Origin of the sequence: Streptomyces albicerus, assembly GCF_008905045.1 — a bacterium.
In the GTDB taxonomy this organism is placed as follows: domain Bacteria; phylum Actinomycetota; class Actinomycetes; order Streptomycetales; family Streptomycetaceae; genus Streptomyces; species Streptomyces albicerus.
Genome location: NZ_VWMY01000012.1, coordinates 55,465 through 113,135, shown reverse-complemented (window position 1 = coordinate 113,135; position 57,671 = coordinate 55,465). Strand labels below are relative to the sequence as shown.

46 protein-coding genes, 2 pseudogenes and 1 riboswitch (1 of these 49 running past the window's edge) are annotated in these 57,671 nt (G+C 70.6%); of the genes and pseudogenes, 22 read left to right on the top strand and 26 right to left on the bottom strand.

The genetic code is table 11. The annotated features are described in order from the left end of the window. Nucleotides 1–1,450, bottom strand: partial view of a RecQ family ATP-dependent DNA helicase gene (locus GAS53_RS12500; protein ID WP_404829210.1) — the 5' portion only. The gene continues 713 nt to the left of window position 1, outside the view; only the first 1,450 of its 2,163 coding nucleotides appear in the window; it begins with the start codon at nucleotides 1,448–1,450; its stop codon lies off the left edge, out of view. Between the two features lie 29 nt (nucleotides 1,451–1,479). Further along, on the bottom strand, nucleotides 1,480–1,776 hold the full coding sequence (locus tag GAS53_RS12495; RefSeq protein ID WP_151477581.1) for a hypothetical protein: 297 nt from the start codon (nucleotides 1,774–1,776) through the stop codon (nucleotides 1,480–1,482). A gap of 69 nt (nucleotides 1,777–1,845) precedes the next feature. On the opposite strand from GAS53_RS12495, the gene GAS53_RS12490 reads away from it, so the two are divergent. The 7 genes and pseudogenes from GAS53_RS12490 (at nucleotide 1,846) to GAS53_RS12460 (ending at nucleotide 12,874) form a co-directional block, all read left to right on the top strand. Then, a complete protein-coding gene (locus GAS53_RS12490; RefSeq protein ID WP_151477580.1) occupies nucleotides 1,846–3,357 on the top strand; it encodes a DUF4192 domain-containing protein in 1,512 nt (503 codons plus the stop codon). A 941-nt stretch (nucleotides 3,358–4,298) separates the two neighbouring features. After that, a pseudogene (locus GAS53_RS12485) lies at nucleotides 4,299–6,168 on the top strand (glycogen debranching N-terminal domain-containing protein). Between the two features lie 129 nt (nucleotides 6,169–6,297). Beyond that, nucleotides 6,298–7,056: an NUDIX hydrolase gene (locus tag GAS53_RS12480; RefSeq protein WP_151477579.1), complete on the top strand. Its 759-nt coding sequence runs from the start codon at nucleotides 6,298–6,300 to the stop codon at nucleotides 7,054–7,056. A gap of 108 nt (nucleotides 7,057–7,164) precedes the next feature. Further along, nucleotides 7,165–8,928: an ABC transporter ATP-binding protein gene (locus GAS53_RS12475; RefSeq protein WP_151477578.1), complete on the top strand. Its 1,764-nt coding sequence runs from the start codon at nucleotides 7,165–7,167 to the stop codon at nucleotides 8,926–8,928. A 162-nt stretch (nucleotides 8,929–9,090) separates the two neighbouring features. Continuing rightward, nucleotides 9,091–9,978 (top strand): FadR/GntR family transcriptional regulator, encoded by an 888-nt coding sequence (locus tag GAS53_RS12470; RefSeq protein WP_192583085.1) that lies wholly within the window; start codon nucleotides 9,091–9,093, stop codon nucleotides 9,976–9,978. Nucleotides 9,979–10,385: 407 nt separating this feature from the next. Beyond that, nucleotides 10,386–11,927 carry an RNA polymerase sigma factor gene (locus GAS53_RS12465; RefSeq protein ID WP_151477577.1) on the top strand — a complete coding sequence of 514 codons (1,542 nt, stop codon included), beginning with the start codon at nucleotides 10,386–10,388 and terminating at the stop codon, nucleotides 11,925–11,927. A gap of 131 nt (nucleotides 11,928–12,058) precedes the next feature. After that, nucleotides 12,059–12,874 (top strand): S1 family serine peptidase, encoded by an 816-nt coding sequence (locus tag GAS53_RS12460; RefSeq protein WP_151477576.1) that lies wholly within the window; start codon nucleotides 12,059–12,061, stop codon nucleotides 12,872–12,874. Between the two features lie 112 nt (nucleotides 12,875–12,986). On the opposite strand, the gene GAS53_RS12455 is transcribed toward GAS53_RS12460, so the two are convergent. Next, the gene (locus tag GAS53_RS12455) at nucleotides 12,987–13,217 is read right to left on the bottom strand and encodes a DUF7455 domain-containing protein (RefSeq protein ID WP_151477575.1); all 231 of its coding nucleotides are present in this window, start codon (nucleotides 13,215–13,217) and stop codon (nucleotides 12,987–12,989) included. A gap of 439 nt (nucleotides 13,218–13,656) precedes the next feature. Between GAS53_RS12455 and GAS53_RS12450 the strand changes: the two genes are divergently transcribed. The 4 genes and pseudogenes from GAS53_RS12450 (at nucleotide 13,657) to GAS53_RS12435 (ending at nucleotide 18,287) form a co-directional block, all read left to right on the top strand. Continuing rightward, nucleotides 13,657–15,780 carry a DNA gyrase/topoisomerase IV subunit B gene (locus GAS53_RS12450; protein ID WP_151477574.1) on the top strand — a complete coding sequence of 708 codons (2,124 nt, stop codon included), beginning with the start codon at nucleotides 13,657–13,659 and terminating at the stop codon, nucleotides 15,778–15,780. A gap of 238 nt (nucleotides 15,781–16,018) precedes the next feature. Beyond that, nucleotides 16,019–16,105 (top strand): annotated as a pseudogene (locus GAS53_RS56220) (DNA-binding response regulator); the annotation flags it as partial. Nucleotides 16,106–16,209: 104 nt separating this feature from the next. Further along, the gene (locus tag GAS53_RS12440; RefSeq protein WP_151477573.1) at nucleotides 16,210–16,698 is read left to right on the top strand and encodes a DUF485 domain-containing protein; all 489 of its coding nucleotides are present in this window, start codon (nucleotides 16,210–16,212) and stop codon (nucleotides 16,696–16,698) included. Next, nucleotides 16,695–18,287, top strand: a complete 1,593-nt coding sequence (locus tag GAS53_RS12435; RefSeq protein ID WP_151477572.1) for a solute symporter family protein — start codon at nucleotides 16,695–16,697, stop codon at nucleotides 18,285–18,287. The genes GAS53_RS12440 and GAS53_RS12435 overlap by 4 nt, the downstream gene beginning before the upstream one ends. A gap of 97 nt (nucleotides 18,288–18,384) precedes the next feature. On the opposite strand, the gene GAS53_RS12430 is transcribed toward GAS53_RS12435, so the two are convergent. The 5 genes from GAS53_RS12430 to GAS53_RS12405 all read right to left on the bottom strand — a co-directional run bounded on the left by GAS53_RS12430 (nucleotide 18,385) and on the right by GAS53_RS12405 (nucleotide 24,154). Continuing rightward, nucleotides 18,385–19,077, bottom strand: a complete 693-nt coding sequence (locus tag GAS53_RS12430) for a response regulator (protein ID WP_151477571.1) — start codon at nucleotides 19,075–19,077, stop codon at nucleotides 18,385–18,387. 379 nt (nucleotides 19,078–19,456) lie between these two features. Further along, complete coding sequence (locus GAS53_RS12420; protein ID WP_151477570.1) at nucleotides 19,457–20,137, bottom strand: response regulator; 681 nt, start codon at nucleotides 20,135–20,137, stop codon at nucleotides 19,457–19,459. Continuing rightward, nucleotides 20,134–21,819 carry an ATP-binding protein gene (locus GAS53_RS12415; protein WP_151477569.1) on the bottom strand — a complete coding sequence of 562 codons (1,686 nt, stop codon included), beginning with the start codon at nucleotides 21,817–21,819 and terminating at the stop codon, nucleotides 20,134–20,136. Before GAS53_RS12415 ends, GAS53_RS12420 begins: the two co-directional genes overlap by 4 nt. Nucleotides 21,820–21,891: 72 nt before the next feature. Then, entirely contained in the window at nucleotides 21,892–22,842 is a 951-nt protein-coding gene (locus tag GAS53_RS12410) for a sucrase ferredoxin (RefSeq protein ID WP_151477568.1), read from the bottom strand. 52 nt (nucleotides 22,843–22,894) lie between these two features. Next, nucleotides 22,895–24,154, bottom strand: coding sequence for a citrate synthase (locus GAS53_RS12405; RefSeq protein ID WP_151477567.1), 1,260 nt, complete (start codon nucleotides 24,152–24,154; stop codon nucleotides 22,895–22,897). Between the two features lie 98 nt (nucleotides 24,155–24,252). On the opposite strand from GAS53_RS12405, the gene GAS53_RS12400 reads away from it, so the two are divergent. After that, nucleotides 24,253–25,419 carry a citrate synthase/methylcitrate synthase gene (locus GAS53_RS12400; protein WP_151477566.1) on the top strand — a complete coding sequence of 389 codons (1,167 nt, stop codon included), beginning with the start codon at nucleotides 24,253–24,255 and terminating at the stop codon, nucleotides 25,417–25,419. 57 nt (nucleotides 25,420–25,476) lie between these two features. On the opposite strand, the gene GAS53_RS12395 is transcribed toward GAS53_RS12400, so the two are convergent. The 3 genes from GAS53_RS12395 to GAS53_RS12385 form a co-directional block, all read right to left on the bottom strand. Continuing rightward, nucleotides 25,477–25,713: a hypothetical protein gene (locus tag GAS53_RS12395; RefSeq protein WP_151477655.1), complete on the bottom strand. Its 237-nt coding sequence runs from the start codon at nucleotides 25,711–25,713 to the stop codon at nucleotides 25,477–25,479. Nucleotides 25,714–25,872: 159 nt separating this feature from the next. Further along, the gene (locus GAS53_RS12390; RefSeq protein WP_225858884.1) at nucleotides 25,873–26,112 is read right to left on the bottom strand and encodes a hypothetical protein; all 240 of its coding nucleotides are present in this window, start codon (nucleotides 26,110–26,112) and stop codon (nucleotides 25,873–25,875) included. 275 nt (nucleotides 26,113–26,387) lie between these two features. Next, nucleotides 26,388–26,942, bottom strand: coding sequence for a DUF6082 family protein (locus tag GAS53_RS12385; RefSeq protein ID WP_151477565.1), 555 nt, complete (start codon nucleotides 26,940–26,942; stop codon nucleotides 26,388–26,390). A 319-nt stretch (nucleotides 26,943–27,261) separates the two neighbouring features. Between GAS53_RS12385 and GAS53_RS12380 the strand changes: the two genes are divergently transcribed. Beyond that, a complete protein-coding gene (locus GAS53_RS12380) occupies nucleotides 27,262–28,425 on the top strand; it encodes a CobW family GTP-binding protein (RefSeq protein ID WP_404829208.1) in 1,164 nt (387 codons plus the stop codon). An 18-nt stretch (nucleotides 28,426–28,443) separates the two neighbouring features. On the opposite strand, the gene GAS53_RS12375 is transcribed toward GAS53_RS12380, so the two are convergent. Continuing rightward, nucleotides 28,444–30,894 (bottom strand): DNA gyrase/topoisomerase IV subunit A, encoded by a 2,451-nt coding sequence (locus tag GAS53_RS12375; RefSeq protein ID WP_151477564.1) that lies wholly within the window; start codon nucleotides 30,892–30,894, stop codon nucleotides 28,444–28,446. Nucleotides 30,895–31,199: 305 nt separating this feature from the next. Here GAS53_RS12375 and GAS53_RS12370 point away from each other — a divergent pair, with 305 nt between their 5' ends. The 4 genes from GAS53_RS12370 to GAS53_RS12355 all read left to right on the top strand — a co-directional run bounded on the left by GAS53_RS12370 (nucleotide 31,200) and on the right by GAS53_RS12355 (nucleotide 36,035). Then, complete coding sequence (locus GAS53_RS12370) at nucleotides 31,200–32,558, top strand: M16 family metallopeptidase (protein WP_192583082.1); 1,359 nt, start codon at nucleotides 31,200–31,202, stop codon at nucleotides 32,556–32,558. Further along, the gene (locus tag GAS53_RS12365; RefSeq protein ID WP_151477562.1) at nucleotides 32,555–33,943 is read left to right on the top strand and encodes a M16 family metallopeptidase; all 1,389 of its coding nucleotides are present in this window, start codon (nucleotides 32,555–32,557) and stop codon (nucleotides 33,941–33,943) included. Before GAS53_RS12370 ends, GAS53_RS12365 begins: the two co-directional genes overlap by 4 nt. A 214-nt stretch (nucleotides 33,944–34,157) precedes the next feature. Further along, a riboswitch (cyclic di-AMP (ydaO/yuaA leader) is annotated at nucleotides 34,158–34,317 on the top strand. Between the two features lie 13 nt (nucleotides 34,318–34,330). After that, nucleotides 34,331–35,107, top strand: a complete 777-nt coding sequence (locus tag GAS53_RS12360) for a M23 family metallopeptidase (RefSeq protein ID WP_151477561.1) — start codon at nucleotides 34,331–34,333, stop codon at nucleotides 35,105–35,107. Between the two features lie 232 nt (nucleotides 35,108–35,339). Further along, entirely contained in the window at nucleotides 35,340–36,035 is a 696-nt protein-coding gene (locus GAS53_RS12355; RefSeq protein ID WP_151477560.1) for a GntR family transcriptional regulator, read from the top strand. A 226-nt stretch (nucleotides 36,036–36,261) separates the two neighbouring features. Here the strand turns inward: GAS53_RS12355 and GAS53_RS12350 are convergent, their stop codons facing one another. Next, on the bottom strand, nucleotides 36,262–36,543 hold the full coding sequence (locus GAS53_RS12350; RefSeq protein ID WP_151477559.1) for an HPr family phosphocarrier protein: 282 nt from the start codon (nucleotides 36,541–36,543) through the stop codon (nucleotides 36,262–36,264). Nucleotides 36,544–36,784: 241 nt separating this feature from the next. Between GAS53_RS12350 and GAS53_RS12340 the strand changes: the two genes are divergently transcribed. From GAS53_RS12340 to GAS53_RS12325, 4 genes are read left to right on the top strand one after another with little or no spacing between them, the layout of a single operon-like run. Then, nucleotides 36,785–39,625, top strand: coding sequence for a bifunctional acetate--CoA ligase family protein/GNAT family N-acetyltransferase (locus tag GAS53_RS12340; RefSeq protein WP_151477558.1), 2,841 nt, complete (start codon nucleotides 36,785–36,787; stop codon nucleotides 39,623–39,625). Between the two features lie 41 nt (nucleotides 39,626–39,666). Beyond that, on the top strand, nucleotides 39,667–40,254 hold the full coding sequence (locus tag GAS53_RS12335) for a DUF5998 family protein (RefSeq protein WP_151477557.1): 588 nt from the start codon (nucleotides 39,667–39,669) through the stop codon (nucleotides 40,252–40,254). Then, a complete protein-coding gene (locus GAS53_RS12330; protein ID WP_151477556.1) occupies nucleotides 40,254–41,441 on the top strand; it encodes an alkaline phosphatase family protein in 1,188 nt (395 codons plus the stop codon). Before GAS53_RS12335 ends, GAS53_RS12330 begins: the two co-directional genes overlap by 1 nt. Nucleotides 41,442–41,490: 49 nt before the next feature. Then, nucleotides 41,491–42,141: a thymidine kinase gene (locus tag GAS53_RS12325; protein WP_151477555.1), complete on the top strand. Its 651-nt coding sequence runs from the start codon at nucleotides 41,491–41,493 to the stop codon at nucleotides 42,139–42,141. Here the strand turns inward: GAS53_RS12325 and paaZ are convergent. Continuing rightward, nucleotides 42,063–43,796: a phenylacetic acid degradation bifunctional protein PaaZ gene (gene paaZ, locus GAS53_RS12320; protein ID WP_225858883.1), complete on the bottom strand. Its 1,734-nt coding sequence runs from the start codon at nucleotides 43,794–43,796 to the stop codon at nucleotides 42,063–42,065. The two genes, GAS53_RS12325 and paaZ, sit on opposite strands and share 79 nt — an antisense overlap. 38 nt (nucleotides 43,797–43,834) lie before the next feature. Further along, complete coding sequence (locus GAS53_RS12315; protein WP_151477554.1) at nucleotides 43,835–44,359, bottom strand: gamma carbonic anhydrase family protein; 525 nt, start codon at nucleotides 44,357–44,359, stop codon at nucleotides 43,835–43,837. A 298-nt stretch (nucleotides 44,360–44,657) separates the two neighbouring features. On the opposite strand from GAS53_RS12315, the gene GAS53_RS12310 reads away from it, so the two are divergent. Continuing rightward, nucleotides 44,658–45,491 (top strand): PaaX family transcriptional regulator, encoded by an 834-nt coding sequence (locus GAS53_RS12310; protein WP_225858882.1) that lies wholly within the window; start codon nucleotides 44,658–44,660, stop codon nucleotides 45,489–45,491. Between the two features lie 132 nt (nucleotides 45,492–45,623). On the opposite strand, the gene GAS53_RS12305 is transcribed toward GAS53_RS12310, so the two are convergent. From GAS53_RS12305 to GAS53_RS12255, 11 genes are all read right to left on the bottom strand, one after another. Next, nucleotides 45,624–46,481 (bottom strand): amidohydrolase family protein, encoded by an 858-nt coding sequence (locus GAS53_RS12305; protein ID WP_151477552.1) that lies wholly within the window; start codon nucleotides 46,479–46,481, stop codon nucleotides 45,624–45,626. Between the two features lie 21 nt (nucleotides 46,482–46,502). Further along, nucleotides 46,503–46,844 carry a ferredoxin gene (gene fdxA / locus GAS53_RS12300; protein WP_151477551.1) on the bottom strand — a complete coding sequence of 114 codons (342 nt, stop codon included), beginning with the start codon at nucleotides 46,842–46,844 and terminating at the stop codon, nucleotides 46,503–46,505. A 22-nt stretch (nucleotides 46,845–46,866) separates the two neighbouring features. After that, nucleotides 46,867–47,907, bottom strand: a complete 1,041-nt coding sequence (locus GAS53_RS12295) for an NAD(P)/FAD-dependent oxidoreductase (RefSeq protein WP_225858881.1) — start codon at nucleotides 47,905–47,907, stop codon at nucleotides 46,867–46,869. Between the two features lie 50 nt (nucleotides 47,908–47,957). Beyond that, nucleotides 47,958–49,556: a benzoate-CoA ligase family protein gene (locus GAS53_RS12290; protein WP_151477550.1), complete on the bottom strand. Its 1,599-nt coding sequence runs from the start codon at nucleotides 49,554–49,556 to the stop codon at nucleotides 47,958–47,960. 10 nt (nucleotides 49,557–49,566) lie between these two features. After that, nucleotides 49,567–50,988 carry a benzoyl-CoA 2,3-epoxidase subunit BoxB gene (gene boxB, locus GAS53_RS12285; RefSeq protein WP_151477549.1) on the bottom strand — a complete coding sequence of 474 codons (1,422 nt, stop codon included), beginning with the start codon at nucleotides 50,986–50,988 and terminating at the stop codon, nucleotides 49,567–49,569. 4 nt (nucleotides 50,989–50,992) lie between these two features. Beyond that, the gene (gene boxC / locus GAS53_RS12280; RefSeq protein WP_151477548.1) at nucleotides 50,993–52,723 is read right to left on the bottom strand and encodes a 2,3-epoxybenzoyl-CoA dihydrolase; all 1,731 of its coding nucleotides are present in this window, start codon (nucleotides 52,721–52,723) and stop codon (nucleotides 50,993–50,995) included. Nucleotides 52,724–52,845: 122 nt separating this feature from the next. Then, nucleotides 52,846–53,559, bottom strand: a complete 714-nt coding sequence (locus GAS53_RS12275) for an ABC transporter ATP-binding protein (protein WP_151477651.1) — start codon at nucleotides 53,557–53,559, stop codon at nucleotides 52,846–52,848. A 47-nt stretch (nucleotides 53,560–53,606) separates the two neighbouring features. Further along, nucleotides 53,607–54,404, bottom strand: a complete 798-nt coding sequence (locus GAS53_RS12270) for an ABC transporter ATP-binding protein (RefSeq protein ID WP_225858879.1) — start codon at nucleotides 54,402–54,404, stop codon at nucleotides 53,607–53,609. Beyond that, nucleotides 54,401–55,474 (bottom strand): branched-chain amino acid ABC transporter permease, encoded by a 1,074-nt coding sequence (locus GAS53_RS12265; RefSeq protein WP_151477547.1) that lies wholly within the window; start codon nucleotides 55,472–55,474, stop codon nucleotides 54,401–54,403. The genes GAS53_RS12270 and GAS53_RS12265 overlap by 4 nt, the downstream gene beginning before the upstream one ends. Then, complete coding sequence (locus GAS53_RS12260) at nucleotides 55,471–56,343, bottom strand: branched-chain amino acid ABC transporter permease (protein ID WP_151477546.1); 873 nt, start codon at nucleotides 56,341–56,343, stop codon at nucleotides 55,471–55,473. Before GAS53_RS12260 ends, GAS53_RS12265 begins: the two co-directional genes overlap by 4 nt. A gap of 11 nt (nucleotides 56,344–56,354) precedes the next feature. After that, a complete protein-coding gene (locus GAS53_RS12255) occupies nucleotides 56,355–57,554 on the bottom strand; it encodes an ABC transporter substrate-binding protein (protein ID WP_151477545.1) in 1,200 nt (399 codons plus the stop codon). Nucleotides 57,555–57,671: the final 117 nt, after the last annotated feature.

Here is a 57,671-nt window from a genome sequence, read left to right as displayed (position 1 = left end):
CGCAGCGCCCGCACGGAGCCGCCCCTTCGTCGTCCAGCTGCCGTCGCAGGAACTCCATCCGGCAGCCGGTCGTCGTCACGTAGTCGCGCATCGCCTGCTGTTCGGCCGCACGCTGCTTGGCGACCCACGCATAGCGCTCGGTGTCGTACGTCCACGGGTTGCCCGTGGAGATCCAGCCGCCCTTGACGCGATGCACCGCGCCGTCCACGTCCAGCACCTTGAGCATCGTCTCGAGTCGTGACCTGCGCAGCTCCACCAGCGGTTCGAGCGCGGGCAGGGAGAGCGGCCGACCTGCCTGGGCAAGGACATCCAGGGTGCGCCGGACCTGCTCCTCCGGAGGAAAGGCGATCGACGCGAAGTACTGCCAGATCGCCTGGTCCTCCCTGCCCGGCAGAAGCAGCACCTCGGCATGCTCCACGCCACGGCCCGCGCGGCCGACCTGCTGGTAGTACGCGATGGGGGAGGACGGCGACCCCAGGTGCACCACGAAGCCGAGGTCGGGCTTGTCGAAGCCCATGCCCAGCGCCGAGGTGGCGACCAGGGCCTTGACGCGGTTGGCGAGCAGATCCTCCTCCGCCTGCTGACGGTCCGCGTTCTCCGTCTTGCCCGTGTACGACGCCACGGTGTGGCCGCACTGGCGCAGGAACGCGGTGACCTCCTCGGCCGCGGCCACCGTGAGCGTGTAGATGATTCCGGAGCCGGGCAGCTCGCCCAGGTGCTCGGCGAGCCAGGCCATCCGGTGGGCGGCGTCCGGCAGCTGCAGTACACCGAGGCTCAGACTCTCCCGGTCCAGCGGGCCGCGCAGGACGAGCGCGTCCGTGCTGCCGCCGGTGCCGAGCTGCTCTGCCACGTCGGCCGTCACGCGCGCGTTGGCCGTGGCAGTGGTGGCGAGGACCGGAACGCCCGGCGGGAGATCGGCGAGCATCGTGCGCAGTCGGCGGTAGTCCGGCCGGAAGTCGTGGCCCCAGTCGGAGATGCAGTGTGCCTCGTCTACCACGAGGAGGCCGGTCGCCGCGGCGAGCTTGGGCAGCACCTGGTCGCGGAAGTCCGGATTGTTGAGCCGCTCCGGGCTCACGAGGAGCACGTCGACCTCACCCGCGGCCACCTCGTCCTGGATCGTGTCCCATTCCTCCGTATTGGATGAGTTGATGGTCCGCGCCCGGATGCCGGCGCGCGCGGCCGCCTCGACCTGGTTGCGCATGAGGGCGAGAAGGGGAGAGACGATGACGGTGGGACCCGCGCCCTGCTCCCGCAGCAGCGCGGTCGCGACGAAGTACACGGCGGACTTGCCCCAGCCGGTGCGCTGCACGACCAGGGCTCTGCGCTTGTCGGCGACCAGTGCCTCGATGGCACGCCACTGGTCCTCGCGCAGCCGGGCCTCGCCCGCCGGGGCGCCGACGAGGCGGGCGAGGACGGTATCGGCCGCGGTACGCAGCTCTTCGTTGCTCATGGCCCCCATGCAACCCGATGGGTCGGACATCACGCGAATGAGCCGGTCAGGCTGTGGACAACTTCTGACGTGATCATGGTCGTGGTTATCCACAGGCCAAAGCGGAATCTCAGGATCCGCGGGATGGTCACGGCATGACGAATCACAGCGAAGCGGCCGGGAACCTCGGCGACGGTGACATCAGCGGGTGCGGTGAGCAGGGAGGGCGTGGCGAGCGCGGCGGGTTTGAACGACTTGGAGGACTTGAACGACTTGGGGGGCTTGGGGGCGCGGGTGATGGGCGCGGCGACGCTCGTAGTGGGTGTGACGCGGACTGTGGCGGACATGACCCAGGGCAGGCCGCAGAGGGCTCAGGGCATCGCGGCCACGGTTCAGGACATGGCGGACACGGTTCGTTGTGCGGTGAACGCGACTCGGGGCCGGGCGAGCACGGCGAAGGCCGTGGAGGTGAGGGGGCTGCCGGTTCAGTACACGGCGCGTCCGGTGTCCCGGGCGCCGAGCACCAGGTCACCCTCCGTACTCCGGCCGAACTGGCCGACGCCCTGCCGTACTTGCTCGGATACCGGCCCGAGGACAGCATCGTGCTCGTCGCCCTGCACGACAGGGACGGGCGCGGCCGCTTCGGCGGACGGGCCCGGCTCGGCATCCCCGGCCACGCGAACGACTGGCCGTCCGTGGCCGAGCAACTGGCGCACGGACTCGTGAAGGGCAGCGAACGCAGGGGCGCGCTTCCCGAGAGCATGGTCGCCTACCTCTGCCAGGACCCCAAGGACGGAGAGTCGGGCCGGGACGTCATGGAACGCCTTCGTCCGCTCGCGCAATTGCTGCGCACGGCCTGCGGCGTCCTCGACGTCCCCGTGATCGAGGCCCTGTGCATCTCGGACGGCCGCTTCTGGTCGTACTGCTGCCCCAGCGAGCGCTGCTGCCCGCCCGACGGCACGCCCATGGGCCTGCCCGGCACCTCGGTGCTGGCCGCCGCCGCGACCTACGCCGGACTCCAAGTGCGGGGCTCCCTGCGGGAGCTGAGGGCGAGGCTCATTCCATGGGAGACCGCGGCCGCACTGGAGCAGGAGTCGGCGCTCGACGCGGTGAGCACGGCGCTGATCCCCCGGATCCTGGACGACGACAGCCGCACAGGCGTGGCGACCCAGACGTTGGAACTGGCTCACCGGGTCATCCGCCGGTTCGCCGACGCCACGCCTGTGGCCGGTGCGGCCGGCACGCTTCCGGCGGATCTCCAGGACGACGAACTGCTGCGCCACGACGAGGCAGCGGCCCTGATCCTCGGACTCCAGGACCGCACGACGCGGGACCGTGCTGCGGAGTGGATGGAGGGCGACGAGGCCGGCCCGGCCCTCCGCCTCTGGAGGGCTCTGGCCCGGCGCTGCGTCGGCCCGTACGGCGAACACGCCGCGGCGCCGCTCACACTCGCGGGATGGGTCGCCTGGTCCTCCGGAGACGAACTGGAGGCCCGCGAAGCCCTGGCGATGGCGCTCGGAGCGGACCCGGGATATCTCTTCGCCCGCCTACTCCACCAGGCGTGCAACGAGGGCCTGGACCCGGAGTCGATCCGCCGCTGCCTCCGCAGGGAGCGTGCGGAGCGCGCCGACGCGGAGGTGATCGCCTCCTCGGCTTCACCCGTCGATGCCGGCGGACCGTCCGGGCACACCCCGACACAGTCGACGCGGGTGACTTCCCGTCGCCGACGCAGGCCCCGGTCCACAGGGAGCGGGGCCGGCCGTCCCGGTTCCCGGGCCCCCGAGCCCGGAGGCGCGCGTCGCCCCCGGTCCGCCGACGACGGTTCGCCTGCCGCAGAGGTACCCGGGCGGGCCGGTGACGGTAAGGGCGGTGCTCCTCGGTCCCGCCGAGGGGTCGGCCGACATGGGACGAAGAAGAGCGGGACATGAAGGCGGGGGACACGAGGGTGGGGGAGCGGTTTCGAACAACCTGCGCGGCTGGGAATCGGTGGTGGGCTTGGCTGCTCTGGGTAATGGCGTCGGGATTGGCCGGGCTCAGGTTGGCAGGGAGGCAGAGCGGGCTCGGGTCGGTGTGGAGGCGGAGCGGGCTTGGTCCGGTGTGGGGGCGGAGCGGGCTTGGCCCGGCGTGGGCGACCAGGCTCAGGTCGGTGCGGCGTGGGGTGTGCGCTCGTGGCCTGGGGGCTCCTGTGCCTGCGAAGGACTGGACTCTTACGAGTAGGCCGGGCCGGGGCCGGCTGTCGGAAGGTGTCCCGGGCCTGGACCGACTGCTCACGGTGGTTCCAGACATGCGCCCACTCCCGGCTGTCGCCGCGGGCTTGGGCCGCCCACAGGCAGTAGCCGACCTGGATCTGCGGCACTCCCCGACCGGTGTTGCCGCGGGGCGCAGCCGAAGTGCCCCGGGCGAGAAATCTCGACACCTCACGCACACGCACCCTGCTCAAGCACTCAGCTGTCGCCGCACCTCCAAGCCCCGAGCTCACCGCCGCTCGGCCGGCTCGCACGAGCCGGGGCGTGACCCGGGACAGGCCCGCTCCGTTCACCTGAGTGGCGCAACCCACGGCCGGTCCGTGCCGTCGCGCCAACCCTGCTTTCCGGAGCCCTCACACGCCCCCACACGCCGCCGAGCGCGCACTCAGCGCGCGGAGCACATAAGAAGCCGCCCCATGCACCTGCCCACCCGGTCCACAACCCCGCACGACGACCACTCTCTGCTCCGCAGGCCCGCGTCGCCTTCCATAGGCCCCGGCGGTGCCACGACTGCGCAGGCACCGCCGTCCGCGCCGCGCGGGACTGCGAACCTGCCACCCGCGCACACCGCACTGATCTGTGTCGCCCTGCCAGGGCTCGCGATCTCCACGGAACAGGGCCAGTTGACCGGCCAGGGGCTCGAGGGCTTCTACCGTGCGGGCCGGCGCATGCTCTCTCGGTGCCGACTGCGCGTGGCCGGGCGCGAGCCGCTTGCGGTCCAGGCCCGGATGGTCGCGGCCGACCAGGCGCGTTTCGTGGCGACCTTGACCCTCTCCGCCGACGGCGGCCCCGACCCGGACGTCGTCGTCGAACGGACGCGATACGCGGACGGCACGGAGCGGATCACCCTGCGCAGCGCCGCCCAACGGCATCTGCGCCTGCCCGTCGAGTTGGCACTCGGCACGGACCTGGCGGAACTGGGCGCGGTCGCCTCCGGACGAGCCGGTCCCGAGCTGCTCCCCAGCGTTCACGACTCGGGCATGCGGTGGTCGAGTGACACCGGGCACTCTGTCGTCACCGCCGACCCGCCGCCCTCGGACGCGCTGGCCTCCGCCGGGCTGCTGCGCTGGGAGATGGAACTGCCACCCGGCGGCACTCGAAGCGTGGAACTGAGGGTACGGCCGGGCGGTGCGGGGCCCGTCCGAACCGTCGCGCGCCGTGCCACGAGCCCGCTCGCTCCGGCACGGGCCGTTGGCGACGACCCCAGGGTCCAGGCACTGCTGCGCACGAGCATCGAGGACCTCCAGGCCCTGCTGCTCCGTGACCCCGCGCACCCGTCCGACTCGCACCTCGCGGCGGGCGCACCCTGGCGCTGCGGCATGGCACCGGCCGAGGCGCTCGCGGCCGCGCGCATGACCCTTCCGCTGGGCACCAGGCTCGCCGCGGGCACCCTGCGCACCCTCGCCCGCGCTCAACTCGCGGGCGCGGGGCCGCGGTCCGGCCTGATTCCCGGGCCGCGACGGCATGCAGGTACGCATCTGCCACCGAGCTGCACGGGCGAAGAGGCGACCCTTCTCTTCCCCGTGGTCCTTGCGGAGGCCAGACGCTGGGGGCTGCCCGAACAGGAGACCGAGCAGCTGCTCCCCGCGGCCGAGCGCTGCCTCCAGTGGCTGCGGACCGCCGTCGGCGACGGTACGTATCTGCCCGACCCCCATCCCGGTGGGCCTTGGCGCTGCGAGACCCAGGCGCATGCCCACCGAGCCGCGCTGCTGGGCGCCGACCTCCTCGACGCGTATGGCAGGAGAGGCGGTGCCGAGCTGCTGACGTGGGCGCGGGAGATGAGGAGCGCGTTCCAGGAGGACTTCTGGATCGAGGACAGGGGAGGCGGCAGACCGGCCTCGGCGCGCCTGCCGGACGGGCGACTCGTGCCGCACCTCGGCGCCGGCAGCGTCCACCTGCTCGACACCGGGCTGCTGGGCGCGGGCGCACCGGCCCCGGGCCTGCTCGACAAGGTGCAGACGGAACAGCTCGCGCGGCTGCTCGGCGGGCCCGCCATGGACTCCGGCTGGGGGCTGCGCAGCCTTGGCGCGAAGGAGGCGGCGTACAACCCGTTCGGGCATCGAAGCGGGGCGGTGCGGGTCCACGAGACAGCTGTCGCCGTCGCGGGCCTGGCCGACGCGGGTTACGAAAGAGAGGCGAGTTCACTGCTGAGGGGCGTGCTGTCGGCGGCGGAGGCCTTCGGGCACCGGCTGCCGGAGATGTACGCGGGGGGAACAACGCACGGAAGGCGACGCCCCGGTGCCGCATCCGGCGGCCTGCCGGCCGGCGGCCACGGCCGCGGCCGCCGGGGTCCTCCTGCTCACCACCCTGGCCGGAATCCGCCCCGACGCCCCGGCCGGCACGGTGACCCTGTGCCCGGTCCGCAGCGCGCCCCTGGGCGAGATCGGGCTGACCGGCCTGCGTGTCGCGGGCGCCCCCTTCTCCGTACGCGTCAGCAGGCTCGGCCTCGCCATGGTCGAGGAGGCGGCCGACGGGCTTCAGCTGGGAGTGTGAGCAGATGGAATCCAACGGGGTCGGAGCAGGCAGCGCCCCATGACGTCCGTACCGGAGAGCAGTGGATCAGCCACTGAAGCGACCGACGAAGGGAGTGTTTATCGTCAGGCAGACGACTATGATCGCGGCATGCCCTACGACCCGTCAGCTTTCCCGCCGTTCGCCGTCACCGTTGACCTGGTCGTGCTGACCGTGCGTCGCCATGCCCTGTGCGCGCTGGCGGTACGGAGGGGTGAACCGCCCTTCCAGGGGCGGTGGGCGCTGCCCGGCGGCTTCGTACGGCCGGACGAGGACCTGGCGCAGGCCGCGGCGCGGGAACTGATCGAGGAGACCGGGCTGTGCGCCCACGACCCGGCCGCCCCCGCACAGGCCAACGGCGCGCATCTGGAGCAGCTCGCGACCTATGGCGACCCCAAGCGTGACCCGCGGATGAGGGTCGTCAGCGTCGCCCACCTCGCCCTCGCCCCCGATCTGCCGGCGCCCAGGGCGGGTGGCGACGCGAACAGCGCGCGCTGGGCCCCCGTCGAGGAACTGCTCCAGCAGGGCGGCTACGGCCGCGACGGCGAACAGGCCGCGCCACTCGCCTTCGACCACGCCCAGATCCTGGCGGACGGCGTGGAGCGCGCCCGCTCCAAGATCGAGTACTCGTCGCTGGCCACCGCTTTCTGCCCGACCGAGTTCACGGTCGGTGAACTGCGCCGGGTCTACGAGGCGGTATGGGGCGTGGCACTCGATCCCCGCAACTTCCACCGCAAGGTGACCGGCACGCCAGGCTTCCTCGTCCCCACGGGCGGTACGACGACCCGACAGGGCGGCCGCCCTGCCCAGCTCTTCCGCGCGGGCGGAGCCACGCTGCTCAACCCGCCGATGCTCCGCCCCGAGGTCTGACGCACTCCAGGTCGCAGTCCGGCCAGGTGTCCCGACTGGCCCGGAGCCTGCCCTGGAGCACGCCCAAGGTGCCCGAAAAACCGTACATATCGCGCTATCTTGCTTCAGGTGATCCAGGCGATCGGACTGACCAGCAACGCGCGCAAGGAGCTTCCCCCCGCCGTCGACGACGTCTCCTTCGAGGTGCCCGCGGGCCGCGTCACAGCGCTCCTCGGAGCCCCGGGCGCAGGTAAGACGACGGCGCTCAGGCTCATGCTCGAACTCCAACAGGGCCGCGGAATCACCTACTTCAGAGGCCGCCCGCTGCACCGCATCGCCCATCCCTCGCGCGAGGTCGGCGTTCTCCTCGGGGAGGTCCCCGGCCATCCGGCGCGCACGGTCCGTGGCCAACTCCAAATGCTGTGCGCCGCGGCGGGCGTGCCCGCCCGGCGTGCCGACGACGTCCTCGAAGTGGTGGGCCTCGTCAGCCTGCGCGACCAACGCCTGGGCGCGCTCTCACGCGGCATGGACCGCCGCCTGGGCCTGGCCTGCGCACTGCTGTCAGACCCGCACACCCTCGTGCTCGACGACGCCGCCGACGGGCTCTGCGCCCGCGAAAGCCGCTGGCTGCACGGGATTCTGCGCGCCCACGCCGCCGGCGGCGGCACCGTCCTGTTCACCACGGACGACCCCAAGGAAGCCGCGCGGACCGCCGACCGGGTCGTCACACTGGAGGAGGGCAGGCTCGTCGCCGACCAGGAGGTCGCCGACTTCGCCCGCACCCGCCTCCGGCCCCGCGTCGCCGTCCGCAGCCCGCACGCCGCCCGGCTCAGCGCCCTGCTCACCAAGGAAGCCCGCACCGCCCGGCGCTCCCTGGAGGTCGTACGGGAGGACGGCAACCGCCTCTCCGTGTACGGCAGCACCTGCGCCGACGTCGGCGAAACCGCCTACCGCCACGGCATCCTCGTACATCAACTCGCTGACGAAATCGGCGACATGGGGCCTGCGGCCGCGCGATCCCCCGATGGCGACCCTCCGGAGACCGCGGCGCCCTCGAGAACCGCCGAGGCGGAGGATGCGGACGCGCTGTCCCCGCTCCCGCCCCCCATCACCGTTCGCCCGGGCCCCAGCCCCTTGCGGCCGCTGCGCTACGAACTGCGCCGTGCGGCAGGAGTCGGTACCGGTTACCTGACCGTCGCCGCCGTGCTCGTCGCCTCCGCCGTCATCTCCGTACTCCTGGCCCGAATGGGACGCACGCCGCAGCCGCGACTGCTGGCCGCGTGGCCGCAGGAGTTCCCGCTGCCGCCCGCGGCGCTCGGTGCGGGGCTGCTCGGTGCCATCGCCTTCGGTGACGAGTTCCGCCACCCCGCCCTGGCCGCAGACCGTGGGACCGTCCCCCGCCGCCTGGGACTGCTCGCCGCCAAACTCCTCGTCGCCGCTGCCACCGCACTGATGCTCGCTTTCCTCACGGTGGGCGTGGACGCCGAACTGCTCTACCTCGTCTACGGACGGGAGCTCACCGGAGTTCCCGCGGACTGGCTTTCGCTGAGTACGAATTGGATCGGTCTCGTGGTCGGCTGCGCCTGGGCGGGCGTCCTGGCGGCGGGCATCTTCCGGTCGACGACCGCCGGACTCGCGGCGGTTCTCGCCGTGCCGATCCTCGTCGTGCCGCTCGTACAAAAGGTCGTGGAGGGGCCGTCCGTACGGACGGCCGCCGGGTTCTCGACCCGGCTGCGTGAGCTCGTCCTGGTGCAGTGGCCGTTCGGGGGCGAGCAGTATCTGGCCGCCGCGGCGCGGGTGATCGCCCAACCCGTCGGCGGCGCACTGATGTTGTCCCTCACCGCCCTGCTCAGCGCATACCTGCTCACGACCCTGCGGAGCAGGGTCCGATGATGACTGTCCGTGCACACGTGTTCGCGGCATGTGCGCAACTCCGCATGGAACGCCCATTTCTTTCCGATAAGGCGTCAATTGCGACGGGGTGAGCGATCACCCTTTCGTGTGCTTTTCACCAAAGACCTCAAGGGAGTTGGAGACGGCGCCGACAAAGGATCCGTGAGTACCCTTGCGCACACCATGATGACCGCCGCCCGTTCCGCAGACTCCGGCCTCGCCGGCCCGGGCGAACTCGACCGCTACCCCTATGCGGAGGCCCCCGGCGCAGACCGTGTCAGCGCCTCCGTGTGGGACGGCACGGACCCGGAGCTGGGCCGCGTGGGCCGGCGCGCCGCCGGCAGCCGCGGCCGCGGCCTGCATGGCCAACTGGTCCAGCAACTGGGCCAGATGATCGTCTCCGGAGACCTGGGTGCGGACCGCCCGCTGGTGCCCGAGGAGATCGGCCAGCGGTTCGAGGTCTCCCGCACCGTCGTCCGTGAGTCACTCCGCGTCCTCGAGGCGAAGGGCCTGGTCAGCGCCCGCCCCAATGTCGGCACGCGCGTACGTCCGGTCAGCGACTGGAACCTCCTCGACCCGGACATCATCGAGTGGCGGGCCTTCGGGCCACAGCGCGACGACCAGCGGCGTGAGCTGAGCGAGCTGCGCTGGACGATCGAGCCGCTGGCCGCCCGCCTCGCCGCCGGACATGGACGGGAGGAGGTGCAGCAGCGGCTCGCCGACATGGTCGAGATCATGGGTCACGCCATGGGGCAGGGCGACGCGCTCACCTTCTCGCGCGCCGACGCGGAGTTCCATTCCCTGCTCATCCAGGTCGCCGGCAACCGCATGCTGGAGCACCTCTCCGGGATCGTGTCGGCCGCGCTTCAGGTCTCCGGCGGCCCGATCGCCGGCTGCGACCGGCCGACCGAGGCCTCCCTCGCGCACCACGCCCGCATCGTCGACGCCCTCGCGGCGGGCGACGGGCCGGGCGCCGAGGCAGCCATGCGCCAACTGCTCACCGTCCACCCCGAGGTGGAGCGCGTCGTGCCCGCGCCGCGCGAGCACTGACCGCGTACCGAGGGCGGCGCGGTCGGGGGCCAGTGCCCCCGCGTGACATCGCTTGGCCGGCGAACCATCTGCCGCCGGACCCCGGCGGATTCTTCTGGAATCCGCCGGGGTCCGGCGGTGCCATGAGCCGCTGAGGCTGTCGGCTGACCACCTCTGACCGTGTCTGGCCGCTTTTGAGCGCTTACGGGGTGTGACTCGGGCCACGCAGATTGGGCGTAACGCTCCTCGGAACAGCGCGATGACCTAAGAGGTGACAGCCGAGTAGGGAATACAGACGCCGTTCAAGGCGCTGTGACTCTTCCCGGCCCCCGCCCGCGCCGTCGGCCATCCCCAAGTCGGCGGTCGTCGGCTCCTGTCCGCAGTGGACGGGGCCGGAAGCCGTTTTCCAACGTTCCGAGAGGTTGTTCGTGTCGGCCAGCACATCCCGTACGCTCCCGCCGGAGATCGCCGAGTCCGTCTCTGTCATGGCGCTCATTGAGCGGGGAAAGGCTGAGGGGCAGATCGCCGGCGATGACGTGCGTCGGGCCTTCGAAGCTGACCAGATTCCGGCCACTCAGTGGAAGAACGTACTGCGCAGCCTCAACCAGATCCTCGAGGAAGAGGGTGTGACGCTGATGGTCAGTGCCGCAGAGCCCAAGCGCACCCGGAAGAGCGTCGCAGCGAAGAGTCCAGCCAAGCGCACCGCCACCAAGACCGTCGCGGCGAAGACGGCGACGGCCAAGCAGGCCACCGCCACCGCCGCTCCGGCGATGCCTGCTGCCGACGCTCCCGCCGAGGACGCATCCGCCAAGAAGGCCGCTGCCAAGAAGACGACCGCCAAGAAGGCCGTCGCGAAGAAGACCGTCGCCAAGAAGACGACGGCCAAGAAGACCACCACCAAGAAGGACGACGCCGAGCTGGCCGACGACGAGGCGGTCGAGGAGACCCCCGGAGCGGCCAAGACCGGTGCCGAGGAGCCCGCCGAGGACGGTGCCCAGGGCTTCGTCCTGTCGGACGAGGACGAGGACGACGCGCCCGCGCAGCAGGTCGCCGCGGCCGGTGCCACCGCCGACCCCGTCAAGGACTACCTCAAGCAGATCGGCAAGGTCCCGCTGCTCAACGCCGAGCAGGAGGTCGAACTCGCCAAGCGCATCGAGGCCGGTCTGTTCGCCGAGGACAAGCTGGCCAACGCCGACAAGCTCGCGCCGAAGCTCAAGCGCGAGCTGGAGATCATCGCCGAGGACGGCCGCCGCGCCAAGAACCACCTCCTGGAGGCCAACCTCCGTCTGGTGGTCTCCCTGGCCAAGCGCTACACCGGCCGCGGCATGCTCTTCCTGGACCTCATCCAGGAGGGCAACCTCGGTCTGATCCGCGCGGTGGAGAAGTTCGACTACACCAAGGGCTACAAGTTCTCGACGTACGCCACGTGGTGGATCCGCCAGGCGATCACCCGTGCCATGGCCGACCAGGCCCGCACCATCCGTATCCCGGTGCACATGGTCGAGGTCATCAACAAGCTCGCGCGCGTGCAGCGCCAGATGCTTCAGGACCTGGGCCGCGAGCCCACCCCGGAGGAGCTGGCCAAGGAACTCGACATGACCCCGGAGAAGGTCATCGAGGTCCAGAAGTACGGCCGCGAGCCGATCTCCCTCCACACCCCCCTGGGTGAGGACGGCGACAGCGAGTTCGGTGACCTCATCGAGGACTCCGAGGCCGTCGTCCCGGCCGACGCGGTCAGCTTCACGCTCCTCCAGGAGCAGCTGCACTCCGTCCTGGACACCCTGTCCGAGCGCGAGGCGGGCGTCGTCTCCATGCGTTTCGGTCTCACCGACGGTCAGCCGAAGACCCTCGACGAGATCGGCAAGGTGTACGGCGTGACGCGTGAGCGCATCCGCCAGATCGAGTCCAAGACGATGTCGAAGCTGCGCCACCCGTCGCGCTCGCAGGTCCTGCGCGACTACCTCGACTAGGTCTCGGCCGCACGTCACGAGGGCCCGGTTTCCCGTCCAGGGAGCCGGGCCCTCGGTCTGTGCGGAGTGCGGAGCGCCGCCCCCTGAATCACTCTGGGTGTCTCAGGACAACCCCAGAGTGAGGAGCGCGCATGCGTCGTCCCTTCGCCCGAGTGCTGGCCCTCGCGGCCGCGGCGGCCGCGATACCGCTGGTATCCACGGCCCCCGCGACGGCAGATGTTGTCATCGGCGGATATCCGGTCGAGATCTCCGAGAGTCCCTGGACGGTGGCCCTGTCCAGCCGTGACCGGTTCGGAGGTACGCGTGCGGGCCAGTTCTGCGGGGGTGTGGTGATCGGCCGGTCGACCGTGCTGACGGCGGCCCACTGCCTGAGTGAGGAGGTGCTGGGGGCGCCCCCGCGGCAGGTCCGGGACCTGAGAGTCGTCGCGGGACGCGGGGATCTGCTGTCGGACGAAGGCAAGGAGATAGCCATACGCGAGACCTGGATCAACCCGCGGTACGACGGCTACACGAACGCCGGAGACTTCGCCGTGCTCACCCTCGCGGAGCCGCTCGCCGCGAGCTCGGTCATCCGCATGGCGGGTCCCGAGGACGCCGCGTACCGGACCGGTACGGACGCTGTGGTGTACGGCTGGGGTGACACGACAAGTGGCGGCGACTACGCGCGGGCTCTGCGGGCGGCGCGTGTGCGTGTGCTGTCCGACACAGTCTGCGAGGGGGCGTATCCGGGCAGCGCGGACGGAACGTACCTCGCCGGTTCCATGCTGTGTGCGGGGGAGGGGGCCGGTGGCCGGGACGCCTGTCAGGGGGACAGCGGCGGGCCCCTGGTCGCTCAGGGGCGGCTGATCGGCCTTGTGTCGTGGGGGAGTGGCTGCGGGCGGGCCGACAGCCCAGGGGTCTACACGCGGGTCTCCGAGGTCGTCAGGACGCTGGGAGCGGGCCGCTGAGGGCGGTCTGACGGTGTCGCCGTGCACGAGCACGGGCGGCCGCTCCTGGGTCCAGGAGCGGCCGCCCGGTCACCGGCCTGTGCCGGAGCTGGCTCGTCGTCTGCGCGAAGTGTCAGTGCTCTTCGTCGTTGGCGCTTGCCGGGGCGGACGTCAGCCGCTCCGTCTCGTCCTGTATCTCAGCGGCGATCTTCTTGAGTTCCGGCTCGAACTTGCGCCCATGGTGGGCACAGAAGAGCAGTTCACCACCGCTGAGGAGGACGACGCGCAGATATGCCTGGGCGCCGCAACGGTCGCAGCGGTCAGCGGCCGTCAGCGGGCTCGCGGGGGTCAGAACAGTAGTCACGTCGCCTCTTCTCTAGCTCGACGAGCTGTCGTACCAGGGTCAACATCCAACCAGGCCGAAAACGTTCCCGCTCGTGGCTCTTCCTCGAAAAAAATCTTTCCGAGTCGGCTGTCTGCTGCCGGTTGGCGGCGAATGAGCCGTATTGCGTGTCTTTGTGTCTTACGGGTTCGCGCTCTGTCAGGTTCAGTCCTCCCGGCTGGGTTGCCGGTTGTTCATGAGGACGTGCCCGGAGCCTAAATGGTTCATGCCTGGAAGGGAACGTGATATGTACTTCACTCAATCGAGGGATCGAACATGCATGCGACTCTGGACTAGTCTGACTTCAGACGAGGGTGGCGGTACAACGGCTCTACCAGGCCTCGGTACCCTCGGAGCGGCGAACCAAGCCGCGCCCTTACCCAAAAGGGCCCCACCTGAAATTCAGCGAGGAGCGAACCGCGTGACCGCCGAGACGTCCGTGCCGTCCACAGCGCTGCTGACCGGAGCAGACCGGGACGGTTCCAACTACACCGCGCGGCACCTGCTTGTCCTCGAGGGGCTCGAGGCCGTGCGGAAGCGCCCCGGCATGTACATCGGATCGACCGACAGCCGCGGTCTGATGCACTGCCTCTGGGAGATCATCGACAACTCCGTGGACGAGGCCCTCGGAGGCTACTGCGACCACATCGACGTGACCCTGCACGACGACGGCTCGGTCGAGGTGCGGGACAACGGCCGGGGCATCCCGGTCGACGTCGAGCCCAAGACCGGTCTCTCCGGCATCGAGGTCGTGATGACCAAGCTGCACGCCGGAGGCAAGTTCGGCGGCGGCTCGTACGCGGCCTCCGGCGGTCTGCACGGCGTGGGTGCCTCCGTGGTGAACGCGCTCTCGGCCCGCCTGGACGTCGAGGTGGACCGGGGAGGCCACACCCACGCGGTGAGCTTCCGGCGGGGCACTCCCGGAGCCTTCAAGGGGGCCGGCTCCGACGCCGCGTTCGACGCGTCGAGCGGGCTGCGCAAGCTCAAGAGGATCCCCAAGACACGCACCGGCACGCGCGTGCGCTACTGGGCCGACCGCCAGATCTTCCTCAAGGACGCCAAGCTCTCCCTGGAGAACCTGCACCAGCGCGCCCGGCAGACCGCCTTCCTCGTACCGGGCCTGACCATCGTCGTCCGCGACGAGTTCGGGCTCGGCGAGGACGGGAGCAAGGGCGAGGAGTCCTTCCGCTTCGACGGCGGAATCAGCGAGTTCTGCGAGTACCTGGCCACTGACAAGCCGGTCTGTGACGTGCTCCGCTTCTCCGGACAGGGCAGCTTCAAGGAGACGGTGCCGGTCCTCGACGACCACGGTCAGATGACCCCCACCGAAGTCACCCGTGAGCTGGGCGTCGACGTCGCGATGCGTTGGGGCACGGGCTATGACACGACCCTCCGGTCGTTCGTGAACATCATCGCCACGCCCAAGGGCGGCACGCATGTCGCGGGCTTCGAGCAGGCCATCACCAAGACGGTCAACGAAGTGCTGCGCACCAAGAAGCTGCTGCGCGTCGCCGAGGACGACGTCGTCAAGGACGACGCCCTGGAGGGCCTCACCGCCGTCGTCACCGTGCGCCTCGCGGAGCCCCAGTTCGAGGGCCAGACCAAGGAGGTGCTCGGCACCTCGGCTGCCCGCCGCATCGTGACGAACGTGGTCTCCAAGGAGCTCAAGGCGTTCCTGACCTCCACGAAGCGGGACGCGGCCGCGCAGGCTCGCGTCGTCCTCGAGAAGGCCGTGTCCGCCGCCCGTACGCGGATCGCCGCCCGCCAGCACAAGGACGCGCAGCGCCGGAAGACGGCCCTGGAGTCCTCCTCGCTGCCCGCCAAGCTCGCCGACTGCCGCAGCGACGACGTGGAGCGCAGCGAGCTGTTCATCGTGGAGGGTGACTCCGCGCTCGGCACCGCCAAGCTCGCCCGGAACTCCGAGTTCCAGGCCCTGCTGCCGATCCGCGGCAAGATCCTCAACGTTCAGAAGGCGTCCGTGACGGACATGCTCAAGAACGCCGAGTGCGGTGCGATCATCCAGGTCATAGGAGCGGGGTCGGGCCGGACCTTCGACATCGACGCGGCCCGGTACGGCAAGATCATCATGATGACCGACGCCGACGTTGACGGCTCCCACATCCGGACCCTGCTTCTGACGCTGTTCCAGCGCTATATGCGGCCCATGGTCGAGGCCGGCCGGGTGTTCGCGGCGGTGCCGCCGCTGCACCGGGTCGAGCTGAGCCAGCCGAAGAAGGGCCAGGACAAGTACATCTACACGTACTCGGACCGCGAGCTGCGGGACACCCTGCTCGAGCTCCAGCGGAAGAACGTGCGGCACAAGGACTCGATCCAGCGCTACAAGGGCCTCGGCGAGATGGACGCCGACCAGCTGGCCGAGACGACCATGGATCCGCGCCACCGCACCCTGCGCCGGATCAACATCTCCGACCTGGAAGCCTCTGAGCAGGTGTTCGACCTGCTGATGGGCAACGACGTCGCCCCGCGCAAGGAGTTCATCTCCAGCTCCGCGGCGACGCTGGACCGCTCGCGCATCGACGCGTAGGCGACTCCGAGGGCCCCTCGGAGTCGCGGCGGGGTCTCTTCCCCTCCGGCGGGGTGCCTTCCCCTCCGGCGAGGTCCCGTCCCCTCGGGGTCCTGTCGGGGCAAGGAGACGCCCGGGAGAGCGTCTCCACCCCTGGGTGGAGACGCGGCACCTCCCGGGGGTCCACCCATGATCCCCCCTGGCTCCGATCCGCCGGCCGTACGGCCGGCGGCCGGCGGTCGAACTCGCTCCGGACGTGGTGCTCGCCAAGACAGGGCTCAAAGGCCGTGCGCAGACGGTCCGTTACGCCTTTGGGAAGGGACTGGTGCGGCCACCCCGGGGGTGAGTCACCTGATGGGGTGAAGAGCGTGGAGAGAAGAGTCAGGGATCTTCCCGTTCTGTCCATCCTTGGGCACGCGGCCGAAACGGGCAGCGGGCAAGGAGAGTTCGGTGGAGAAGTACGACGGTCCCGACTCCGGAAATGTCCGGTTCGACGACCCCTGGTACGACGCGCTCGCCTCCGGCTGGGGCGAGTTGGACGGTACGGGCGAGCCCGCTCCCGCCGTACTCCCCGCGCGCGGGGAGCACGAGGACCGGACCGCCCGCGCGGCCGACGTCTATCTGGAGGTGCAGCACAGCGCGGCCTTCCAGGAGGTGCGCAGCCGGTACCGGCGGTTCGTGGTCCCGGCTGTCGCCGTCTTCTTCACCTGGTATGTGGGCTATGTGGTGACGGCGACGACGGCTCCGGACTTCATGGCGCGGCCCGTCGCCGGTGCGGTGAACGTGGCGATGCTCGCGGGGCTGGGTCAGTTCCTGACGACGTTTCTGTTCACCTGGGCGTACGCGCGGCACGCACGGCTGCGCAGAGACCGGGCCGCGCTCGATCTGCGCTGGGACACAGAGGAGTTGACGCGCAGCGTCGCAGGTGGTGAGCGGTGACGGGGAACCATCAGACGCTGGCGCTGCTGCTGTTCAGCGTGTTCGTCGCGGTCACGCTCGCGATCACGACCTGGGTGAGCCGCCATCGGCACGGTTCGGCGGAGGAGTTCTACGCGGGCGGACGGCTTTTCTCGCCCATGGAGAATGGGTTTGCCATCGCGGGCGACTACATGTCCGCGGCCTCCTTCCTCGGTATTTCGGGGCTGATCGCGCTCTTCGGCTATGACGGGCTGCTGTACTCGGTGGGCTTCCTTGTGGCCTGGCTCGTCGTGCTGTTCCTGGTCGCCGAACTGGTGCGCAACTGTGGACGGTTCACGCTGGCCGACGTCGTCGCGGCCCGGATGAGCGAGCGGCCGGTGCGGATCGCGGCGGGAACGTCCTCGGTGACCGTGTCCGTTCTGTATCTGGTGGCGCAGATGGTGGGGGCGGGCAGCCTGGTCGCGCTGCTGCTGGGAGGTACGAGCGAGGCGGCGCGGGCCTGGACGGTCATCGGGGTCGGGGCGCTGATGGTCGTCTATGTGTCGTTCGGAGGGATGCGGGCCACCACGTGGATCCAGATCGTCAAGGCGGTCCTGCTGATGTGCGGGGCGATCGCGCTGACCGCGCTCGTCCTGGTGCGGTTCCACGGGGACTTCGACCAGTTGCTGCGTACGGCGGCGGAGCGGAGCGGGCACGGGGACTCGTTCCTGGCGCCGGGCCTGAAGTACGGCGGGGACTGGACCGCGCGCCTCGACTTCATCAGCCTGGGTCTCGCGCTGGTGCTCGGTACGGCCGGGCTGCCGCACATCCTGTCGCGCTTCTACACCGTGCCGACCGCACGGGCCGCGCGTCGCTCGGTCGTCTGGTCGATCGGTCTGATCGGTGGGTTCTACCTGATGACGATCGTGCTGGGGTTCGGGGCGGCGGCGATCGTCGGTCCTGATGCCGTGCGCGGGTCGAACGCGGCCGGGAACACGGCGGTTCCGCTGCTGGCACTCGATCTGGGCGGTGGCGCGGCTTCCACTGGAGGAACGGTTCTGTTCGCGATCGTCGCCGCGATCGCCTTCGCCACGATCCTCGCGGTGGTCGCCGGGATCACACTCGCCTCCTCGGCGTCCGTGGCCCACGACCTGTACGCGTCGCTGCGGCGCCGACGCGCGAAGCCGCGCAGCGAGGTGGCCGTGGCACGGACCGCCGCGGTCGGTATCGGCGTCGTCGCCATCGCGCTCGGCCTGCTCGCGCGCGACCTCAATGTGGCGTTCCTCGTGGGACTTGCCTTCGCCGTCGCCGCGTCGGCGAATCTGCCGGTGCTGCTGTACTCGCTGTTCTGGCGGAACTTCACGACGCGCGGCGCGGTGTGGTCCGTGTACGGGGGCCTCGTGCCCGCCCTGGTGCTCGTGGTGCTGTCGCCCGTGGTGTCGGGCAGTCCCGCATCGCTGTTCCCAGGGGTCGACTTCCAGTACTTCCCGTTGGAGAACCCGGGCTTGGTGTCGATCCCGCTGGGCTTCCTCGCGGGCTGGCTCGGCACGCTCACCTCGGCGGAGCCGCCGAACGAGGCCAAGCACGCGGAGACCGAAGTGCGGGCCCTGACGGGGGCGGGGGCGGTGTGAGGGGGCTCGAGAACGCTCCGGCCCTCGGCGTCTCTTGGGGCGCCCCGTATGCGTACGGCCAAGTCCCCTCACATGCGTACGGCCAAGTCCCCTCACATCACGGCGTCACCCACGCATAGCGGTGCTCCGGGCGTCCCGTGTCCCCGTACTTGAGTGAGAGGCGGAGGCGGCCGGCCTGTTCCAGATGACGCAGGTAGCGCTGGGCGGTGGAGCGGCTGAGGCCTGTCTCGGCGGCGACCTCGTGGGCCGAGAGAGGGTGGTCGGCCTGGTGGAGTACCGCGCAGATCAGGTCCGTGGTCGGTTCCGAGTGGCCGCTGGGCAGGCCGGGGGAGGCAGGGGTGGGTGTCGTGCGCAGGGCGCCGAAGATGCGGTCGACCTGTTCCTGACCCGCAACGCCCCGACCACCGACCCGCTCGACGGTGCGGCGCAGCGCGGCGTACGAGTCGAGCCGGGCGCGCAGCGCGGCGAAGGTGAACGGCTTGACCAGGTAGTGCAGGGCGCCCAGGCGCATCGCGGCCTGCACGGTCTCCACGTCACCGGCCGCGGTGATCATGATGACGTCGGCGCCGTGGCCGTTTCTGCGCATCTCCTGGACGAGTTCGAGGCCCGTCCGGTCAGGCAGATAGTGGTCGAGGAGGAGCAGGTCGACGGGCTCGCGGGCCACCGCGGCCAGCGCCTGGGCAGCGTTGTGCGCGCGGGCCGCCACCCGGAAGCCGGGGACTTTTCCCACGTACTTGGCGTTGATCTCGGCGACGCGGAAGTCGTCGTCCACGACGAGGACGTCAATCATCGGGCCTCTCTTCCCGAGCCCGGGCGAGCGGTGAGCCCGTGCTGTCGGCTCCAGTGTTGTAGCGCGAGCAAAACGAGCACAACACCCTTCTGCAAGCAGAAGAACCCCTTGCGCTCACAAGACTGATGCTGCGGCACACGACCCGTCTACGGTCCCGGGCATGAACGCGGACACCGGCCCCGCCATCGCACTGCGAGGCGTGAGCAAGGTCTTCAGAACCCCGTCGGGGGACCGCACACGGTTGTCAGCGGGCTCGATCAGGACGCCACCTTCCCCTGGCGTGGACAAGGGCGCGGGCTGAGCCCCTCCTACGACTGAACTCCCCTGACAGCCGTATGGAGGTGGGCGCGGTCGACTCCCCCGCACTCCGGCCGTGTCCTCAGGCGCGGGTCGCCCAGACGTAACGGTGCTCCGGGCGGCCCGCGTCGCCGTACTTCAGGGTCAGCGTGGCCCGTCCTGTGCGCTCCAGGAGTTTCAGATAGCGCTGGGCGGTCTGGCGGCTGAGGCCGGTCCGGTCGGCGATCTCCTGGGCCGACAGAGGGCCTTCCGCGGTCACCAGCGCCCGGCGTACGGCCTCCGCCGTGGTGGGGGAGTGCCCTTTGGGCAGATCGGGCTCGGAGCCCGCGGAGAGGGCGCCGAAGATCCGGTCGACCTCGGACTGTTCGGCCTCGCCGCCGCCGTCGAGGGTGCGCCGCAGCTGCGCGTACGCCTCCAGCTTGGCGCGCAGCCCGGCGAAGGCGAACGGCTTCACCAGGTACTGGAGCGCGCCTTGCCGCATCGCCGCTTGGACCGTGGAGATGTCACGGGCCGCGGTCACCATGATCACGTCGGTCTGGTGGCCGCGCCGGCGCATCTCCTGGACGACCGCGAGGCCCGTCTCGTCCGGCAGATAGTGGTCGAGAAGCACCAGGTCCAGCTGCGGCAGCGCCTCCACCTGCCGCAGCGCCTCCGCCGCGGAGTGCGCTTCACCCGCGACATGGAAGCCCGCGACCTTCTCCACGTAGGCGGCGTTGACCCGAGCGACCCGGGTGTCGTCGTCCACGACCAGTACCTCGATCATCTCGACTCCTCCTTGCTGGTCGTGGCGGCGCTCTCCAGCACGAGACCGGGCCCCGGCTCCGGCGCGAGGCCCGGTTCCGTCAGTGCCTCCGGCAGCACGATGGTGAACTCCGCGCCTCCGCCGTCCGCCTCCGCGACCCGTGCGCTGCCGCCCTGTCGTTCGGCGAGCCTGCGCACCAGGGAGAGGCCGATCCCGCGCTTGCCGTGGGCCGGGGGCTTCTTCGTGGACCAACCGTCCGTGAAGATCAACTCGCGCTGTTCGGCGGGGATGCCCGGCCCGGTGTCCTGCACTCTGAGCACGGCGGTACGCCCTTCGGCGCGCAATTCGACCTCCACGCGCGCGTGGAGGGTGCCCGCGACGGCGTCGAGCGCGTTGTCGACGAGGTTCCCGACGATCGTGACCAGCCCGCGGGGGTCGATCAACCGGTCCGGGAACAGCGTCCTGTCGGAGATCCACAGGGCCACGCCACGCTCCGCCGCGACGGTGGCCTTGCCCACCAGCAGGGCGGCGAGCAGCGGATCGTGGATCTTCTCGGTGACCTGTTCCGCGGTGGCCCGGTGGTCCCCGACCACCTCGCCGACGAACTCCACGGCGTCGTCGTACATCTCCAGTTCCAGCAGTCCGAGCAGCGTGTGCATGCGATTGGCGTGCTCGTGGTCCTGGGCGCGCAATGCGTCGATCAGACCGCGGGTGGAGTCGAGTTCGCGGCCCAGCTGCTCCAGTTCGGTGCGGTCGCGCAGCGTGGCGACGGCGCCGCCGTCATCCGTGGGCATGCGGTTGGCGACCAGGACACGCTGGCCGCGGACGGTGAGCAGATCGGTACCGGTGACACGTCCGGCCAGCACATCGGTCGTACGACCCTCTCCGAGGGCTGCGTCGAGGGGCTGTCCGACGACCTCGTTGCTGAGTCCCAGGAGACGCTGGGCCTCGTCGTTGAGGAGCCGGATCCTGCCTTCGTGGTCCAGCGCGACGACGCCCTCCCTGATGCCGTGCAGCATCGCCTCGCGCTCCGCGAGGAGCCCGGCGATGTCCGAGAAAGCGAGGTCACGCGTCTGCCGCTGCACCCGCCTCGAGATCAGGTAGGCGGCCAGTGCGCCGACGGCCATGGCCCCGCCCGCGTACGCGAAGAGCCCGGGGATCGCGTGGATGAGGCGGGCGCGCACGCTGTCGTACTCGATGCCGACCGAGACCGCGCCGACGATGTCGCCGTCGGCGTCGCGCAACGGCACCTTGCCGCGGGCCGAGCGGCCCAGCGTGCCGCTGTCGATCTCCATGACCTCCCGGCCGGCCAGGGCCTGCCTCGGGTCGGTCGAGACATGCCCGCCGACCTCGGCGGGGTTGGTGTGCGACCAGCGCACGCCGCGCGTGTTCATCACCACGACGTACTCGGCCCCGCTGGCCTTGCGGATCCGCTCCGCCTCGGCCTGCACGGGCCCGTCGGCCGAGGGGGCCGTCGATGTCAGCTCCTCGGCGAGGCGCGGCTGCGCGGCCGTGGTCTGCGCGATCGCGAGGGCGCGGCGCATCGCCTGGTCGTCCAGCTGGTCGCTGAGCGGAGCGAGGAACAGACCGGTCGCGAGTACGGCGACTCCGGCGGCGATCGCCACCTGCATCAGCAGCACCTGCGAGAACATCCGCTTCGGCATACCGAGGCGGCGTCGTCGTGCAGGGGGAGTGGGGCTCATGCCTAAGACGGTACGGGGAGGGGCGCGCCGTGCCGTAGGAGGTGTGGCGTGGATCTCGTTCGGGAGTCGTGGTCAGTGGGCTGTGGCGCTCACGACGGCCGTGCGGGACAGCTCGCGCACCGCCGTCACGTCCATCCGGGCCGGGGAGCCGAGAGCTGAGCCGCAGCTTTCCGGGCGGGGTGGCAGCGCGGCGCCCTGGGCGACCGTGACGAGCCAGAGGCGGCCGTCGGTGTGGGCGACCGTCACCTCCCAGAGGGGCGCCTCGCCGGCCGTGCGGACGACGCTCAGTACGTCGGCGGCGTTCTCGTCCGCCGCCGTGCGCACCGCCAGCTCGGCGGCCTGCCCGGGACGCTCCCACGCGGAGCTCCCACGGCACCCTTCTGTGATGACACGCCCTTCCCGTACGCCCTGGAGGACCTCCTTGACGGCATGGGCCTCGGCGCGCCCGTACGCGTAGCCGTACGGCAGCACGAGGAGGGTGGGGGAGAAACGATGGCCCCCCAAGTGCGTGACCTCCCACGCGCCGCCCACTCCGGAGGCCGCGAGTTCGGCGGCGAGGGGGCGGCCGAGGAGGGCGCAGCAGCGGTCGCGCTTGCCGTTGGTGCAGACGAGGGCGAGCGGATCGCCGGTGTGCGGGCGGCCCGCGAGGGTGGTGTCGAAGGTGTCCGGCAGGCCCCTGCCGAGCTCGGCGAAGTCAAGGTTGAGCAGTTGCTCGGGGTCCGACGTGATGGCGTCGTGGAGCCATACGTTTCCCGGAGTGGTGTGAGCCGCATACACCTGGCGCTCGGCAACCGTGTGGCAGTCGGCGTGACGCCCTGGGCGGCGGATCAGTGCGATGCGTACGCCGGTGCCCTCGGCGGCCTGCTCCAGCGCGCGGCCCAGCGCGGGGTCCAGGTGGCTCGATGTCAGCGCTTTGGTACCCCACGGGCCGGGCTGCTCCAGCAGCAGCCACGTCCTCGCCGTGGCGGCGGTCCCCGCGAGGGGTTCCTCCAGGTCCCGGGAGACCTTCGCGCACGTACTCACAGAGGTGAGCCTAACCTGACTTGACGGCAGGCGACTTCCGGGACTGGTGGTGTCACTGCTCCGGGAGTGGCTGAGGTGGTCGTTCGCCTACGTAGTGCCCGCTCGGGCGCATGCGCAGCGGGGCCTCGTCGTACTCCTCCAGGGTGTGGGCGATCCAGCCGGCGGTGCGGGCCACGGCGAAGATCGTCTCGCCCGCCGAGGCGTGCATGCCGGACGCGGCCGTGAGGACGGCGAGGGCCAGGTCGACGTTGGCGTGCAGGGGTACGTGGCGGGCGGTGGTGGCCACGATGTCGCGGGCCGCGGCCAGGGCGGGCGCGGCGCCGGGAACGTCCTCCAGGAGGGCGAGCAGCACGCGCGCGCGTGGGTCCTCGCCCGGATAGAGGCGGTGGCCGAGACCCGGAACGCGGCGCCCGGCACGCAGTTCGTCCTCGACCACGGGGGCCGCCGCGCCGCGGTCCAGGACTTCGAGGAGCATCCGGTGTGCCAGGCCACTTGCCGCTCCGTGCAGGGGGCCCTCCAGGACGCCGAGGCCCGCCGAGACGGCGGCGTACGCGTGGGCGCGGGCCGAGGCGGCGACCCGGACCGCGAGCGTCGACGCGGCCAGGTCGTGGTCGACGAGCAGCGCGAGTGCCGTGTCCAGGGCGCGCAGGGACGCCTCGTCGGCTTCGCGGCCGCTGAGCCGGGCCCACAGTCGGTGTGCCAACGGGCCCCCGTCCTGGTGGTCGTGCCTCTTGGGCGGCAGGGCGGCGACGAGCGTGGGGATCAGGGTGCGGGCCGTGCCGAGCACGGCCTCCTCGGAGAGGTCGAACCGCAGCGGGTCCGCGGTCGCCGCGGCGATGGCCGCCACGCGGAGCCGGTCGGTCGGGCCCGCGTGCTCGGGCAGCGCGTCGACGGCGCGGCGTGCGACGGCGACGGATGCCTCGGGAGCCGTGAATGTGACACCGGGACGCAGCACGCCCGTCCACAGCCACTCGGCGACCTCTTCGTAGGAGTGGCGCGCGGCCAGCTCGGTCGCGTCGACGCCCCGGAAGTAGTAGCGGTCCTTGTCGATCAACGTGATCCGGGTGCGGACGGAGAGCCTGCCCGAGGCCGGTGAACTCTCGGCCCGTTCACGCCTGTTGCGGCGAGCGAGCGCCTCCACCTCCTTGGCGTCGAAGGTGCTGCCCCGGCCGCTCGGGCTGCGTCGGCTGCTGAGCTGGCCGCGGCTCACGTAGGCGTACACCGTCTCGGGCTTCACCCCGAGCAGTCCGGCGGCTTCCTTGGTGCTGATCCGGCGCCCTTCGTGCGCGGCAGCCGGTTCTTGATCCCTCATAAGCGACACCGTATCTGTGCAGTCGAGTATTGACTCAATCAATATTGACAAGGATTGAGTCAAGCATGGACAGTCGAATCAAGTCCAGGGAGGAAAGCATGTCGATCAACCGGGCCGCGACCGCCTCTGTCGACGTACCGCGAGGACTCGCGGGCGTCGTCGTCACCGACACCGAAGTGGGTGATGTCAGAGGGCTCGAGGGGTTTTATCACTACCGCCAGTACTCGGCCGTCGAACTCGCGCAGACCCGCGGCTTCGAGGACGTATGGCATCTGCTCGTACACGGTGAACTGCCGGACGCGGCGCAGCGTGCCGCGTTCGTCGAGCGGACGGCGGGGCTGCGGCGGCTGCCGGACGAGGTGTGGGCGGCGCTGCCCGCCATTGCCGCGGCGAGCGGAGCTTCCGGACCGCTCGCCGGCATGCGCACGGCGTTGTCGCTGCTCGGTGCGGCGAAGGGGTTCCGGCCAGTGTACGACATCGACACGGACCAGCGGCGCCGGGACACCCTCGTGGCGGCCGCGGCCGTACCGACGCTCCTCACCGCGCTGCACCGGCTGGGCAAGGGACTTGATCCGGTGGAGCCGCGCGAGGATCTCTCGTACGCGGCGAACTACCTCTACATGTTGACGGGTTCGGAGCCGGAACCGCACCGGGCCCGGGCGGTCGAGCAATACTTGATCTCAACCATTGATCATGGCTTCAACGCATCAACATTCACGGCGCGGGTCATCACCTCGACCGGGGCGGACGTGGCAGCGTGCCTCGTAGGGGCGGTGGGGGCGCTGTCCGGACCGCTGCACGGCGGTGCGCCCAGCCGGGCGCTGGACACCCTCGACGCGATCGGCACCCCCGAGCGCATCGACTCCTGGATCCGCGAGCGCGTGCTTGCCGGTGACCGCATCATGGGCTTCGGCCATGCGATCTACCGCACGGAGGATCCCCGTTCCCGGATGCTGCGCGAGGTCGCCCAGGGGTTCGGCGGCCCGCGCGTCGACTTCGCCGTCGAGGTCGAGCGCCAAGTCGAGGCGATTCTCGCCGAGTTGAAGCCGGGCCGGGAGCTGCACACCAACGTCGAGTTCTACGCCGGTGTGGTCATGGAACTGTGCGGCCTGCCCCGCGAGATGTTCACGCCGACCTTCGCCGCTGCCCGAGTGGTGGGCTGGAGCGCCAACATCCTGGAGCAGGCGGTGGACTCGAAGATCATCCGTCCGGTGGCGCGATATGTGGGGCCGGCAGCGCCGGCGGCGGTGCCCGGCGCGGCTTGAGCTCAAGTGGTTCTGCGCCGACGATTCCGGCGCAGAACCACTGCGTCACGCGGCCGGCTACGCGTCCGGGATGTCCGTCTTGGCGCGGATCAGAGTCTCCCGGGTGACCACGACGATGCGTTCATGGTCTGCGCGGGATGCGTCCGCGGGCAGTGCGGGATCCAGCGCTGCGGTGGCGTCCGTGCCGATCACGGCGAAGCTGCCGTCGCTGAGTTCGAAGATGTCGGGGCAGGTCTGTCCCGATGCGCTGCCTCGCGCAAGGGGAGAGTCGCCGATCCGCCGTACGATTGTCACCATCTGTCTCAAGCCTTTCGTGCTGTGACCTTGAGGTCATGGCGCTGCCCGCCCCGAGGCGCCCTGCCGCGAAGGCTGCAGGGCACGCTGGGGCATGGACGGGCAAACGAACACAGGCTGACTGCGGTAGCGGGGCGCGCAGCGAATGATCCCTGTCGGCTATGCGTCAGGAATGTCAGCCTTGGCGTGAATGAGGGTCTCGCGGGTGACCACGACGATGCGTTCGTAGTCGGCTCTGGACGCGTCTGCGGGGAGTTCGGCGTCGAGCTCGTCGGTGATGTCCGTGCCGATGACAGCGAACCTTCCGTCGGACAGCTCGAAGATATCGGGGCAATTGGCACCAGTTGCACTCCCCCGCGCGCTCGGAGGGGTACCAATCCGACGGATGATCTGGCTCACTGTTCTGGCATTCCTTTGGGTCTCGAGGCTGGGTGCGCACTGGTGCTGCGCGGCGCGATGCGGCCCGGTAGGGCCGCGGCCTCGACAACCGGGCGGCAAGGACTTCGGTTCGGCGGGGATCGACCCGTTTCGCAAGATGCGCAGTAGTCAACCTTGTTGGCACCTGGGGAAACGCGGCGGTTTATTGGTTTGTTACCGCCCAACCGTGTGATGTGCCCAGGAGTGTGGCTCGCGAGGACGGCACTTCACGGCCGAAGGGCGCGAACCGGGCGGCTCTACTCGCTCGGCGGCTCTCCGACCACCCACCACTCGTCGATGTCCGCTTCCTCCAACTGGACGAGGAGGTCGTCAACCATGCGTCCCAGTTGGGCTTCGTCGGAGGTTCCGATCAGCGTTGCCCGGTGCGGAAGGGTGGCGTTCCAGTACTCACGGAAGATGGGGATCTGGAGCATGCTCCGAGCGAAGCCGAAGAACTCCTCGCGGGTCATGTTGCCCATGCGGTAGTAGCAGAGGGCGTTGGTGTACAGGGCGTTGGCGAAGAGGAACTGCCGTTGCTTCCTCGGCGGAACGGTCCCGTTGTAGGCGTCCAGCACCTCGGCCAGGTCCGGATCGTCCATGGCCTTGCTCAGCAGTTCCCAGTGCAGGCGCTGCTGATGGGCGAAGTTGGTCTGGCGCTGCTTCTGGGCGGCCTGCTCCAGCAGTTCGATCCGCGCGCGCAGTTCCATGAGCGTGGGCCGTTGTACGGCCAGGGCGGCGGCGCCTGCCGCTAGGACCGCCCCTGCCGAGGCGACAGCCCTCAGCCTCCGAAGCCCAAAGTTCCGTGTGGCCATGTCAACCCCCGAATCAGGCGACCGTCCGCCGGTCGTCGGTGCGGGTCGACAGGGAGCGGACCGGCGAGCGGTTGGCGGCGCGCTTGCCGTCTCCCAGGGTGCCGAGCGGCTCTGATCGGCAGGGAGGCGGAGAGGAGGCGCACGGAGGGATGTGTGGGTTGCGTTTACCGGCGCCTTGCCCAACGTGTGCCCCGCGAGCGCCGCTAACAATCGTTCACTTCGCGGTGATTCGACCCACTCGTATCCTGGGGCGGCATTCATTGGTCGTACGGGCGCCGATTCCCGAACCGGCGCACGCTTCGGTGTGAGAGGACGCGCGTTGAGCAGGCAGCAGGAACCGAGTGCGCAGCAGATCCCGATTCCCCGCCCGGTCTCCCCTCCGACGCAGATCCCGGTCGTGGTCCTGGCCGGCTTCCTCGGCTCCGGCAAGACCACCCTGCTCAACCACCTCCTCCACCGCAGTGGAGGCAGCCGTATCGGGGCCATCGTCAATGACTTCGGGTCGATCGAGATCGACGCGATGGCGGTCGCCGGCGCCCTCGGCGACTCCACCGTCGCGCTCGGGAACGGGTGCCTGTGCTGCGCCGTGGACGCCGCCGAACTCGATGTCTACCTCGACAGGCTCGCCCAGCCCTCCACCCGTATCGACGTCATCGTCATCGAGGCGAGCGGTCTCGCCGAGCCGCAGGAGCTGGTGAAGATGCTCCTCGCCAGCGCGAACCCGCGCATCGTCTACGGCGGGCTCGTGGAGGTCGTCGACGCCGCCGAGTTCGACGCCACCCGCGAGAAGCATCCCGAGATCGACCGGCACCTCGCCATCGCCGATCTCGTCGTCGTCAACAAGGCGGACCGGGCGGCGGACCCCGACCGTGTGATCCGACTCGTCCGGACGCTCACCGACCGCGCCGCCGTCGTGCCCGCCTCGTACGGGCGGATCGACCCCGAGTTCCTCTTCGACTGCAGGCCGACGGAGGAGCGTATAGGGCAGCTATCCTTCGATGACCTGCATACGGACCTGCCCACGCAGGATGACCTCCACGCGCACGAGGAGGGCGACGGGCACGATCACCGCGGCCATCTGCACTCCGCCTACGAGTCCGTCGCCTTCACCTCCGAAGTGCCCCTCAGCCCCCGGCGGTTGATGGACTTCCTCGACAGCAGGCCCGAGGGTCTCTACCGCATCAAGGGGTACGTCGACTTCGGCGCGGCCGACCCCCGCAACCGGTACGCCGTGCACGCCGTGGGCCGGTTCCTGCGCTTCTATCCGGAGCCCTGGGCTCCGGGCGAGCGCCTCACCCAGCTCGTCCTCATCGGCTCCGGCATCGACGCCCTTGCCCTCGGCAAGGAACTGGAGGCGTGCAAGGAGGACGCCTCACACGCCGATGAGCACAGCATGTGGAGCGTCCTCCGCTACGTGCAGGAGCAGGAGCAGGACCCGGACGCTCAGGAGCCGGGGGACCGGAACCCGGATCTCCACGCCTGAGCCGACCGGGCCTTACGCCTAAGCAGGGCCCGCCACCACCGAAACCGTCTTCGCCAGCGAGACTCCCGAGCCGTCGCGCCGCGGGTCCGGCTCCGGCAGCTCCGCCGGCGTCCCGTCCTTCTGCGCGGCCCGGGCCGGAGCGGGACCGGCCCACGCCAGGCTCAGGCAGTCCTCGCCCTTCAGGAACCGCTGGCAGCGCACACCGCCCGTGGCGCGGCCCTTGCGCGGGTACTGGTCGAAGGGGGTCAGCTTTGCGGTCGTCTGGACCGAGTCGTCGAGTGTGCCGCGTGATCCCGCCACAGTGAAGACGACCGCGTCCACAGCCGGGTCGATCGCCGTGAAGGAGATCACCTTGGCGCCGTCCGTGAGCTTGATGCCCGCCACGCCGCCGGCGGGCCGGCCCTGCGGGCGGACCTGAGAGGCCTGGAAGCGCAGCAGTTGGGCGTCGTCCGTGACGAAGACCAGGTCCTCCTCGCCGGTGCGCAGCTCGGCCGCGCCGACGATCCGGTCGCCGTCCTTGAGCGTGATGACCTCCAGCTCCTCCTTGTTGGAGGGATAGTCGGGGACCACACGCTTGACGACACCCTGCTGGGTGCCGAGCGCAAGACCCGGCGACGACTCGTCGAGCGTCGTCAAGCAGATGACGTCCTCGTCACCCTCCAGGGTCAGGAACTCCGAAATCGGCGCGCCCCCGGAGAGGTTGGGGGCCGTCGCGGTCTCGGGCAGCTGCGGCAGATCGATGACGTTGATCCGCAGCAGCCGTCCTGCGGACGTGACCACGCCGATCTCGCCCTGTGCCGTCGCCGGGACGGCGGAGACGATCAGGTCGTGCTTGGCGCGCTTGCCGGCGCTCTCCCCGAAGGGGTCACCGTTCGCCGTACGCGCGAGCAGTCCCGTCGATGACAGGAGCACCCGGCACGGGTCGTCGGCCACCTGCAGCGGCACGGTCGCGGCGGCGGAACCCGCGGACTCCAGCAGCACCGTGCGCCGCTCGGTGCCGAACTTCTTGGCCACCGCGGCCAGTTCGCCCGACACCAGCTTGCGCAGCTCGGAGTCCGACTCCAGGATGCGGGTCAGCTCGTCGATCTCGCCGTTGAGCCGGTCGCGCTCCGTCTCCAGCTCGATGCGGTCGAACTTGGTGAGCCGGCGCAGCGGCGTGTCCAGGATGTACTGCGTCTGGACCTCACTCAGCGAGAAGTGCTCGATCAGGCGCTGCTTCGCCTGCGCGGAGTTCTCGCTGGAGCGGATGAGGCGGATGACCTCGTCGATGTCCAGCAGGGCGACCAGCAGGCCCTCGACCAGGTGCAGCCGGTCGCGCTTCTTGGTGCGGCGGAACTCACTGCGGCGGCGCACGACCTCGAAGCGGTGGTCGAGGTACACCTCCAGGAGTTCCTTGAGGCCGAGCGTGAGGGGCTGGCCGTCCACCAGCGCCACGTTGTTGATGCCGAAGGACTCCTCCATCGGCGTCAGCTTGTAGAGCTGCTCCAGGACGGCCTCCGGCACGAAGCCGTTCTTGACCTCGATGACCAGGCGCAGGCCGTGCGCACGGTCGGTGAGGTCCTTGACGTCCGCGATGCCCTGCAGCTTCTTGGCGCCGACCAGGTCCTTGATCTTGGCGATCACCTTCTCCGGGCCGACGGTGAAGGGCAGTTCGGTGACGACGAGGCCCTTGCGGCGCGCCGTCACGTTCTCCACGGAGACCGTCGCGCGGATCTTGAAGGTGCCGCGGCCCGTCTCGTACGCGTCCCTGATCCCGGAGAGGCCGACGATGCGGCCGCCGGTGGGCAGGTCGGGCCCCGGGACGTGCTTCATGAGCGTCTCGAGGTCGGCGCCGGGGTGGCGGATCAGGTGCCGGGCGGCGGCGATGACCTCGCCGAGGTTGTGCGGCGCCATGTTCGTCGCCATGCCGACCGCGATGCCCGACGCGCCGTTGACCAGGAGGTTCGGGTAGGCCGCCGGGAGGACGCCCGGCTCCTGCTCCTGGCCGTCGTAGTTGGGTGTGAAGTCGACCGTGTTCTCGTCGATCGACTCCGTCATCAGGGACGTCGCGTCGGCCATCCGGCACTCGGTGTACCGCATGGCGGCCGGCGGGTCGTCGTTGCCCAGCGAGCCGAAGTTGCCGTGGCCGTCGACCAGGGGCAGGCGCATGGAGAACGGCTGGGCCAGGCGCACCAGGGCGTCGTAGATCGACGAGTCGCCGTGGGGGTGGAGCTTACCCATGACCTCGCCGACGACACGGGCGCACTTCACATAGCCACGATCGGGGCGCAGCCCCATCTCGTTCATCTGGTAGACGATGCGGCGGTGCACGGGCTTGAGGCCGTCGCGGGCGTCCGGCAGGGCTCGGGAGTAGATGACCGAGTACGCGTACTCGAGGAAGGAGCCCTGCATCTCGTCGACGACGTCAATGTCGAGGATGCGCTCCTCGAAGTCGTCGGGCGGCGGGGTCTTCGTGCTGCGGCGGGCCATCGCTGCTGCGGCTCCTTCACAGTCTCTGCCTGGGCATGAACGGGTTCTGACGGGCTCCATTGTGGACCGGCCCACTGACAACGCGGACCACGGCCCATGAGTACGGCCCTTGGAAGCCACGTGGCCGGCCGTCCGCACAGGCCTCGCAGGCCACGTGCCCGGTCCGTCCGCGCCGGCTCCGGAGAGCGCTTGCCTGCTCGCTCTGGGCGTACGCGACGCGGGAACTTCGCCAGCTGTCCGCGCGCTTGCATACAGTGGCATGACTAGCAGGAATTCCGCAGTTTTCCGCGATCGAAGGGACGTACATGCCCATGGGTCACACGGCCACAGCTGAGGCCGGTTCCGGCGGCCTGACAGCGACCGAGCACCGCCTGGCCAACGGCCTGCGTGTGGTGCTCTCCGAGGATCACCTGACCCCGGTCGCGGCGGTGTGCCTCTGGTACGACGTCGGCTCGCGCCACGAGGTCAAGGGCCGTACCGGACTTGCCCACCTCTTCGAGCACCTGATGTTCCAGGGCTCGGGCCAGGTGAAGGGCAATGGCCACTTCGAACTGGTGCAGGGCGCGGGCGGTTCGCTCAACGGCACGACCAGTTTTGAGAGGACCAACTACTTCGAGACCATGCCCACGCACCAGCTGGAGCTCGCCCTCTGGCTGGAGGCCGACCGCATGGGCTCACTGCTCGCCGCGCTCGACGACGAGTCCATGGAGAACCAGCGGGACGTCGTCAAGAACGAGCGCCGTCAGCGCTACGACAACGTCCCCTACGGCACCGCTTTCGAGAAGCTGACCGGCCTCGCCTACCCGGAGGGCCACCCCTACCACCACACCCCGATCGGGTCGATGGCGGATCTGGACGCGGCCACCCTGGAGGACGCGCGCGCCTTCTTCCGCACCTACTACGCGCCCAACAACGCCGTGCTCTCCGTGGTCGGCGACATCGACCCGGAGCAGACGCTCGCCTGGGTGGAGAAGTACTTCGGCTCGATCGCGGGCCATGACGGCAAGCCCGCCCCGCGCGACGGCGCGTTGCCGGAGATCATCGGCGAGCAGCTGCGCGAGGTCGTCGAGGAGGAGGTCCCGGCCCGCGCGCTGATGGCCGCCTACCGGCTGCCGGAGGACGGCACGCGCGCGTGCGACGCGGCGGACCTGGCCCTGACGGTCCTCGGCGGCGGTGAGTCGTCCCGGCTCTACAACCGGCTCGTACGCCGTGACCGCACGGCCGTGGCCGCCGGGTTCGGCCTGCTGCGCCTCGCGGGAGCGCCCTCCCTGGGGTGGCTCGACGTGAAGACGTCCGGCGACGTCGAGGTTCCGGTGATCGAGGCCGCTGTCGACGAGGAGCTCGCCCGGTTCGCCGAGGAGGGCCCCACGGCCGAGGAAATGGAGCGCGCCCAGGCCCAGTTGGAGCGCGAGTGGCTGGACCGCCTCGGCACGGTCGCCGGCCGCGCCGACGAACTGTGCCGGTACGCCGTCCTGTTCGGCGACCCGCAGCTCGCCCTGACCGCCGTCCAGCGCGTCCTCGAGGTCACGGCCGCGGAGGTCCAGGAGGTCGCCAAGGCCCGCCTGCGCCCCGACAACCGCGCGGTGCTGGTCTACGAGCCGGTCGCCGCCGAAGAGACCGATGCTGACGCCGCTGAAGGCACCGACGAGGAGGCGGCCAAGTGACCGAGCTCGCCACGATGGACTTCCACCCGCAGCCCCAGCCCGGCGAGGCCAGGCCCTGGGCCTTCCCGGCACCCGAGCGCGGCGCGCTCGACAACGGCCTGACGGTGCTGCGCTGCCACCGGCCCGGCCAGCAGGTCGTCGCCGTCGAGATCCTCCTGGCCGCCCCGCTGGAGGCCGAGCCGCAGGGCCTGGACGGCATCGCCACGATCATGGCGCGCGCCTTCTCCGAAGGCACCGACAAGCACTCCGCCGAGGAGTTCGCCGCCGAGCTGGAGCGCTGCGGCGCCACTCTCGACGCGCACGCCGACCACCCCGGCGTACGGCTCAGCCTCGAAGTCCCCGTCTCCCGGCTCCCCAAGGCGCTCGGTCTGCTCGCCGACGCCCTCAGGGCACCCGCGTTCGAGGACAGCGAGGTCGAGCGGCTGGTGCGCAACCGGCTCGACGAGATCCCGCACGAGACCGCCAACCCGGCCCGCCGCGCCGCCAAGGAGCTCTCCAAGGAGCTCTTCCCGGCGACCTCGCGCATGTCGCGCCCGCGTCAGGGCACCGAGGAGACGGTCGCCGCGATCGACTCTGCGGCTGTACGCGCCTTCTACGAGAAGCACGTACGCCCCGCCACCGGGACCGCCGTCGTCGTCGGCGACCTCACCGGTGTCGACCTCGACGCGCTGCTCGGGGACACACTCGGCACCTGGACCGGCTCGGCGGCCGAGGCCCGCCCCGTGCCGCCGGTGACCGCCGACGACACCGGCCGCGTGGTCATCGTCGACCGCCCCGGAGCGGTCCAGACGCAGCTGCTCATCGGCCGCGTCGGCGCCGACCGGCACGACCGTGTGTGGCCCGCCCAGGTGCTCGGCACGTACTGCCTCGGCGGCACCCTCACCTCCCGCCTGGACCGCGTCCTGCGTGAGGAAAAGGGCTACACCTACGGTGTGCGGGCGTTCGGCCAGGTGCTGCGCTCCGCACCGGACGGCACGGGCGCCGCGATGCTCGCCATCAGCGGCTCCGTGGACACCCCGAACACCGGCCCGGCGCTCGACGACCTCTGGAAGGTGCTGCGCACCCTCGCGGCAGAGGGCCTGACGGACGCCGAGCGCGACGTCGCCGTGCAGAACCTGGTGGGTGTGGCGCCCCTCAAGTTCGAGACCGCGGCCGCCGTCGCGAGCACGCTCGCCGACCAGGTCGAGCAGCACCTGCCGGACGACTACCAGTCGACGCTGTACCAGCAACTCGCCGCGACCGGCACGGTGGAGGCCACCGCGGCCGCCGTGAGCGCCTTCCCGATGGACCGGCTGGTGACCGTCCTCGTGGGGGACGCCGCGCAGATCGAGGCGCCGGTGAGGGCCCTCGGAATCGGCGAAGTCAGCGTCGTATCAGCGGAGTAGACACCGAGCAGACACCGAGGAGAAGCAGGCGACCCGCTGGGGCCCAGGCGACTGAAGAGTCACCTGGGCCCCCGTTTGTCCGTATTGATAGGGAGGTTGCCTGTCTGCCCTGTGGCATGCGCTACAAAAGCCTTGATCCGTTTGTTGATTGAAAGACGGCCCGCTTAGCGTCGGTCCGGCTGTTCGTCAGGCAGTGCGCCGCGTCCGCGGCACCGGACAGTCATCGCCGAGTCCCCGTACGGCGCGAGCCAGGGGAGCCGGGGACCCATACGCAGTCCCTGGGGTGAATCGGACGCCCTTCCCGAAGGGGGTCCGTAGGAGACCTTCCTGCTCCGAACCCGTCAGCTAACCCGGTAGGCGAGAAGGAAGGAAAGGACCAGCCACTTCATGGCGTTCACCCGCGCCACCGGGAAGCACCGTCGTCCCAGCCGCATGAAGCGCACGACCAACAGGACCGTGGGCGTCGCCGCACTCGCCACCACCGGCGTCGTCGGCACCCTGGCCGCCCCGGGGTTCGCCGCCGAGAGCTCGGTCGAGCAGACCGGCCTCACCCAGACCATCACCATCGGCGACTCGGTCGCCGACCAGATCGGCGCGCAGGCCGCCGCCCAGCAGCAGGCCGCCGACGAGGCCGCCGCCCGCGAGAAGGCCGAGGCGGCCGCGAAGCAGCGTGCCGAGGAGGCCGCGGAGAAGGCCAAGAAGGAGCGCGAGGCCAAGGCCCGCGCCGCCCGTGAGGCCGAGCGCAAGCGCCTGCTGAACTCGTACACCGCGCCCATCGCCGGCTCGTACGTCTCCACCGGCTACAAGGCGGGCGGCGCCGTCTGGTCCTCCGGCAGCCACACCGGCATCGACTTCCACGCCGCGAGCGGCACCGCCGTGCACGCGGTGGGCGCCGGCATCGTCGTGGAAGCCGGCTGGGGCGGCGCGTACGGCAACGAGGTCGTCATCAAGATGAACGACGGCACGTACACGCAGTACGGGCACATGTCGTCCCTGGGAGTCTCGGTCGGCCAGACGGTCACCCCCGGCCAGCAGATAGGCCTCTCCGGAGCGACCGGCAACGTCACCGGCGCGCACCTGCACTTCGAGGCGCGGACGTCCGCGGAGTACGGCTCGGACATCGACCCCCTCTCGTACCTCCGCTCGCACGGCGTGAACGTCTGACGGCGGGCGACACCACTCCCGAAGGCCCCGGCTCACCGAGCCGGGGCCTTCGCGCGCCCCACCACTTCATGACCGCTTTCTCACCGGACGACTGCCTGTTCAGAAGCGTGGTGTGTCCAAAAAATATCCATGGATTCCGACCTGCCATCGGAATTTCCCGCTCTCTGCAATAGAGTCACCGAACAAGCGTCGATCGACCGCGTTTCGCGGGGATTAAGGCGGAGGTCCGGTCATGCGTATTCCCGCGCACTCGGTATGCACGGCGATCCGTGACGACATCGTCGCGGGTGTCTACGAGCGCGGCAGCCGGCTCACCGAAGAACTGCTCGCGCGCCGCTACGGCGTATCGAGGGTCCCCGTGCGCGAGGCCCTGCGCACCCTGGAGGCGGAGGGTTTCGTCCTCACCCGCCGGCACGCGGGCGCGTGCGTCGCGGAACCCACCGAGCAGGAGGCCGCCGACCTGCTGGAGATGCGCATGCTGCTGGAGCCGCTGGGCGCCGCGCGCGCCGCCCAGCGCCGCACCGAGGCGCACCTCAAGGTGCTGCGCGGCCTGGTCAGGCTGGGCCAGGAGCGGGCCAGGAGGGGCAACAGCGAGGATCTGCGCTCGCTCGGCGGCTGGTTCCACGAGACGCTCGCGCAGGCCTCCGGCAGCCCCGCGCTGACCTCGACGCTCGCCCAGCTGAGGCACAAGATCGCCTGGATGTATTCGGTCGAGGCGCCGGCCCATCCCGCGGAGTCCTGGACCGAGCACGGCGCCATCGTGGACGCCGTCGCGCGCGGCGACAGCGACCGGGCCAGGGCGATCACCGCGCTGCACACCGAGCGGGCGATGACGGCGCACCGGCTGCGCTTTCCCGGTGGCAGTGATCGGGTGGAACGTGTGAGGACTTCGCAACATCCCGTAAACACGCCGAGCCTGCGGCATTAACAGTGGCGCCGTATACAAAGAGATGTAATTCGCGGGGGATTATTTTTGCTGCCCATAATACGGAAAAGCAAAGGGCCCGCCTCATATGTGAGGCGAGCCCTTCGTCGTATGAGTGGGGGCGGAGTCTTTGGAGCGAAGAACACCCCCACCATCAATTGAGTAACCCCGACGGCGCGCAACCAGATCCGCGAGAGCGGCGCCGGCTCAGGCGCAAAGGGGTGCGTGCTCAGACCGTTTCGGGCAGCTCCTCCAGGCCCTCGGCGACCAGCTTCGCCAGGCGGTCGAGTGCGACGTCCGCCCCCTCGGCGTCGGAGGCCAGGACGATCTCCTCGCCGCCCTGGGCGCCCAGACCGAGGACCGCGAGCATGGAAGCGGCGTTGACGGGGTTGCCGTCGGCCTTGGCGATCGTCACGGGGACGCCGGAGGCCGTGGCCGCCCGGACGAAGATGGAGGCGGGACGGGCGTGAAGGCCCTCGGCCCAGCCGACGTTGACGCGGCGCTCAGCCATGTGATGCTGCCCTTCAGGTGTCTCACGGTTGTCTAGACCATTGTTCCATATCGTGAAGCGTGCCCCCGAGCGGGTGCGGGACCCGGACTCAAGGCGGCTTCGGCCCCCCAAGACTGCCTTGCGCCCTTGCCGGATGCGAGCCCGCCCTTGCCCGGCGCGAGCCCGCCTTCGCCGGACGCGAGCCCGTCATTGTCGGGACGCGCACCGGCCGTTGTCGGAGCCGAGCCGTACTCTGGGGGCCATGCAGACCTCGTCGGACCGGCACGAGTATCCCGCCCACTGGGAGGCCGATGTCGTGCTGCGCGACGGCGGCACCGCGCGCATCCGGCCCATCACGGCCGACGACGCCGACCGCCTGGTCAGCTTCTACGAGCAGGTGTCCGACGAGTCGAAGTACTACCGCTTCTTCGCGCCGTACCCGCGCCTGTCCGCCAAGGACGTCCACCGCTTCACGCACCACGACTTTGTGGACCGGGTGGGACTCGCGGCCACGGTCGGCGGCGAGTTCATCGCCACCGTACGCTACGACCGCATCGACGCCGAGGGGCTGTCCGCCTCAGCTCCGGCCGACGAGGCCGAGGTCGCCTTCCTCGTGCAGGACGCCCACCAGGGCCGCGGCGTGGCATCGGCCCTGCTCGAACACATCGCGGCCGTCGCCCGCGAGCGCGGCATCCGCCGGTTCGCCGCCGAGGTGCTACCCGCCAACAGCAAGATGATCAAGGTGTTCACCGACGCCGGGTACCAGCAGAAGCGCAGCTTCGAGGACGGTGTCGTACGCCTGGAGTTCGACCTGGAGCCCACCGACCGCTCGCTCGCCGTGCAGCGTGCGCGGGAGCAGAGGGCGGAGGGGCGGTCCGTGGCCCGGCTCCTCGCTCCCGGCTCGGTCGCCGTCATCGGCGCGGGTCGCGCGTCCGGGGGAGTGGGCCGCAGCATCCTGGAGAACCTCCGCGACGCGGGCTTCACCGGGCGCCTGTACGCGGTGAACGGGGCACTACAGGAGAAGGAGCTCGACGGGGTCCCGGCCCATCGCTCCATCCGCGACATCTCCGAGCCCGTCGACCTCGCCGTCGTCGCCGTCCCGGCCGAGCACGTGCCCGAAGTCGTCGCCGAGTGCGGTGAGCACGGGGTGCAGGGGCTCGTCGTGGTCTCCGCGGGGTACGCCGAGAGCGGTTCCGACGGCAGGGAGCGCCAGCGCGAGCTCGTGCGCCAGGCGCGTACGTACGGGATGCGCATCATCGGACCGAACGCCTTCGGAGTCATCAACACCTCCCCGGAGGTGCGGCTCAACGCCTCCCTCGCCCCGGAGATGCCGCGCGCCGGCCGGATCGGCCTGTTCGCGCAGTCCGGCGCCATCGGGATCGCCCTGCTGTCCCGGCTGCACCGGCGCGGCGGTGGGGTCACGGGCGTGACCGGCGTGTCGACGTTCATCTCCTCGGGCAACCGAGCGGACGTGTCCGGCAACGACGTCCTGCAGTACTGGTACGACGACCCGGACACCGACGTCGCGCTCATGTACCTCGAATCCATCGGGAACCCGCGGAAGTTCACCCGCCTCGCGCGGCGCACGGCGGCCGCGAAGCCGCTGGTCGTCGTGCAGGGCGCGCGGCACGGCGGGGCCGCGCCCCAGGGGCATGCGGTACGGGCCACACGGTTGCCGCACGCGACGGTGTCGGCGCTGCTGCGGCAGGCCGGGGTCATCCGGGTGGACACGATCACGGAGCTGGTCGACGCGGGGCTTCTGCTGGCACGGCAGCCGCTCCCGTCCGGGCCGCGGGTGGCGATTCTGGGGAACTCCGAGTCGCTGGGGCTGCTGACGTACGACGCGTGTCTCGCCGAGGGGCTGCGGCCGCTGCCGCCTCGGGATCTGACGACGGCCGCATCGGCCGAGGACTTCCGTGCCGCGTTGTCGCATGCGCTGGCCGACGACGGCTGTGACGCCGTCGTGGTCACCGCGATTCCGGCGGTGGGGGAGACGACGGCGGCGGCCGATGCCGCCCTGGCGGAGGCACTGCGCTCGGCCTCGGCGGCGGCTCCCACCAAGCCGGTTCTCGTGGTCCACGTCGAGCTGGGAGGGCTCGCGGAGGCGTTGTCCGCGGCCGCCAGCACCGCACCCCAGGTCGCTCCACCCGCACCCGGGATCCTGGGCAGCGCCCACCCGATCCGCCCGGCCGACCGCCCGGCCCCCGTACAGGCAGCCCCGGCCGACAGCGACTCCCGCCTCATCCCCGCCTACCCCGCCGCCGAGCGCGCCGTCCGCGCGCTCGGCGAAGCCGTGAAGTACGGCCAGTGGCGGCGCGAGGCCGCCGACCCCGCGCGCGTGCCCGAGTACGAGGACATCGACGAGAAGGGCGCCGCCGAGCAGATCGACCGGCTGCTGGGCGACGGTGACATGGGCGGGCTCACGCTCGGCCCCGACGACACCTGTGCCCTGTTCGGGCGGTACGGCATCGACGTACGCCGGGCCCTGCCCGCGCCGACGCCCGACGAGGCCGTCGCCGCGGCGGAGCGCCTCGGCTACCCTGTGGCGCTCAAGACCACCGCCCCCCACCTGCGCCACCGCGCCGACCTGGGCGGCGTACGGCTGGATCTGGCGGACGAGGAGCAACTGCGGCGGGCGTACGCCGAGTTGACGAGTCTCTTCGGGAAGCCCGAGGAGCTGCGCCCGGTGGTGCAGGGGATGGCGCCGCGCGGGGTCGACACGGTCGTACGCGCGGTCATCGACCCGGCGGCCGGAGCGGTGCTCTCGTTCGGGCTCGCCGGGGTCGCGTCGGAACTGCTCGGGGACACCGCGCACCGACTGATTCCGGTCACCGACCGGGACGCGGCCTCGCTGGTCCGGTCGATCCGGACCGCGCCGCTCCTCTTCGGCTGGCGGGGCTCGGCACCAGCGGACACGGCTGCCCTGGAGGAGCTGCTGCTGCGCCTGTCACGCCTTGTGGACGACCACCCGGAGGTCGTCTCCGTGTCCCTGGAGCCCGTCGTCGTCGCCCCGCGCGGGCTGAGCGTGCTCGGTGCCTCCGTGCGGCTCGCGCCCCCGCCCGCCCGCGACGACCTGGGTCCGCGCACACTTCCTGTGTACTGAGCGGTGCCTCGCAGTCAGTGCGCCCCCGTAGGATGGGCGACATGGCCAAGACCAGTACGACGACCCAGGGGCTGCGAGCGGCGATCGAGCGCAGCGGCTACTACCCGGCCCTCGTGGCCGAGGCGGTGGAGGCCGCTGTGGGCGGCGAGCCCATCCAGTCGTATCTGGTCCACCAGGAGACGACGTTCGATGCGAACGAGGTGCGTCGGCACGTCACGGTGCTCGTCCTCACGGGCAACCGCTTCATCGTGAGCCACACCGACGAGCAGGCGGCGGACAGCACGTCGCCGACGCCGTACGCGACCACGTCCACCGAGTCCGTGAAGCTTGGCCGGATCTCGTCGGTCGTACTCAGCCGGGTCGTCGCGAATCCGGAGAAGTACGTTCCGGGGACGCTGCCCCGCGAGGTCGTCCTCACCATCGGCTGGGGAGCGGTGGCCCGTATCGACCTGGAGCCGGCCGCCTGCGGCGACCCCAACTGCGAGGCGGACCACGGGTACACGGGCAGTTCGACGGCGGACGACCTGAGCCTGCGCGTCAGCGAGGCCGGGGACGGCCCGGACGCCGTGCGGCAGACACTCGCCTTCGCCCAGTCGCTCTCCGAGGCGACCGTGGACGTCGCGCGCTGATGTCCCAGCAAGTCTGGGACCACCCGGAACCACTCGCCCTCGACTCCGCACCCGTACCCGAGTACGGGACCGGTTCGCTCGCCGACCTGCTGCCCACGCTGGCGGCCGGCATGGACGTACCGGATATGACCGCTTCGCTCACAGAACTGAGCCCGGCCGACCGGAACTGCGTCTTCCTGATCGACGGCCTCGGCTGGGAGCAGCTGAAGGCACATCCGGACGAGGCCCCGTTCATGAGTGCCCTGCTGGGCAGCTCGCGCGGCGGCACCGGCCGGCCGATCACCGCGGGTTATCCCGCGACCACCGCGACCTCGCTGGCCTCGGTCGGTACGGGGCTGCCGCCGGGCGCGCACGGTCTGCCCGGCTACACCGCGCGCAATCCGGAGACCGGCGAGCTGATGAACCAGCTCCGCTGGAATCCGTGGACGCAGCCGCGCAAGTGGCAGCCGTACCCCACGGTGTTCCAGCTGGCCGACGCGGCGGGTGTGCACACGGCCCAGGTCTCGTCGCCGACCTTCCAGAACACCCCGCTGACCAAGGTCGCACTCAGCGGCGGAACGTTCCACGGGCGGCTCTCCGGCGAGGAGCGCATGGACCTCGCGGCCGAGCAACTGTCCGCCGGGGACCGCTCGTTGGTCTACACGTACTACGCGGAAGTGGACGGCAAGGGCCACCGCTTCGGCGTCGACTCGGACCCCTGGCGCGGACAGCTCATGTACGTGGACCGCCTGGTCCAGCGCCTGGCCGAGCAACTGCCGCCGCGCACGGCCCTGTACGTCACCGCCGACCACGGCATGATCGACATCCCCTTCGACGAGCAGCACCGCATCGACTTCGACGAGGACTGGGAGCTGCGCGCAGGCGTCGCCCTCCTCGGCGGCGAGGGCCGCGCCCGGCACGTCTACGCGGTCCCGGGCGCCGAGTCGGACGTCCTGACCTGCTGGCGCGAGGTGCTCGGCGAGCAGTTCTGGGTGGCCTCGCGGGACGAGGCGATCGCGGCCGGCTGGTTCGGGCCGCAGATCGACGAGCGGGTGTACGCGCGCATCGGCGACGTGGTCGCGGCCGCCCGCGACGACGTACTGATCATCGCGTCCGAGCGGGAGCCGAAGGAGTCGGCGATGGTCGGCAACCATGGCTCGTTGACACCGGTGGAGCAGCACGTCCCGCTCCTGGAAGTACGTTCCTGACCTCCCTTTTCCCCTTCCCCCTGGTTTGCCGAAAGGTGCTCAACTTCCCATGCCCGAGCTGGTGTTCTTCTCCGGAACCATGGACTGTGGGAAGTCGACTTTGGCGCTTCAGATCGAACACAATCGAACGGCGCGGGGGCTGCAGGGGTTGATCTTCACGCGTGACGATCGTGCCGGTGAGGGCAAGCTCTCGTCACGTCTGGGGCTGGTGACCGATGCGGTGGAGGCGGGGCCGGGACTGGACTTGTACGGGTACGTGGTGGAGCAGTTGTCGCGGGGCGGCAAGGTCGACTACGTGATCGTCGACGAGGCCCAGTTCCTGCTGTCGGAGCAGATAGACCAGCTGGCCCGGATCGTGGACGACCTGAACCTGGACGTCTTCGCCTTCGGTATCACCACTGACTTCCGCACCAAGCTCTTTCCCGGCTCCCGCCGCCTGGTCGAGCTAGCCGACCGTGTGGAGACCCTGCAGGTCGAGGCGATGTGCTGGTGCGGTGCGCGGGCAACTCACAACGCCCGCACCCTGGGCGGGGAGATGGTCGTCGAGGGCGAGCAGGTCGTGGTGGGAGATGTGGCCCGGTCGGCGGCCGAGGTGGGCTACGAGGTGCTGTGCCGACGCCATCACCGCCGACGGATGACGAGTGCCGCGTCGAGGGCGGGGACCCTGTCGCCGGACGTGCTGCCGGTCTCCTCCGCGTGACTCGACCGGATCACCGGATTCTCTTCGATCCGCAACGCGGTGCCGGCGTAGCGGGCCATGGTGTCATTCCTCGCCCGGTGGCTCGGTGGTCGTGACCGGGTGGGGCCCGGCAAGTGTCGAGAGGATGGCGGGCGGCCCCTGGACGGCGGTGCGCTGCATATGGTGCAGCACGCTGCGGATGCCGCCGAGCTCCTCACCGCCGCCCGCCCGGCCGGGGCCGCCGTGCACGGTGTGCGGGAGCGGCAGCCGTGGCCGGTGGACTCCCCGGCGTCGGTGCGGTCGAGGAGCAGCAGGCGACCGTGCCAGGGGGCGGCCCCGAGCACGGCCTCGCGGGCGAAGCCGGGGTCGTGGGTGATGACCGAGCCGACGAGGCTGCCCTCTCCGCGCGCGGCCAGCGCGACCGCGTGGGCGGCGGTCCCGTCGTACGGCAGGAGGGTGCTGACAGGGCCGAACGCCTCGACCTCGTGCGGCTCGGCCCGGTCGGGGTCGTCGCAGCGCAGCAGCAGCGGCGGGAGGAAGGCGCCGCGTTCCGGGTCGCCGTCCAGCACCTCGAACCGGTCGGGGTCGCCGTGGACGATGCGGGCCGCAGCCGTGAGCGCCTTGAGCGCGCGCAGCACCTCCTCCCGTTGCCCGAGTCCTGCCAGCGGGCCCATGGTGACCGCGGGATCGGCGGGGTTTCCGACGCGGACGCCGGCGAGCCCCGCGCACACCGCGTCCTGTACGTCGTCGACAAGGCCGGCGGGCACCAGAGCCCGGCGGATCGCGGTGCACTTCTGCCCGGCCTTGACGGTCATCTCGGTGACCAGGGTCTGCGTGAACAGGTCGAACTCGGGGGTGCCGGGGGTGGCGTCGGGCCCCAGGACCGTGCAGTTCAGGGAGTCGGCTTCGGCGTTGAAGCGGACGGCGCGGCCGGCGACGACCGGGTGGCTGCGTAGGATGCGGGCGGTCGCGGCGGACCCGGTGACGCTGAGCACGTCCTGTCCCGTGAGCGCGTCGAGGATGCCGTCCGGTGGGGCGCAGATCAGCTGGACGGCGCCTTCGGGGAGGATGCCGGACTCGATGATGCGGCGGAACACCAGCTCCGTCAGGTAGGCCGTCTGGCCCGCGGGTTTCACCACGGACGGCAGGCCCGCCAGCAGAGCCGGCGCGAGCTTCTCCAGCATGCCCCACACGGGGAAGTTGAACGCGTTGATCTGCACGGCCGCGCCCTGCCGCGGCACATGGACGTGGCGTATCGCGAAGGTGCCCTGTTTGCCGATCGGTTCCATGTCGCCGTCGGGCAGGACATGCCCGTCGGGCAGCTCTTTGGCGCCCTTGCCGCCGTAGACGAAGAGCACCGCGATGCCGCCGTCGACGTCGAGCACGGAGTCGCGGCGGGTCGCTCCGGTGCGGGTGGACAATGCGTGGAACTCGTCCGTGTGTGCGGCCAGGTGCTTGCCCAACGACTTGATCAGGCCGGCGCGCTGGTGGAAGGTCAGCTCGCGCAGGGCCGGGCCGCCCGCCTCCCGCGCGTGACGCAGCGCGGCCGCGGCGTCGACGGCTCGCTCCGAGAGCCGAGCCACCTCGGCGCCGGTCGCCGCGTCCAGCAGGGGACGCCCCTCGTCGGGTGCTTCGTACCAGTCACCGGCGAGGTAGCTGTGCAGTTTCGCGGCCACGGCGGGCCCACCTTTCGTGCTCTCACGGGCGATGGCTTTCAGCGGTCGATGCGCCGGAGATCACGCAGATAGCGCGCGCCGGCGTCCCGGTAGGTGCGTACGGCGTGCTCCACCCAGGAGGGATCGACCGGTGTCCCGCGCAGCCGTACCGGGACGCCGAGCGCCATGGTCTTGGGCGGGACCTCGAAGTCCTCGGGGACCAGTGCGGCGGCGCCGACCACCGCACCCTCGCGCACGGTGGCCCGGTTCAGGACGATGGAACCGGACCCGATCAGGCAGCGGCGCTCCACGGTGCAGCCCTCCAGGTGGGCGTTGTGGCCGACCACGCACTCGGGTCCGATCACGGTCGGCCACTGCTCGGTCGTGTGCAGCACGGTTCCGTCCTGGATGCTGGTGCGGGCGCCGACCTCGATACGACCGCCGAGGTCTCCGCGCAGGACCGCCCCGGGCCAGACGCTGGCCTCCGCGCCGATCGACACGCACCCGATCACGACGGCATCCGGGTGGACGAAGGCGCTGGGATCGATGTCCGGCTCGTCGGGTCCGAGGGCGTAGACCGGCATGGCTGCCACCTCGCTCGTTCTGGTCGGCGGCCCGCCGACGCGACAGACACTCTACTGATAATTTCCGTAACGACAAGATATTGTGTAAGGAGGAGCGGGCTCCCCTGAGGAGGGACTTGGCTCCGGGCACTCGTGCCGGAGCGCCCTGGATACGCTGATGACGTCGATGTCACGCGACGGCGTGATACATCGGATCGGCCGGCAGCAAGGGAAGTGAAGGACAATGGTGGATCGTGCGTCGCGCGGACCGGGCCGGAGGGAGCGTGCCGACCGGGCCGCAGCGGGGAGCGCACGGCCGGTGGTCAGCCGGCGCCGGGAGGTCGGTGACGTCAGCGCGCGGTCGCTGCTGATGACCATGCTCGGCGAGTACGTACTGCCCAAGGGCACCCCGGTGTGGACCTCCGCGCTGGTGGACGCGCTGGCAATGTTCGGTGTCGAGGAGAAGTCGGCCCGCCAGTCGCTCGCCCGGACCGCGGCAGAGGGCTGGCTGGCCTCCGAGCGGATGGGACGCCGCGTCCGCTGGGCGCTCACCCCGCCGGGGCGGCGGCTGCTGACCGAGGGCGCGCAGCGCATCTACGACTTCGGCAGCGGGGAGCGCCCCTGGGACGGCACTTGGCTGGTGGTGCTGGTCTCGGTGCCGGAGTCCAAGCGGGATCTGCGGCACCGGGTGCGCACCCGGCTCACCTGGGCCGGCTTCGGCTCCCCGGAGCCCGGGGTGTGGATCACGCCCCACGCCGACCGCGAGGCGGAGGCGCTCGGCGTCCTGAAGGAACTCGGGCTCGCCGACGACGCGATGTCCTTCTCCGCGACGTACGGTGCCGTGGGCAGTGAGGCGGCCATGGTGGCCCGCGCCTGGGATCTCAGCGAGGTGGAGGACCGCTACGAGGCGTTCATCGACGAGTTCACCGGCCTGCGCCCCGCCGACGGCGCCGCCGTCCTGCACGCACAGACCATGCTGGTGCACGAGTGGCGCCGCTTCCCCTTCCTCGATCCGCGGCTTCCGTCGAAGCTGCTGCCCCCGGGCTGGAGCGGGGCCAGGGCGGCCGACCTCTTCCACAGCAGGCACGCCGAGTGGAATCCGGTGGCGCTGCGGCGCTGGGAGGAGCTGGCCGAGGGGCACGGCGAGAGGTGAGATCGCGGGGCGCACCGTACCGAACCGCCGAGCTTACCGGGGTGGTGCGGTACGGGTCATGGCGCCCGGCCCCGTCGGCCGGCCGACGGGGCGGTGTCGATGACACCTGTCTGCTGACCCATCGTCATGTCCTTACACTCCGAGGCCCGGGAAGACCTTGGCCGCGTTGCCGGACAGCACGGCACGCACGGTGTCCGCCGGCAGGCCCAGCGCACGCAGTGCGGCGATGTTGCGGGAGGCGCCGGGCACTCCCGGCCAGTCGGTGCCGAAGATGCACCGGGTGGCCAGCCTCGCCAGGCCGAACCGGGCGTAGTACTCGGGCAGTTTGCGCGGGGGCAGTCCGGCGAGGTCCAGCCAGACGTTGGGCCTGGCCAGGGCGAGGAACGCCGCGGTGTCGTACCACCAGCCCCGCCCGCCGTGGGCGAAGACGAACTGCACGTCCGGGAAGTCCTCCACGGCGTCGAGCAGGAGCTGCGGATCACCGTACCGGGCACGGGCACCCGGGAAACTGGAGGTGCCCGAGTGCACGACGACCGGGACGCCGCGCTCGGCGCAGAGCGCGTACAGCGGGTAGAACTCCTTGTCGGCCGGGTCGAATCCGCCGTGCACGGGGTGCAGTTTGAGCGCGACCGCGCCCAGGTCCAGCTGGCGTTCGGCCTCTGCCACCAGCGGGTGGTGCAGGTGCGGATTGACGTTCGCCACCAGGCGGAAGCGGACCGGGTTGTACGCGACGATCGGCAGCAGGTCCTCGATCGGCTGGATCCCGGTGGCCCGTGGGCTGTACTCGCAGAACAACAGCGCACGGTCCACGCCCTCGGACTCCAGCAGGGCGTCCAGCAGTTCGGGAACGGGGTCGCCCCGCTCGTCGTAGGTGTCGCGCCACGGGTGGTCGCCGGAGAACGTGTCCGCCCACTCGAACCAGGCCGGTTTGAGTGTGGACAGCCTTGGGGCGTGGACGTGCGCGTCGACCACGGTCTCGCCGTCGATCACGGCGCCTCCCTCACAGAGTGCTCAGCCGCGCGGGTCGTACCCGGCGACGAGTTCGGTGTCCGCGCCGACCGGGCCGTGGCCGGCGGCGCCGCCCGGCAGGCCGATCGGCTCGTCGCGGCCCGGCAGGGACTCGGTGAAGAACCGCTTGTTGTCGGCGACGAAGTCCTTCAGCTCCGGCGGCACCCGGCGGTCCTGGGAGATCGCCTGGACCGGGCACACGGGCTCACAGTTGCCACAATCGATGCATTCCATCGGGTTGATGTAGAGCTTGCGGTCGCCTTCGTAGATGCAGTCGACGGGGCACTCCTCCATACAGGAGCGGTCCATGATGTCGATGCACGGCTCGGCTATGACGTAGGGCATGGGCTATCGGTCCTCTTCGGTGCTACGCGGCGGCGGGGGCCGCAGTGGAGACGTCGGTGGAGTGGCCGGGGAACACCGGCTGCTCGGGGTCGATGTGGTGCGCGGCGTTGTTGACGGCGGTCGCCGCCTCCCCGAAGCCGACCGCGATCAGCCGCACCTTGCCGGGGTAGTCGTTGATGTCCCCGGCCGCGTAGACCCCCGGGAGAGAGGTCCGCATGGCCGAATCGACCGGGATGTGGCGCCGGTGGGCAATGTCGATGCCCCAGCCGAGCAGCGGGCCGAGGTTGGCGGTGAAGCCGAGGGCGGCGATGATCCCCCGGCAGGGCAGGCGGTGCGTCTGCCCGTCGCGCCGGGTGATCTCCACGGCCTCGATGCCCCCGCCGTCGACGATGACCTTCGACAGCTCGGCTTCGGTGAGGATCTCCACGCCCGCGGCCCGTACGGCGGCCACGGTGGCCGGGTGTGCGCGGAAGGTGTCGCGGCGGTGGACCAGGGTCACGGAGGCGGCCAACGGGTGCAGGGTGTTGGCCCAGTCGAAGGCGCTGTCACCGCCCCCGACGATCACCACGTCCCGGCCCGCGTAGTCGTCCGGCCTGCGTACGAAGTACGCGAGCCCGGCGCCCTCGTACGCGGCGGCGGCCGGCAGCGGGCGGGGCGTGAAGGTGCCGATGCCGCCGGTGATGAGCACGGCCCTGGCCCGCACGCGCGCCCCTTGGTGCGTAGTCACGGTGAAGGTGTCCGGCCCGCCGCCGGCCCCGGGGAGCCGCTCCATCGTCTCGGCCCGGTGGCCGAGCAGATGGCACGGCTCGTACGGTGCGGCCTGCTCCAGGAGCCGCTCCACGAGCTCGCGTCCGCGTACCGCCGGGAATCCGGCGATGTCGAAGATCTGCTTCTCCGGGTACATGGCGTTGATCTGGCCACCGGGCTCGGGCAGCGAGTCCAGCACGGTCACCGACAGACCGCGGAAACCGGCGTAGTAGGCGGCGAACAGGCCGGTGGGGCCGGCTCCCACGATGAGCAGATCCGTGCTGTGATCCGCGGGGCACGGGGACATGGGGGACATGCACGTCCTCCTTGATGCAGAAGAAGAGAGTGACTTGCCGAGTGGCAACGTCAGCCCGATGTCGTCGGCGACGAGGGCGCCTCCGCCCAGGAACCGTCGCGGACCATGGCGCGCAGCACATTGCGGCGGATCTTGCCGGTGGGCGTACGGGGCAACTCGGGCAGCCCGATCACCCCGCGCGGGCGTTTGAAGGCGGCCAGGCCCTCCCGGCACCAGGCGACGAGGGCGTCCGGATCGACCTCACGCCCGGGCCTGGGCACCACGCAGGCGACCGGTTTGTCCAGGCCGTCCGCGTCCGGAACGCCGACCACGGCGACCTCGGCCACGTCCGGATGGGAGAGGAGGCGCTCCTCCACCTCGGCGGGCGCGACCCAGATGCCGCCCGCCTTGAGCAGGTCGTTGGTGCGGCCCATGCACGTGTAGGTGCCGTCGGCGTTGCGGATGTACGTGTCGCCGGTGCGCACCCAGTCGCCGAGGAAGACCTGACGGGTGGTCTCGGCCCGGCACCAGTAGCCGATGGCCGCGGACTCACCGCGCACGTAGAGCTCGCCCGGTGTCCCGTCGCCCTCCACCACGTGGCCCTCGACGTCGCGCAGCTCCACCTTGTACCCGGGAACGGGTTCGCCGGAGGAGCCCGGATGGACCCGGCCCGAACGGTTGGAGATGAAGATGTGCAGCATCTCGGTGGACCCGATGCCGTCGAGCACCTCCACACCGAACTGTTCCAGCATCCCCTCGTACATCCGCGCGGGCAGCGCTTCTCCGGCCGAGACCCCGATCCGTACCGTCGCGAAGGCGTCGTCCGGGATGTCGGCGCTCGCGAGCAGCGGCCCGAAGAAACTGGGGGTGCCGAACAGGACCGTGGCCCGGTCGCCGGCCGCCCGCTTCGCGAACAGCGCGGGAGACGGCCTGGAAGGTTCCAGCAGTGCCGTCCCGCCCGCCGCCAGCGGGAAGAACAGCGAGTTGCCGATGCCGTACGCGAAGAAGAGCTTCGCGACCGACAGGCAGCGGTCCTCCGGGCCGATGCCCAGCACCCACTGCCCGTAGTTCTCCGATACGAACCTGATGTCGACGTGGCGGTGCATGGCCGCCTTGGGCGTGCCCGTGGTGCCCGACGTGTACAGCCACAGGGCGGGCGAGTCCGGCCAGGTCGGATACGGCCCGTCGTCCGTACCGGTGCCGGCGTCCAGCAGCTGCTGCCAGGTGTGGCCCTGGACGTGGCCGGGCAGTCCTGTGCTGTCTTCTCCGGTCAGGACGGCGTGCTCGACCTCCGGCGCCTGCTGGAGCGCCGCGCGGACGACCGGCGCGAACTCGGCGGAGCCCAGCACCACCCGGCAGCGCGCGTCGGCCACCAGCTTGCCCAGCTCCGGACCGGTGAGCATGGTCGACGCGGGGACGGCCACGGCGCCGATGTGGAAGGCGGCGAGGATGCCGGTGAAGAGCTCGATGTCGTCCACCATGCACAGCAGGACGCGCTCCTCCGGACGTACGCCGAGGGCCCGCAGCCCGGCGGCCACCTGGCGGACCTCCGCCGACAGCTGCTCGTAGGTCAGCGTGCGTGTGGGAGTGACGAGCGCCGTGCGGGCGCCGTTGCCCTCCCGCACGTGCCGGTCGACCAGGTAGTCCGCCGTGTTGAACGCCTCAGGCATCCGGCTCACCTCACACCAGTCGGACGTACTCGTAGTCGAACGGTTTGCCGTTGATGCCGTTGACCGGCGGCGCGACCCAGCTCGCGATCCTGCCGCGTTCGTACACAGGCTGCATCAGCGACCGTACGAACGCCAGGTCCTCGGCGGTGGGCAGCCAGTGGCGGCGGCTCGCCTCCCAGGTCTGCTCGTCGACGATCGTGCCGTCGGGGGTGACGTGGTGGCCGGCGGCGAGGCCGACGTTCCGGTTGAAGCCAGGGTGCGGCAGCTTCAGCCGGAAGCCGATCCCGTGCTCCTCGAGGATCCGGTTCCAGCGCTTGAGGCCGTTCTCGCAGTCGGAGATGTACTCGTCGCGCAGGTCAAGGTTGAGGGCGAGCAGCGCGGGGACCTCGTCCTGCGACCAGGTGCCGTCCGCCTGCGGTTTGTCCAGGAAGGAGCTGTGGTCGGTGAGCTTGTGGTCGTCCTTGCGGCGCTCCTCCTGCCAGCGGCCCTTGAGCCCGGCGGTGTAGTAGTTCGCCGCGTTGGTGGAGGTCTCGCTGCCGAAGAGGTCCAGGGAGACCGTGTAGTGGAAGTTGATGTACTTCTGGATGATGTCCAGGGGGATGCCGCCGCAGGCGGCGATGTCCAACGTGTCGTGCTCGCGGACCAGTTGGGCGCTGCGGGTCACCACGCGGTCGACGCCGGTGGTGCCGACCATCATGTGGTGGGCCTCCTCCTTCAGCATGAAGGTGCAGGTCCGCGACAGCGGGTCGAAGGCGCTCTCCTTGAGCGAGCCGAGTTGGTACTTGCCGTCCCGGTCGGTGAAGTACGTGAACATGAAGAAGGCCAGCCAGTCGGCGGTCTCCTCGTTGAACGCGCCCAGGATGCGCGGCGAGTCGGGGCTGCCGGAGTTGCGGTGGAGCAGCGCCTCGGCCTCCTCGCGGCCCTCCCGGCCGAAGTAGGCGTGCAGCAGGTAGACCATCGCCCACAGGTGCCGGCCCTCCTCCACATTGACCTGGAAGAGATTGCGCAGGTCGTACAGGCTCGGGGCGGTCAGGCCGAGGAGGCGCTGCTGCTCGACGGAGGCCGGCTCGGTGTCGCCCTGGACGACGATCAGCCGCTGCAGGTCGGCGCGGTACTCGCCCGGCACTTGCTGCCAGACCGGCTGCCCCTTGTGCTCGCCGAAGGCGACGCGGCGGTCGGGGTCGCGCTCGGCGAGGAAGATGCCCCAGCGGTAGTCCGGCACGTTGACATGGTCGAAATGGGCCCAGCCGTCGCGGCCGACCGACACGGCGGTGCGCAGGTAGACGCCTCGGTTCTCCAGCTCCGGGCCCATTTCGCCCCACCAGTTGAGGAACTTGGGCTGCCAGCCCTCCAGCGCCCGCTGCAGACGGCGGTCGTCGGCGAGAGCGACGTTGTTGGGGATCTTGGAGTCGTAGTCGATCTTCGTGGGCATCGGGTCACACTCGCTTCCGGTCGTAGACCGCTTTCTGGCCGGTGCCGTAGCGGCGCAGCGCGCCCTCGGGGCCGGCGGCGTTGGGGCGTATGAAGATCCAGTTCTGCCAGGCGGTGAGCCGTCCGAAGATCTTGGTCTCGATGGTCTCGGGGCCGACGAACCGGTGGTTGGCCTCCATGCCGGTCAGCGCGTCCGGGCTCAGCGCCGCCCGGCTCTCCAGGACGATGCGGACCTCGTCCTCCCAGTCGATGTCGTCGGGCGCGTCGGTGACGAGGCCGAGCTCGCGGACCTGGGCGGCGCTCAGGGGTTGCCCGGCCTCGCGGCGCAGCCACTCGACGTGGGCGTCGTCCTGGTAGAAGCGGGACTGGAGGCGGGACAGGCCATTGCCCATGGGGAAGGTGCCGAAGTTCGCCTCGGAGAGGGTGAGCTGGGCACGCTCGTCGCTGTCCGGGTCCTCGATGGGCGGGCCGTCCAGCATGTACTGCAGGTCGCAGGCCAGGGCCAGCTCCAGCAGCAGCCCGGCGAAGCAACTGCCCGGCTCGATCAGCGCGATCAGGCTGCGGCTGGTGACATCGAGCCGCTTCAGGGTGCGCTTGTAGTAGTGCACGATCTCGTTGCTGAGCCAGTCGCCCTCGGCGGCGGCACCCAACACCGCCTGCTCATGGGCCAGTACGAGCGCGGAATCGCCCTCCGTGCGGAGCACCCAGGTGCCCAGCTCGGTCTCGTTCGCCCGCAGCCGCAGGATCAGGTCGTCGAGCTCGCGGGTGACGGCCAGCAGCCACCCGCCGGCACCCTCGTCGTGGATCGCGGCGGCGTCGGCGGGGGCGCCCTCGACGGGGCCCCGTACGGTGATGCGGACCAGGCCGAGCGGACGGTCGTACTCGGCGCGCACGTACTGGTACGTGATGCCGTCCTCGGTGACGTCCCGCTCCAGCGGTGTCAGTTCAACACCCTCGGCGTCCGTCGGCCGGGTGCTGTTCTCGGCCGCTTCCACGGCGCGCTGTTCGACGACCGTACGGAAGTCCCGGCGCGGGACGACCTCGTCGACCAGCCGCCAGTCCACCGCCGTCTTGCCCCGTACGCCGTCGCTGCGGGTGGCGAAGAGATCAGCCAGATCCTTGCGTACGCGGCGCTTGTCGGTGACCCGGGTCAGGCCACCGGTGCCCGGCAGCACGCCGAGCAGCGGGACTTCGGGCAGGGCCACCGACGAGGAGTTGTCGTCGATCAGAAGGATCTTGTCGCAGGCCAGCGCCAGCTCGTAACCGCCGCCCGCGCAGGAGCCGTTGACCGCGGCGATGAAGGTCAGCCCGGAGTGCTCCGAGGCGTCCTCCATGCTGTTGCGGGTCTCGTTGGTGAACTTGCAGAAGTTCACCTTCCAGTGGTGCGGGGAAGCCGCCAGCATCCGGATGTTCGCCCCGGCGCAGAAGACCTTCTCCTTCGCGCTGGTCACCACCACCGACCGCACCTCGGGGTGCTCGAACCGCAGCCGCTGGAGGGCGTCGTACAGCTCGATGTCCACGCCCAGGTCGTAGGAGTTGAGCTTCAGCTCGTAGCCCGGGACCAGGCCGCCCTGCTCGTCGACGTCCATCTCCAGCCAGGCGACCGGCCCGTCGGTCCGCAGCTTCCAGTGCCGGTACGCGTCCGGGCTCCGGTCGAAGGTCACCACCACCGTGCCTGTGGACTCCGGCGCTCCGTTCGCGGCATCGACCACGTCCGGCTTGCTTGCCACCACCATGACGAGCGCCTCCTCGCGCTAGCGCAGGTACCGATAGGGGAATCTTCTACAGAAGTACCGCAGTGCGTCAAGGTTCTGTAGAACATAGGTCTTGACGGGTTCCCCGTTCCGGCCCGGCAGGGTCAGCCCACGCCGAGGAGGCTGTGGGCCCGGGCCCGGTCCTGGCGGAAGTCGGCGGTCGAACTCCGGTGCACGATGCGTCCCTTCTGCATCACCGCCACCTCGTCGGCGAGACGGAAGGCCAGGTGCAGGTCCTGCTCCACCAGCACCGCCGCGATGCCCTCGCCGCGCAGTCCCTCCAGCAACTCGGCGATCAGGTCGATGACCGCCGGCGCGAGGCCGTCCGACGGCTCGTCCAGGAGCAGCAGCCGCGGGTTCCTCAGCAGCGCCCGGCCGATGGCCAGCATCTGCTGCTCTCCGCCGGAGAGTTGATCGCCCCGGTTGGCGCGCCGCTCGGCGAGGCGGGGCATCAGCTCGTAGACGCGCTCCGGGGTCCAGGGGCCACCTCCGCCCCTGGGCGCCTTGGACGCTCGGGCCGCGATGCGAAGGTTCTCCTCGACCGTGAGGGGCGCGAACACGCGGCGGCCCTGAGGCACGATCGCGACACCGCTGCGGGCAACGGTGTGCGCGGCCGCTCCGGCGAGTTCGCGTCCGCCCACGCGGACGCTGCCGGAGTACGGCTTGAGCATGCCCATCACCGTGTGGACGAACGTGGACTTGCCGACGCCGTTGCGGCCGAGCAGCGCCACCACGGCACCGGCGGGGACGGTGAAGTCGACGCCGTCGAGCACGGTGGTACCCGCGTATCCCGCGCGCAGGTCACGCACGCTGAGCAGGTCGGTGCCGGTCGTCCCGGCCGCCGCCGTCAGCCCTGTCGTTTCGGTCATCGCGGTCCTCCGGAATCGGCGAACAGGTCCTCGGCCCTGGCGGAACCGAGATACGCCCGCTGCACGGCCTCGTCGGCCCGGATCGCCTCAGGCGGTCCGGAGGCGAGAACCTTGCCCAGGTGCAGCACGGTGACCCGGTCGGCCAGGCGGAACACCACATCCAGGTCGTGCTCGACGATGAGGACGGTCAGCTGCTCGGGGAGGCGTTCCATCAGGGCCACGAACCGTTCGGTCTCGGCGGCGGACATGCCCGCGGTGGGCTCGTCGAACATCACCAGAGCGGGTTCCGTGGCGAGCACCATCGCGACTTCGAGTTGCCGCCGCTCACCGTGGGACAGGGCGGCCACCTTGTCCCGGGCACGCCCGGACAGCCCGGCCGAGTCCAAGTGACGGCGCGCCTCAGCCTCGGTGTGCCTGAAGCGCCGCGCCGCCCGGTCGAACCGATGCGCCACACGGTGGACGCGCTGAACGGCGAGCGCGACGTTGTCCAGTACGGAGCAGTCGAGGAAAAGGCTGGAGTGCTGGTACGTACGCACCATGCCGCGCCGGGCCCGGTCCGCTTCCGGCAGTGATGTGACGTCCTGCCCGGAGAGGAGGACGTGCCCGCCCGAAGCTCGCAGCGTCCCGGCCACGGTCGCGAACAGCGTTGACTTTCCTGCCCCGTTGGGCCCGATCAGCGCGTGCCGCTCGCCGCGGGCGATCGCCAGGTCCACATCATCGACGGCGGTGAGCGAGCCGTACGAGCGGGTGAGCCCCCGCAGTTCCAGAAGAGGGGTCACGAGGGGTTCGGTCACGAGGCGTTCTCCTTCCGGCGGCGCGCACTGGTGAGGTTCCGCAGGCGGGCACGAGTACCGGTGAGGCCCGCCAAGCCGCGCGGCATCAGGAAGACGACGGCGATGAACACCGCGCCCAGCACCAGCGGGCCATGCCCGCCGATCGACGCGGAGAGGCTGTCGCGTACGAACAGCACGAGCGCCGCACCCAGACAGGGTCCCCACAGACTGCCCGCACCCCCGATGACCACGCTGAGCAGTGCCAGCGCCGCCACTTCGAACCCCATGTCACCGGGCGAGACGAACCGGGCCTGCTGCGCCCACAGGGCACCGCCGACTCCCGCGACGGCCCCCGCCAGGCAGAAGACGCCGTACCGGGCGAGCGCCGGGCGGTAGCCGAGCGCCCGCATCCGGGCCTCGTTGTCGCGGATGCCCCGCAGCGTCCGGCCGTAGGGGGAACTGACGACCAGCGCGACCGCCGCGAACACCAGGGCCGCCACGGCGAGCACCCACCAGTACACGAACCCCGCGGCGAGCAGCGACGGTCCGCCGAACAGGCTGATCGGGGGCATCCCGGCCAGCCCGTTGCTGCCGCCCACGGCCGACCAGGTGTCGGCCACCTGGTGCACCGACTCGCCGATCGCGAGCGTCAGCATGAGGAACACGATGCCGCGGGCGCGCACGGCCACCCATCCGGTGACCGCGGCCGCCACCAGGCCCATGACCAGACCCGCCAGCGCCTGCACCATCGCGTCCGGCGTGATGTGGACCCCGACCAGCACCGCCGTGTAGGCGCCGACACCGAAGTACGCCGCCTGTCCCAGCGAGGGCAGCCCCGTGACCCCGGTCAGCAGGTCGACGCCGATCACCAGCACCGCGAACGCCAGCATCCGGGTCATGGCCGACACCGGATAGGGACTGAGCACCAGCGGGGCCGCCGCCAGCAGTGCGACGACCGCGACGGCGACCACGGCCCGGCGGCGCCCGGGGAGGTAAGCGCCGGGTCCGCTCCGCAGCGGTTCGAGAACGGACGTCGTCGTGTCCTGCGGCGCGCCCGTGTCACCGCGCATCGCCTCCGCCTCCGCCTTCATGCGTGCACCCCCGTCCGCGCCGGGAGCAGACCCGCCGGCCGCAGCAGCAGGACCAGGGCCATCGCCCCGAAGACGAGGAACGACGCGTACTCCGGCAGCAGCGCGGTACCGAGCGCCTGCACCTGCCCGATCAGTACGGCGCCGAGCAGCGCGCCGCGGACCGAGCCGAGACCGCCGATCACCACCACGACCAGCGCGAGCAGCAGCACCTTCTCGTCCAGGCCGGGCTGGGCCCCCAGGATCGGACCGGCCAGGACTCCGCCGACAGCGGCCAGAGCCGCGCCCGCGGCGAAGACCCCGACCAGCACCCGGCCGGTGTTGATACCCAGCGCCGCCACCATCGCCCGGTCGGCGACGGTGGCGCGGATGACCGAGCCCAGCGGGCTGCGCTCCACCAGGACGTACACGGCCACCGCCAGTACGACGCCGAACCCGATGACGAGCAGCCGGTAGACCGGGTACGTCTCGCCGAGCACCGTGACACCGCCGCCGACCGGCTCGGGGGCGGCGATGGAGTGCACGTCGTTGCCGAAGGCCAGCGACAGCGCTTCGGCGACCACGAGGGCCACACCGAGCGTGAGCAAGGCCTGATCGAGGTGGTGGGTGGTGGCGCGCGTCAAGGCGGCCAGCAGTGCCCCGAGGACGGCTCCGGCCGCGGCGGCCGCCAGGACCGCCAGGACGAAGGCGGCCACGCCCGCGCCGTCCGAAACGAGCGCCACCGCCACATAGGCGCCGACCAGATAGACCGCGCCGTGGGCGAGGTTCAGCACGTCCATCATGCCGAACACCAGGGACAGTCCCAGCGCGATGGCGAAGAGCAGGGAGCCCATCGCCAGCCCGTTGAGGACGCTCACCAGATGGGTTGCCATGCCGTACCCGCTCAGTCCAGCTCGCCGACGACCGAGTTGACGGCCGTCCCGCCACTGGACTTGACCTCACGCAGGTAGAACTGCTGCTCCGCGTTCTGGTCGGAGTCGAACTTCCAGGCGCCCCGGGGACTGTCGATGGAACCGACCTTGGCCAGTGCCTTCACCAGGGCGTCACCGCTGTCGCCGCTCGCCTCGGCCAGCGCCTTGTCGAGGACGGCGGCGGTGTCGTAGCCCTGCACGGCGTAGACCGTCGGCGGCTTCTTCGCCGCGTTCTGGTAGGCGTCCACGAACTTCTTGTTGCTCGCGCTGTCCAGTTCGGTCGAGTAGTGCAGGGACGTCTTCACGCCGACCGCGGCCGTGCCCTGCGCGGCGAGCGCCCCGCCCTCGGTGAGGAAGCCGGTGCCGTACAGCGATGTCTTCCCGGAGAGTCCGAACTGCTTGTACTGCTTGACGAAGTTGACCGCCTCGGCACCCGCGTAGAAGGCGAAGACGGCGTCGGCGCCTGACTTGCGGATCGCCGAGAGGTAGGGCTGGAAGTCCTGCGTCTTGCCGAAGGGGGTGTACTTCTCGCCCGCGACCTTGCCGCCGGCCGCCTCGAAGGTCTTGCGGAACCCCGCGACCATCTCCTTGCCCGCGGCGTAGTCGGCGGCGATGAGGTAGACCTTGCCCTTGACCTCCTCGGCGACGGCCGGTCCCAGGGCGGCGGACACGTCACCGTTGCTGAAACTCGTCCGCCACACGTACTGCGACTTGCGGGCTCCGGTGATGTCGTCGGCTCCGGCGTTGGCGATCAGCAGCGGTTTCTTGGACTCGTCGAAGAAGTCGCGCAGTCCCAGTGCCGTGGCCGAGTTGACCACCCCGGCGACCGCACTGACCTGGTCCTGGGTGACAAGTTTCTGGGCGGCGGGTACGCCGGTCTGCGGGCCCTCGCCCTCGTCGGCTGTCTTGAGGTCTACTTCCCGACCGCCGAGCTTGCCGTCATGCTGGTCGAGGTAGAGCTGGAAGCCGGCGCGCAGGTCCTCGCCGATCGGCGCGTAGACCCCGGACAGGGGCACCAGGAGCCCGATCTTGACGGCGCCGCCGGATTTGCCCCCTTCGGCTTTGCTCCCGCTGGACTCGTCGAGGCTCGACCCGCAGCCCGTCAGCAACATGGCTCCCACGGCAAGTCCGGCGATCGTTCTGGTCGGAGAGAAGACAGAGACAACACCCATGACAGCTCCTGAGGTGGGCCGGGGTGAGAAGGATGCCGCCAGAATCTACAACTCTCCGTCGTAACGTCAATAGTCTGTAATAGATGGGTCGGGCATCGGATCTGAGTCCGGCTTCAG

Coding starts and splice junctions, on each gene's coding strand:
- fdxA (WP_151477551.1), bottom strand. CDS start 46,844: ATGCCCTACGTCATAGCCGAGCCGTGCATCGACATCATGGACCGCTCC.
- GAS53_RS12495 (WP_151477581.1), bottom strand. CDS start 1,776: ATGTCCGCCACAGTCCGCGTCACACCCACTACGAGCGTCGCCGCGCCC.
- GAS53_RS12480 (WP_151477579.1), top strand. CDS start 6,298: ATGCCCTACGACCCGTCAGCTTTCCCGCCGTTCGCCGTCACCGTTGAC.
- GAS53_RS12355 (WP_151477560.1), top strand. CDS start 35,340: ATGCGTATTCCCGCGCACTCGGTATGCACGGCGATCCGTGACGACATC.
- GAS53_RS12385 (WP_151477565.1), bottom strand. CDS start 26,942: ATGGCCACACGGAACTTTGGGCTTCGGAGGCTGAGGGCTGTCGCCTCG.
- GAS53_RS12375 (WP_151477564.1), bottom strand. CDS start 30,894: ATGGCCCGCCGCAGCACGAAGACCCCGCCGCCCGACGACTTCGAGGAG.
- boxB (WP_151477549.1), bottom strand. CDS start 50,988: ATGCCCACGAAGATCGACTACGACTCCAAGATCCCCAACAACGTCGCT.
- GAS53_RS12290 (WP_151477550.1), bottom strand. CDS start 49,556: ATGCCTGAGGCGTTCAACACGGCGGACTACCTGGTCGACCGGCACGTG.
- GAS53_RS12400 (WP_151477566.1), top strand. CDS start 24,253: ATGTCGATCAACCGGGCCGCGACCGCCTCTGTCGACGTACCGCGAGGA.
- GAS53_RS12420 (WP_151477570.1), bottom strand. CDS start 20,137: ATGATCGAGGTACTGGTCGTGGACGACGACACCCGGGTCGCTCGGGTC.
- GAS53_RS12255 (WP_151477545.1), bottom strand. CDS start 57,554: ATGGGTGTTGTCTCTGTCTTCTCTCCGACCAGAACGATCGCCGGACTT.
- GAS53_RS12405 (WP_151477567.1), bottom strand. CDS start 24,154: ATGAGGGATCAAGAACCGGCTGCCGCGCACGAAGGGCGCCGGATCAGC.
- GAS53_RS12260 (WP_151477546.1), bottom strand. CDS start 56,343: ATGGCAACCCATCTGGTGAGCGTCCTCAACGGGCTGGCGATGGGCTCC.
- GAS53_RS12430 (WP_151477571.1), bottom strand. CDS start 19,077: ATGATTGACGTCCTCGTCGTGGACGACGACTTCCGCGTCGCCGAGATC.
- GAS53_RS12350 (WP_151477559.1), bottom strand. CDS start 36,543: ATGGCTGAGCGCCGCGTCAACGTCGGCTGGGCCGAGGGCCTTCACGCC.
- GAS53_RS12335 (WP_151477557.1), top strand. CDS start 39,667: ATGGCCAAGACCAGTACGACGACCCAGGGGCTGCGAGCGGCGATCGAG.
- GAS53_RS12330 (WP_151477556.1), top strand. CDS start 40,254: ATGTCCCAGCAAGTCTGGGACCACCCGGAACCACTCGCCCTCGACTCC.
- boxC (WP_151477548.1), bottom strand. CDS start 52,723: ATGGTGGTGGCAAGCAAGCCGGACGTGGTCGATGCCGCGAACGGAGCG.
- GAS53_RS12325 (WP_151477555.1), top strand. CDS start 41,491: ATGCCCGAGCTGGTGTTCTTCTCCGGAACCATGGACTGTGGGAAGTCG.
- GAS53_RS12415 (WP_151477569.1), bottom strand. CDS start 21,819: ATGAGCCCCACTCCCCCTGCACGACGACGCCGCCTCGGTATGCCGAAG.
- GAS53_RS12340 (WP_151477558.1), top strand. CDS start 36,785: ATGCAGACCTCGTCGGACCGGCACGAGTATCCCGCCCACTGGGAGGCC.
- GAS53_RS12265 (WP_151477547.1), bottom strand. CDS start 55,474: ATGAAGGCGGAGGCGGAGGCGATGCGCGGTGACACGGGCGCGCCGCAG.
- GAS53_RS12460 (WP_151477576.1), top strand. CDS start 12,059: ATGCGTCGTCCCTTCGCCCGAGTGCTGGCCCTCGCGGCCGCGGCGGCC.
- GAS53_RS12295 (WP_225858881.1), bottom strand. CDS start 47,907: ATGTCCCCCATGTCCCCGTGCCCCGCGGATCACAGCACGGATCTGCTC.
- GAS53_RS12370 (WP_192583082.1), top strand. CDS start 31,200: ATGCCCATGGGTCACACGGCCACAGCTGAGGCCGGTTCCGGCGGCCTG.
- GAS53_RS12360 (WP_151477561.1), top strand. CDS start 34,331: ATGGCGTTCACCCGCGCCACCGGGAAGCACCGTCGTCCCAGCCGCATG.
- GAS53_RS12315 (WP_151477554.1), bottom strand. CDS start 44,359: ATGCCGGTCTACGCCCTCGGACCCGACGAGCCGGACATCGATCCCAGC.